Genomic DNA, 57671 nt, shown 5'->3' with positions numbered 1-57671 from the left:
TGTCTCGGCCAATGCTAAAACTGTAAACAAACAGTGGGTTGTTGTTGATGCGGAAGGCGAGATTTTGGGGCGCTTGTCATCGAAGATCGCTATGATCATCCGTGGTAAAAACAAGCCTGAGTACACCCCACACGTAGACTGCGGTGATAATGTAATTGTTATCAATGCAGACAAGGTTAAATTGACAGGAAACAAATTCAGCGAAAAGCAGTATGTTTCTTACACTGGTTATCCAGGTGGTCAACGTTTTATCTCTCCAAAAGAGTTAATGGCGAAACACCCTCAACGTGTAATCGAGAAAGCGGTACGTGGTATGTTACCGAAAACTAAATTGGGTAAAAAATTATACACTAATCTTTTTGTGTATGCTGGTGCAAACCACCCTCATGCAGCTCAATCTCCAAAAACCATTAAACTTTAAGAAATGTCAGTTACTAACACTTCAGGAAGAAGAAAAACAGCTGTAGCACGTATCTACTTAAAAGATGGTGCTGGCGCAATTACCGTTAACGGTAAAGATCACAAAGAATATTTCCCTACTTTACCTTTACAATATATCGTAAACCAAAGTTTAGAAGTTGCTGAACTTGTTGGCCGTTACGATATTACCGTAAATGTACAAGGTGGCGGAGTAAAAGGACAAGCAGAAGCTGTTCGTTTAGCTATTGCTAAAGCGATTGTTGAACTAGATGCGGAGAAAAAACCTGCATTACGTGCTAAAGGCCTAATGACGCGTGATATGCGTATGGTTGAGCGTAAAAAACCAGGACGTGCTAAAGCCCGTAAGAAATTCCAATTCAGTAAACGTTAATCACAGGAGGCAAAGACAATGGCAAGAACAACTTATCAAGACTTATTGGATGCAGGTGTACACTTTGGTCACCTTACCCGTAAATGGAATCCAAAAATGGCTCCTTACATTTTCATGGAGCGTAATGGAATTCACATTATAGATTTAAATAAAACTTTAACTAAAACTGAAGAAGCTGCGGCTGCGATTAAACAAATCGTAAAATCAGGACGTAAAGTTTTATTCGTATCAACAAAAAAACAAGCTAAAGGAATCGTAGCTGAGCAAGCTAAAAAAGTAAATATGCCTTTCGTAACCGAGCGTTGGTTAGGTGGTATGTTAACTAACTTTGCTACTGTTCGCAAGTCAATCAAAAAGATGTCTAACATCGATAAAATGACTAAAGACGGTACTTATGCTATCCTTTCTAAAAAAGAGCGTTTAATGATCCAACGTGAGCGTGTTAAATTAGAATCACTTTTAGGTGGTATTGCTGATTTAAACCGTTTACCTGCAGCTTTATTCTTAATCGATGTTAAGAAAGAGCACATTGCGGTAACAGAAGCGTTAAAATTAAACATCCCTACTTTTGCGATGGTTGATACTAACTCTGATCCTTCTAACATCGATTTCCCAATCCCTGCGAATGATGATGCTACAAAATCAATCTCTTTAATTACTGATGTAATTATCAAAGCGATTGAAGAAGGTTTAGAAGAGCGTAAACGCGAAAAAGATGATGAAGCAGAAAAAGAAGCAGTAGCCGCTAAAGCTGCAGCTGATGCGCCTGAAGCTAAAGAGCCAAGACGTAAAAAAGCTGCTGAAGCTGAGGTAGAGGCCTCTTCATCAGAAGAAACTAAAACAGAAGAATAGTAATATTTTTTAATTGCAGGTTACTGGTTTCAGGTTTTAAGTTGGCTTAACATGAGTTTAACTTAGCGCTTGTAACTTGTAACCTGTAGTTGTTATAACAAGATTGTAAATTTTAAAAAAGGAAATAAAATGTCTACAGTACAAATTTCTGCAGCAGATGTAAACAAATTGCGTCAACAAACTGGCGCTGGTATGATGGATTGCAAAAAAGCTTTAGTTGAAGCTAATGGCGATTTCGAAGCGGCTGTTGATTTATTGCGCAAAAAAGGTCAAAAAGTATCTGCAGCCCGTTCTGGCAATGCTACTTCTGAAGGTTTGGTATCAATCGCTGTTTCAGCAGATGGTACAAATGGTAAATTAGTTGCTTTAGCCTGCGAAACTGAACCAGTTTCTAAAGTTGAAGATTTCCGTAACCTGGCTCAGGCTGTTTTAGCTGCAGCGGTTGCCAACAATCCTGCTACTACTGAAGAATTATCAGCAATTGCTTTGGAAGACGGACGTACAGTTGCCGAAACGATCACTGAATTAACCGGTAAAATCGGAGAGAAAATCGTGATCCAAGAGTACGTAAATATCTCAGGCGAAAAAATCGTTTCTTATATCCACTCTAACGGTAAAATGGGCGTTTTAGTAGTATTTGAAGGTGCTAATGGCGCAGATATTACCGAAGCTGGTAAAGATGTTGCTATGCAGATTGCTGCGATGAACCCGGTTGCTGTTGATAAAGATGGTGTTGATCCTGCTACTATTGAGCGTGAAATCGAAATTGCTAAAGATGTTATCCGTCAGGAAGGTAAACCAGAAGAAATGGTTGAAAAAATTGCTGCCGGTAAATTGAACAAATTCTACAAAGACAGTACTTTATTAAACCAGGAGTTTGTTAAAGATAGTTCATTAGATGTTCGTAAATTCTTAGACAACACCGTTAAAGGATTAACTGTATCTGCTTTCAAACGCGTACAATTAGGTGCATAAGCACTAAAAAAACATATTAAAAATAGCCCCAATTTCTTGGGGCTATTTTTTTGATATAATTTTTAGCGTTGTCGACTTTAATGACCAGTTTGCTAAAAAGTCGACCACTCTTATTCATCTCCTACTTCCTCAAAGCGGTATAGGTACCTACTTCCTTACCAGAGTCATCCAGCATACTTACTACCAGGAGATTTTTATCTGCTGTAATTTTAGTAATGGTTCTTGCTCCTTTCTGTGGCCCACCACCAATAATTAACGGATAATGGTTCAGGTTTTTATCGGGCTGGTGTACCATGTATTTGTGGGTATGTCCGCTCAGTACTAAATCAACTTTCCCCTTGTTCAATAAAGGTTCAAACAACTCCGTACAATGTTTTGGTCCATGTGCATCACCCGAATAACGGGGCGGAATGTGCATCAATACAACACGAAAAGGTGCTTTTTTGAATTCTTTAGTATTGATTTCCGTTTTAAGCCATTCTGCCTGTTGCATACGGTAATCGTCGAAATTGACAATCCCGGCATAAACCGGATGTGCATCTTCCTTATCTTCTCCTGTATCGATAACTACAAAACGCACAGGACCTAAAGTAAAAGCGGTGTGCCCCACATGCATGTAATATTGTGCAAACTCTCGCGCAAATTTACCGCGGGTTTCATGGTTCCCCCTCACATATATAAAGGGGGTATTTTTTGCAAAATTATCTACACATGGCTGCAACATATGATCGATAATCTGTTTTTCATCCGTTTGATAATCAAAAATATCACCATTAAAGAAAACAAAATCCTGCTGGGCAGCCGGTACAAGTCCTAATAAATGCGGAATAGACTCAGGCCGATCATGAATATCGTTCAGCATAACAAACGATACCTCCTCTTTAACCTGCTTGGCATTCAAAAACGACTCAACATTACTGCTCACCGTTTCGCCATAGGTTAATTTGTAAGGTTGAAAATCTTTGATTTCTTTGGAAACAATTTTATAATAATACTTTGTACCGGGTTTTAAATTCTGAAGCGTAACTGCATTTAGCTTGCTGTTGGCCTGCATTAAACCTAATTCAGCTTTACCATAAGCTTTCTGGTTCAACTGATCGGCCTGCTCACCAAATTCTACCCAGCCCGCGGCATTTTTATTGGTTAACCATAAAATCGTCATCGAGTTATTAAAATTGGTTTGCAGATAAGGCCCTACTGCAATTTTAAATGCATCTTCTTTTTCGGCAACATCTGCAATAGCCACCCCAGGCGCAACTAATGTTGCGGCACTTAAAGTAAGTCCGGCCTTCAGAAAGCTCCTTCTATTAGGCTGATTTTCATTCATTTGATTAGTTTATCTTATTAACCAAATATATCGTTACAATAGTTAACTTTGATTGTGTAAGCTTAAATTTACTCAAACGTTTGTTATGCCCAAGATCATTCCCAATACTTCCTATTACCATAACGATACATTAATAAGCGGTCAGGAAATTGAAATCAGCCATACTGATATTACCAACATCAGACCTTCGGCTACAACAGTTAATAGCCAGTCGATCACCGTGCCCGGGTTTATAGATTTACAGATTTATGGCTCAGGCGGACGTTTGTTCTCCGCCGATCCAACCATCGAATCGTTAACCATTATGGAAGATGATTTGTTAAAAAAAGGAACAACCGGCTTCCTCGCCTGCCTCGCTACCAATACGCCAGAAGTATTCAATGCCTGTATCAAAACCGTTAAAGCACACCGTGCTTTCGCAAGAAACTGCCTGGGCTTACATTTAGAAGGCCCTTTTTTAAATCCAAAACGTTTAGGCGCGCACGTTCCGGCATTTGTTCGCAAGGCCGAACTGGATGAAATTAAACAATTGCTCGATTTCGGCGACGGCGTGATCAAAATGATGACCATTGCTCCTGAGCTTCAGGATGACGAAGTAATCCAATATTTATTAGATAGTGGGGTGGTCGTTTCTTTAGGCCATAGTAATGCCACTTTTGAAGAGGCTACAACCGCCTACAATAAAGGCATACAAACCACCACCCATCTTTTTAACGCCATGAGCCCCATCCATCACCGGGAGCCCGGTATTCCTACTGCGGTTTTTAATCATCATAAAGCGATGGCCAGTATCATTGCCGATGGACAGCACGTCGATTTCGAAGTGGTTAAGTTTGCGCAAAAGCTGTTAAAAGAACGGCTGTTCCTCATCACCGATGCCGTTACAGCCTGTTCAACCGGCCCATACCAGCATATCCAAAAAGGGAATAAATTTGTAATGCCCGATGGAACGCTTTCAGGTTCTTCGCTCACCATGTTAGAAGCCGTTAAAAACTGTGTATCGCACTGCGGTATCAGTTTAAACGATGCTGTTAAAATGGCCACACAATATCCCGCCGGCTTAATCGGGATTGAAAATCTTTGTGCAAAGATCGAGTTAGGAGCACAAGCAAATTTGGTGGTACTTGATGAGGAATTAAATTTAAAAGAAGTCTTTTTTAAAGGTGAGAAAATATAATTTGTCGAATATGTTTAAAAGAATTCTTCCGGTAATTATTTTGTTTTTCATTTCTACCTGTGTGCTGTGGGCACAGGAAACAAACAAAGGTTTTACCATTATCCCACTTGGTGTTAAAGGCGGTGATGATGAAAGCAATTTATCATCTTACATGATTGCTCCAATAGGAAGTGAAAAATATGTCTGTCTTGATGCAGGAACTATAAATGCCGGTATCCAAAAGGCAATCGATATGAAATCGCTGAAAGGAATCAGCGAGGAGGTTCAGCGCAGACAGATTAAAGGTTACCTGATATCGCACGGACATTTAGATCATTTAGCCGGGCTGATTATCAATTCTCCGGCAGATACCGCAAAAAACATTTACGGTTTACCTTCAGTGCTCAATATTTTAAAGGATAAATATTTTACCTGGGATGCCTGGGCTAATTTTGCCAACGAAGGAGAAAAGCCACAGCTGAAAAAGTATACTTATTTTCCACTGGTTGAAAACAATAATTATCAGCTGGAGGGCACAGAAATGAAGGTAAAGGCTTTTGAGCTGAGCCATGGCAATCCTTATAAAAGCACTGCTTTTCTGATCAATCATGATGATATTTATATACTTTACCTGGGTGATACCGGAGCCGATGAAATTGAAAAATCAGATAAACTTGCCAGCTTATGGCGAAGTATAGCACCGCTAATTACAGCAGGTCAGCTAAAAGCTATCTTTTTAGAGGTTTCATTCCCGGATGAGCAGCCCGATAAACAATTATTCGGGCATCTTACGCCAAAGCTTTTCTTTAACGAACTGTCGAAACTTGAAGCTTTAACAACTGATAAAGCCTTTAAAAAAGTTTCATTTATTGTTACCCATATCAAACCGCCGCGATCAACAGCAGAAAAAGTAAAGCAGCAATTGATTTCAGGTAACATAAAAAACTTAAAATTAATCTTCCCTGAGCAAGGACAGTCTTTAACGATTAATTAATATAAGCAAAACATAAGCAGTAAAATGTCAGTGTATTTTTGTTAAAAAAACATTGATGAAAAAATTTATATTACTAGTAACTTTTATGTTTACCGTAACGCTTTACGGTTTTGCACAAGGGGTTACCACTGCATCATTTATTGGTACAGTGAAAGATCAAAAAGGGGTAATACCTGGCGCAACGGTTACTGCTATACACATCCCCTCAGGCACAAAATACTCAACCCTCACCCGGGCCGATGGCAGGTACAACTTACCCAATGTACGTGTGGGTGGCCCGTACACCATTAAAATAAGTTATATTGGTTATAACGAACTGGTAAAAGAAAACCTGAATACCACCATTGGTGAAGATTTAAGGGTTGATGCTTCACTTACCGAAACCTCGCAGAACCTGGCCGATGTGGTGGTAAAAGGAACGCAGGATAAGGTGATCAACTCATCGCGCACAGGTGCGAGGGAAACCATTACCAGACAGCAGATTGACAACCTGCCAACCATCAGCCGTTCGTTGGCTGATTTTACCAAATTAACGCCATCAGCAAACTCTACAACCATTGGAGGCTTAAGTTTTGGCGGCAGAAGCGGTTCTTACAATAACTTAACGGTAGATGGGGCCTTATTCAACAATTCGTTCGGATTATCGGGCAGCTTAGGTGGACAAGCCAATTCACAACCGATATCGTTAGATGCGATTGAACAGATCCAGGTTGATATTGCCCCTTATGATGTCCGCCAGGGATCATTCACCGGAGCAGGTATCAATACTATTGTAAAATCTGGAACAAATAACTTTAAAGGTTCGGCATATTACTATACCAGGGGTACTGATTTAACAGGCTACTCGGCAGGTGTAACCAAAATTCCAATTGTTGATTTCAACTACAACCAGCGTGGTTTAAACATAGGCGGGCCAATGATTAAAGACAAATTATTTTTCTTTGTTTCTGGCGAGCAGGAAAGGATCAGTACACCGGCAACCTCTTTCGTAGCATCAAGACCAGGTTTATCCGGTGCCAATGTTTCGGCTGCAGATGCAGCTACATTAGACCGCTTATCAAACTATTTATTAAGCAAATACAATTATTCAACCGGTCCGTACGAAAATTATCCTTATAAAACCCAAAGCGATAAAATTACGGCCAAAATTGACTGGAACATCAATGCCAATAACACCTTAAGTGCAAAATATTTCTACCTGAAATCGAACAGACAGGTTGTTGCCAGTGGCTCGGGCATTCCAGCCGGTTTAAACGGCAGCCGTTCGCCATCATCAACCTCTATGCCTTATTTCGGTTCGAGTTATACCATCAACAATAACTTTAACATTGGCATTGTAGAATTGAATACCAGGATCGGCAACAACATGTCGAACAAATTAACGCTGGGTTACTCTGCATTAAGAGATTTCCGCAATTCGAACGGTTCTGAATTGCCAATGGTTGATATCGGTAATGGAAACGGCGGTATATTAACTAGCTTTGGTTACGAAGTATTTACTGCTAATAACCTGTTAAACTCTGATATCTACCAGTTTTCTGACGATTTCTCGATTTATGCGGGCAAACACGAAATCACCATTGGTACCAGCAACCAGTTAAATAAATTCTTAAATGGTTTTGCTCCAAACTATAATGGACTGTATTATTTTAAAACGGCAGATGATTTTATCAACAATCAGCCTGCGGTAAGTTATTCATACCGTAATTCGGCATTGGCCGATGGATCATTTCCTTTCGCTAAAATGTCGTCGTATAACTTAAGTTTATATGCACAGGATAAATACCAGGTGAGTGATAATTTTAAATTAACCTATGGCATCAGGGCCGATTATACCTATTTCCCTACCAAACTGGATCCAAATCCAAATTTGGCAGCATTAACCTTCCAAAATGGTTTACAGGTGGATATTTCTAAATTCCCGAATAAAAAACTGTTGTTCTCACCACGTGTAGGCTTCAACTATGACGTTTTTGGCGACAAAACCACACAATTACGTGGTGGAACCGGAATTTTCACCGGTCAGGTACCTTATGTTTGGATTTCTAACCAGGCTTCAAACACCGGAACATTATTTAGTTCAAGTACCGTTTCTACCCCTGGCGATCCCCGTTTGATTTTTAATCCGAATGTAAACGCCAACCGCCCTGCACCAGGTACCGCAACGGCCAATACTTCTTATGAGGTTGATGCAGCTTCGAAAGATTTTAAATATCCTCAGATCTGGAGAACAAACGTAGCCATTGATCAGAAATTACCAATGGGTATCATTGCCACATTAGAAGCCTCATATACCAAAGATATTAACGCAGTAAGCTTCTCAAATGCAGCATTGCCCAATAATTCTACGGGCCTGATAACCCTTCCGGGAATTGAAGGGCAGCAACGTTATAACGCAAAATCTACACAGACGGGCACTACAGCGGCAAATCCTTCTATTTCGCCATTCATTTACATGCAGAATACCAAAAAGGGTTATTCCTACTTCGTTACAGGTCAGTTGCAAAAATCTTTTTTCAATGGTTTTAACGCAAGTGTAGCTTATACTTACAGCCAGTCTAAATCGGTAAATGATGGTGGCTCTACTGCAAGTTCGATCTGGTCGCAAAGGGCAATTGCAGGCGATGCGAATTCAGATGTCCTGGCCAATACCAATTTCATCCAGCCCAACCGGGTTATCGCTTCTTTAAGCTATAAAAAAGAGTATTTTAACCATGCAGCCACCACTATCGGTTTAATTTTCGAATCGGCAAATAACGGGGCATTCAGTTACGTTTCATCTGGTGATATCAACAACGATGGGGGTGCTAATGATCTGCTTTACATCCCACGGAACAAAGGCGATATTATTCTGGTTCCTGATTTTACCGGCGATACCCGCACCCAGGATCAGATCTGGAATCAGCTGAATGCTTATATTGCGCAGGATAGCTACCTTAGTAAGCACAGGGGTGAATTTGCAAAAAGAAACGGCGCCATCATGTCGTACTTTAAAAGGGCCGATTTACACCTTGCTCAGGATTTCTTTGTTGGACCGAAAGGAAAAAGGAATACACTTCAGTTTACACTGGATATCATTAACCTCGGCAACCTGTTAAACAGCGACTGGGGCTTATATCAAACAACAAATATCCCATTATCTACTTATAATACCGCTGTATTGTTAGCCTATAAAGGTTTGGATGCGACATCAGGAAAACCAACCTATTCTTTCCCTTATCAGGATAAAGCAAACTTAACACCATATACTACAACGTATAAAAATATTACCGACCAGATTTCGCGCTGGCAGGCTCAATTTGGTGTACGTTACATCTTTAACTAGGAATAATTTAAATATCTTTTTCTACTGCCCCCAAAAAGCCACACTATTTGGGGGCAGTGTATTTAATAAATTCCTGCTTTTTCTTTAATCGACTATTTCTATTTAAATATTTACATCAATTATTAGAAAGCATAGCTCGGTATTAAAAAAATGTTAATATTTTTGAGGTCATGAAATACAAGCGCATCCTACTAAAGCTTAGCGGAGAATCGCTAATGGGCGACAAACAATACGGTATTGATAATGATCGTGTTAAGCAATATGCAGAAGATATCAAAGCGGTACACGATAAAGGTTTAGAAATCGCCATCGTAATTGGAGGAGGAAATATTTTTAGAGGCCTAAGCGCCGAAAAAAGTGGGATGGACAGGGCTCAGGCCGATTATATGGGCATGTTGGCAACGGTGATCAACTCTATGGCCCTACAAGATGCCTTAGAGAAAGTTGGTATCAAAACCCGTTTGCTTACCGCAATTAAAATGGAACAGATCTGCGAACCTTTTATCCGCAGAAGAGCTGTTCGTCACCTCGAAAAAGGACGTGTGGTTATTTTCGGCGCCGGTACCGGAAATCCATACTTCACCACCGATTCTGCAGCTGCTCTACGTGCAATCGAAATTAAAGCCGATGTGGTTTTAAAAGGAACACGTGTTGACGGGATTTATACCGCAGATCCTGAAAAAGATCCTTTAGCTACAAAATATGGCGAAATTTCTTTCAGGGAAGTATACGATAAAGGGCTTAATGTAATGGACATGACAGCTTTTACCCTATGCGAAGAAAACCAACTCCCAATTATTGTGTTTGATATGAATAAACACGGTAATTTCATGAAAATTGCCAGTGGTGAACCAATCGGTACACTGGTGAAGTAAGCATTAAAAAAAATATTATTTTTGTAGATATAAATACAATTATGAACGAACTCATACAATTGCAATTAATGGATGCGCAATCCTCTATGGATAAAGCGATCGATCATTGTGAAGCTGAATTAACTAAAATAAGGGCTGGTAAAGCATCAGCTGGTATGTTGGATGGTATCTTTGTTGACTATTACGGAGCTTCTACAGCATTGGCACAGGTAGCAAGCATCAATACACCTGATGCCAGAACAATCGTAATCCAACCTTGGGAAAAATCACTTTTAACCACCATCGAAAAAGCAATTCAGGTTGCCAATATCGGTATCAATCCCCAAAATGATGGTATTGTGATCCGCCTGATTGTACCTCCTTTAACAGAAGAACGCAGAAAAGAGCTGGTTAGAAAAGTAAAAGAGGAAGCAGAAAGGGGCCGTATTACGGTGCGCAACATCCGTAAAGAGGCCAATTCCAAAATCCAGAAACTAAAAGGCGAAGGCGTATCAGACGATGAAATTAAAACCGGCGAAAATGAAGTACAAAAACTGACCGACGCTTATATCATCAAAGTTGATAAACACGCAGAAGCTAAAGAAAAAGACGTAATGACCGTTTAATCTGCATTAAAAATCATTATAAAGGGAATCGATTTTAGATCAATTCCCTTTTTTTATTCTATTTTTTTGCGCTTGATGCCCTTACATTCAATACTGTTGGAAGCGATACCTGCGCATTTTCTACATTCTTACCTGCCTTTTTAAGCTTGTTTAGTAAAATTTTCATAATGTTCTCGGCAATGGCTTCGAGCGGCTGTGCAATTGCCGTAACAGGCGGATCGCAGAATTCGAGTATCTCGAAATCATCAAAAGATACTACTGCAAGGTCTTTATGGATACGAATCCCCTCTTTCCTGAACGTTCGTAAACCGTCCAGGCAGATGTAATTGGCTGCAAAAATTACGGCATCCAGTTGTTTTTCTTTTTTAAAGAATTTTGCCATTTCCTTGATCGACTCGGCAGAATTAACATAACTGATCTTTTTTACAATGGCCGGGAGTTTATGTTTCTCTACTGCTGTTTCGTAGCCCAATAAACGATCCACCATTTGCAACTGAGCAGTATCTATCGTAACAAAACCAATATTTTTATAACCATTGTTGATCAGGTGCTCGGTGGCCTGGAATGTGCTGTTCTGATTATCTATAATTACATAATCCGTTTTTACATCCTGCACATAACGGTCAAACAGTACCACCGGTGCATCTGTTTGGATCAGTTTTTTCACTTCTTCTTCCAAACCTTCGGGTAGGGCCATAATGTAGCCGTCAACATGCCTGTCTTTAAAAATCTGCAGGAGCTGTATCGCTTTTTCTGTATCGTTACGGGTACTGCTAAAAAGAATTTTATAGCCCAAACCAGAGGCAATCTCATCAATGCGACGCGCTATGCCCGAGAAAAAGGGCTCAGAAATATCGTCAACAAGGAAACCGATAATTTTGGTCTTGCCGGTTCGCAAACTGGTAGCCAGGGCATTGGGCTGGTAGTTCAATTCGGCAACCAGGTCTAAAACCTTTTTGGTAAGCGATTCGCTGATGTTCTTTTCTCTCGCTTTTCCATTAATTACGAAAGATACGGCTGTAATGGAAATATTTAACTGTTTGGCTATGTCTTTAATTGAAACGCGTTTCTTCATCACAGGTATTGAACGGATAAAAATTTGAGCGGTAATATAATAATATATCTATATATAATGTATGGAATATGAAAAACTGGCCTAAAATAAAAAGAGCAACCTATCCAGGATTGCTCAATTAACTAACTTATTATTCATAAAAAATGCTGTTGGGGAAGGAGTCGAACCTTCAAGGGGTAGTTAGCTACAGTTCAAAAAATTAATTTGTGGTCAACCCAATAAACTGCGTTTGTCCCATTATTCCCCACCACCGAGACAAGGAGGCGTGTCTGCCAATTTCACCACCCAACAATTTAGTCATTAGTCCAAAGCCTGCAGTCGTAAATCTGTTAAAGACTATTGACTCTTGACTTAGGACTAAAGCCGCTGTAGGGGAAGGAATCGAACCTTCAAGGAGTGGTTAGTACCGTTACCGGTATATTCCCATTATTCTCCGCCACCGAGACAAGGAGGTGTGTCTGCCTGTTTCACCACCCTACATTTTGTTAAACAATTTTGAAAGAACGTTCCTTTTTGTCAATTGCTTAATACAAATGTAAAGGAACATCCAATACCTTGCAAATATTTTAAACATTTAATTTTATTTTTATAATATTGATAAATATTTGTAAATTCGCTTATCATAATTCAAAAATATGCTTAAAAAAGACAATTCCAATTTAGAAATTGACAACCTCGACATCGATATATTAAAGCAATTGATGCAGGATGCCACTAAACCCTATACAGAAATCGCCAAAGATCTGATTGTTTCGGGCGGAACAATACACGTTAGGATGAAGAAACTACAGGAAATGGGCATTATAAAAGGCTCTCACTTAATCATTGATCCGCAGAAGGCCGGTTACGATATATGTGCCTTTCTGGGCATCTACCTGGAGAAAGGTATCCAATATAAAGATGCAGTTGCCCAGCTGAGTAAAATTAAAGAAGTAGTAGAGTTACACTATACTACGGGTGCCTATAGTATGTTTGCTAAAATAATCTGCAGAGACACCAATCACCTGCGCCATGTCTTAAATGAAGAAATCCAGGCGGTAAGCGGCATCCAGCGGACAGAAACGTTAATTTCGTTAGAAGAAAGTATTAAAAGGCAGATTGAGCTGGGGTAAGGAGAAAGGAAGACCAAAGCTAAAAGACTAAAGACCAAAGGGGAGAAAAAGTTATAAGCCCAGAGATCTCATATGTCTTATATGGTAAAAAATTAGCGTTTTTTATTTGAAAATGAATATGCAATAGGATTTCGGGAACAGATATCCCGTTATTCGCTATAGTCCCGATTAAAAAATCGGGAGCTGCCCCTTTCTACCGGGTTTATTAACGGCCTGCGCAGGCAAGCATTCTGCCAAACATAACAGTACTTGCTAAGCCATCCAGACCTGATTGGAGTGAGCATCCCGGCATTTCAGCCGGAATAAAACGGAAAGCAGGAGCAAACCTAAACAGTTGTGCAGGCACTGCTCTCCTACCCTTTCGACTCCGCTCGGGATGATAGACAGAAACAGTCCGAAAAATACTCCTTATTTTAATAACTGGTAAGCAACCAGTGCTGCAACGTAAGCCATGGAGGTCATGTAAACCAGCTGGATTACCGGCCATTTCCATCCTTTGGTTTCACGGTAAACAATGGCTACGGTACTCATGCACTGCATCGCAAAAGCATAAAAAAGCATCAGGGAAATCCCGGTAGCAAAAGTGTAAACCGGCAAACCTGTACGGCTATTTTTAGAGGCCTCCATACGCGCCCTGATGGTGCTTGTATCCTCATCACCACCATCAACACTGTAAATGGTAGCCATGGTACCTACAAAGGCTTCACGGGCGGCAAAAGAGGTAATCAAACCAATACCGATCTTCCAGTCGTAACCTAACGGACGGATAACGGGTTCAATTGCATGACCGAGAATTCCGACATAAGAGTTTTCCAGCTTTTCTGTAGCCACCAAAGTTTTGATGTGTGCGGTATTTTTTGTGGTATCGGCCAATGCCCTTTCGTATTTTTTATCAATATTTTCAAAACGGTTACCCGGTCCGAATGAGGCCATTACCCAAAGGATCACTGAAATAGCAATAATTACCTTACCTGCTTCGAAAACAAAGGTTTTAGATTTCTCGTACATGGTGTAAAACACATTTTTCCATCTGGGCATACGGTAAACGGGTAATTCCATAATGAAATATGATTTTTCTTTTGTTTTGATGATAAATTTCATTACCCAAGCCACTACTACCGCAGCAAAAATACCCACCAGGTACATCACCATCAGCGCTAAGCCCTGTAAATTGAAAACACCTAAAACTGTTTGCGAAGGGATAATTAAGGAAATAATAAGGATATATACCGGAAGCCTTGCCGAGCAGCTTACCAATGGTGTAACCATAATGGTAATCATCCTATCTTTCCAGTTTTCTATATTCCGGGCAGCCATAATAGACGGAACAGCACAGGCCAAACCACCGATCATCGGTACTACCGATTTTCCGTTAAGACCGACTTTACTCATGATTTTATCCATCATAAAGGTAACACGGGCCATATAACCGGTATCTTCTAAAATGGATATAAAGGCAAAAAGAATGGCAATCTGCGGAATAAACACAAAAATGCCCCCTAAACCGGCAATTACACCATCCAATAACAGATCGGTAAGCATACCGGCAGGTAAATATTCGTGCCCAATATTGGTGATATACCCAAATCCGCTTTCAATCCAATCCATCGGATAAGACGACCATGCAAAAATGGCGTTAAAAATGATGAACAGGATCAACAGGAAGATGGCAAACCCCCATATTTTATGGGTAAGGATTCCATCTATTTTATCGCTAAAAGAAAATTTCTTTTCAGTGCCTTTATCTACCACCACGCCAGATAGTATGCTGCTGAGATGCCTGTAACGCGCAATCGTTTCTGCCGCCTGGATTTTAGACGATTCGAAATGATGCGATTGCTCTATCTTTTCAATTTCCTCCTGTTCTTTTTCGCTAAAAAAAGTAAGGTATTCGTGCTGATGGAGCACCTGAAGGGCATAATAATCGTTATCTGAATTCAGTTTCGATTTGATGGCATTAATGGCTTCTGGCGCCAGGAAGTTTACATCAACATCCTGAAACTGGGTGGCAATTTTATTGGTATTGGCAATAGCCTGTTTTAACTTATCAATTCCGACATTATTTCTTGCTGAAATGGAAACCACCTGAACGCCCAGTTTTTGTGCAAGTTTATCCAGGTCGATCTCAATACCCTGTTTGGTGGAAAGATCGATCATATTCAGGGCCAAAATCATCGGGATACCCAAATCGGCCACCTGCGAATACAACAGCATATTTCGCTTTAAGTTGGAAGCATCGGCAATTAAGACGATTACGTCGGGGTGGCTGTTGTTGTTTTTATCGGCAAGTACCTGAAATACGATACTTTCATCAGAACTTTTAGGATATAAGCTATACGTTCCGGGTAAATCGATAATCTCGGCATTCTTATCGTCAGTGAGTTTGGTAAAACCGGTTTTCTTATCGACAGTGATGCCTGGGAAGTTTCCTATTTTTTGATTTAACCCTGTTAAACGGTTAAATAAAGTAGATTTACCTGTATTGGGATTACCAACTAACGCAACTTTAATATCCAAACCAGCTTATTTATTGTATAATGATCACATCAGCCTCGCTTTTACGCAAACAAAGCTGATAACCAGCAACACGGATCGCCATTGGATCGCCAAGCGGAGCAAAACGCTCTACCTCTACCACCTCGCCCGGCAAACAGCCCATCTCCATTAACTTTACAGACATATCTAAATCTGTAAAAGCTACAATAGTTCCTTTTTCTCCAATTTTTAGGTGCGACAGCTTCATGTGCTAAATTTGGCGCAAGTTAGCCTTTCTTTAGATTTATTCCAAATAAGAAACAAGATATGCCGCTATAAATTATACAGGTTTACGCTAAAATGATCAATTTCTTTGCCTGCCACCACCAAAGCCTTCGCCACCATTTTCGCCACGGTTCCGGCCACCTTCTTCGCCTCCCCTAATCCTGTTTTTGCCCCCCATGCGGTTTAACGAATAAGTAAACGAGAACATAAAATAACGCCTCAGTACATTATAACTTACATCCTGTATGGTGTTGTTATTGGCCGTGCGGCTTACCCCCTGGTTTTCGTTCAATAGATCATTTACCGCAGCTTTGAAAGTCCCCCTATTTTTAAAAAACTGTTTACTGATGTACGAATTAACCAACGTAAAGTGGGTATCGAAAGCCTCTCCCCTTCCGGTATTCTGGTTATAATCTGCATCTACTGACCAACGAATATTGCCTGGAAATAAATAGCTCACACTGATGTTGGGACTGAAAGTATAAAAACGGGTATTGGAATTTGGCTGTACAGAATAAGTTGCACGGTTGATTGATCCGTTTACACCTGCTATTAAATCGAGCTTATCTAAATTGGAAACCAAACGGTAGCCATTGGTGATAGACCAGCTATTGGTGATATTTTTTAAAGAGTTGGTAAAGTTTACATCCCGGTCGTAGTTTCCACTGATGTTGATATGGAAATTAAGCTTATTTTCTGCCATAAGGGGCAAACTTAAGGAGGAGGATAGCGAACCTGAGTAAACACCATTCACGTTTACGGGCAATACTGCAAACTTACCCTGGTTAACGCCGCTTTCGATTAAACTGCTGCTGTTTGCAATTTTGTTCGAAGTTTGAGTCAGGTTTACATTTACAAATAACGACCTGTTTTTGCCAACTGTAAAAGTATTGTAGGCAATACGTAGGGTATTGTTAAACTCGGGCTTTAAATCGGGGTTTCCTAACGGGATGCTTTGTGTATTGGTATTGTTTGGAACAGGTTGCAACTGTTGTATGCTAGGCTGATTGGTACTGCCCCGGTAATTGAAAACCAACCGCTTGCTATTGCTAAAGTTATACCTGAACATGGCAGATGGCGTATAGTTAAATACATTCTGCTTTAATATAAATCCCCGCGATATATTATTGTTTTTACGATCGGTATTTTGAACGGCTATCCCCACATTCCAGTTGTATTTTTTGGTCATTTTATTAAAACTGAAACCAGCAGTATTGGTTAAAATGGTGTTTTCGTAAACATTACTTAATGAATCATTCCGTAAATCATAATTTAATGTGGCCGGATTAAAGTCGTAGGTGAAACGGTCGGAAGTATTGTGATTATAGCCGTTCTGGTAGTTAAACTCAAGGCTCAGGGTTTTATCTAAGGGCTCGGTATAAACAAGACGGGTATTCTGGTTGATAGATTCACTTTCCTGATCATTAAACTGATCAGTGGTCTTTGCTGTAGTAATTCCGTTTTCCTGCCTGGTTTCGGGGTTGCTGTTGTAATTGTCGGCGTTGCTGTTGTTAATGCTGGTATTGAAGTTTAGAGAAAGTGTTCTACCCCTGCGCATAAATTTCTTCCTCAACAGAATATTGTTACTAATAGATGGGGCAGTACTGTGGTTCCTGAGATTTTGCGACCCACTGATCATATAGGTATTAAAATCGCGGGTATACTTGCTGATGTTCAAACTCTCGTTATCGGTATAACTTAAATTAGGTTGTACTTTAAGTGAGGTTAAGGAATCGAGCTTGGTATCGATCATGAAATTTAAACGATGGTTTAAACGATCGGAATTGTTGGTCTGGTTATTATTAAAAATCGTGGTTACATTCCCCAATAGGTTTTGAGTTACACTGTTCCTTAAAATAAGGTTATCGGATTTATTAACGAAATAACTTAAACTCACTTCAGTTTGATCAGCATATATATCTGAGAAATTGAATCCGCCGGCCTTGGTATCGGTAATTCCCCCACGGCCTCCATTGTTGCCACCATTGCCCGCACCCAAGCCACCACCAAAATTTTGTTTGTTTACATTGTTAAACTGTGCAATTACGCTCAGGCGCTTATCCTGGTTAAAATGATTGATATTCGCATTTACATCGTAGCGATTGTCAGAGCCATAGCCCCCTGTGCTATTTCCGAAGTAACCTCTTTTTTTATCTTTCCTGGTGGTAATATTGATGATCTTGGTTCTTGAGCCATCATCAATTCCGGTAAATTGTGCCTGATCGGAAAGTTCATCAATAATCTGAATTTTATCGATCATATCAGCCGGAAGGTTTTTAGTGGCCAATAAAGGATCATTCCCAAAAAATTCCTTACCATCTACCCTCACTTTGGTAATGGTTTCGCCCTGTGCTTTTACTGTACCTGCCTTGTCAACTTCAACTCCAGGCAGTTTTTTTAAAAGGTCTTCAACAACGGCATTTTCTACCACCTTAAAAGAACTGGCGTTAAATTCTAGTGTATCTTTTTTCACCACAATGGGTGGAACCTCAGCCTTGATATCAACGGTTTGAAGATCGATGGCACCACCTTCCAAAACAATATCTCCTAAAGCCACATCTGCTTTATCAGCGGCAATAGTAAAATCTTTCGTGGTGTTTTTTAAGCCTAAAAACGCGGCATATAATTTATAACTACCGGGTTTTAAGTTCTTAAAAACAAATTTTCCCTCTTCATTTGTACTTATTGCACCAACCATACTCGAATCGCTAAGATTTTTGATCGCTATTGAAGCATAATCGATTGGTTTTTTATCTTTCGACTGGATTATTCTGCCACTTACCGAACCGGTTTTTTGAGCATACACATAAAATGATGATAAAATGAGGAAAAGCGTAAAAATTTGTTTCATCCGGTTGGTTTGATTGTTGGGTTAAGACTCAGGGGGTTGCCAAAGGTTTAGTTCCGCTTTGGTAACATTTGAAATACAAAAAAGGTCCCGTTTTAGCCGGGACCTTTTTTATTTTATTATCTATTCATTTACATCCTCATACGGCCACCGCCCCCGCGCTGACCTGGCATCTGCATATCGCCACTCATGTTTCTTCCGCCGATGCGGGTTAACGAATAGGTGAATGAAAACATATAATAACGTTTTAATACATTATAGTTTAAATCTGTAATTGATGTACCTGTAGCCGTTCTGCTTACGCCTGTATTCTGGTTCAATGCATCATTTACAGAAAACTTAAATGTTCCCCTGTTCTTAAAGAACTGACGGCTAATGTAAGGGTTAAGAATGGTATACTCCTGGTTGTATAAATCACCACCGCCAAAATTTCTGAAGTAATCGATGTCCATTGCCAGCCTGATATTGCCCGGTAATACATAACTCACATCAAAACTTGGGTTTATGGTATAAAACTGTGTATTTGCCGATTGTTGGGCTGAAAACGTTGAATGAGTGTAGCTACCGGTTATACCGCCTGTTAAATCGAATTTATCAACGTTGGTAACCAATTTATAACTGTTTGAAATGGTATAACTGTTTGTAACGTTTTTAACAGATGTGGTACCTCCCTGAGGGACAATGTAATTCACATTTCTATTGTAAGCACCGTTTCCTGAAATGTTTAAGGTTAATTTACGCTCTGCCATTAACGGTAAAGACCAGGTGGCATTGGCATTACCTGCGTAAACACCATCAACATTAATATAACTCACCTGTTGGATACCGCTTGGCAATTGTGCCACACTGTTACCAATACTGTTAAATGTCTGGGTTAAATTTAAGCCTGCAAAGAAAAACCTACCATTTTCAATATTGAAGTTGTTAAAATTGATCCTCAACTGGTTATTAAATGAAGGTTTCAAAGCCGGATTACCTACATAAATCGTCTGCGAGTTTGTATTATCCGGAATTGGCTGGATCTGATCGATAGTTGGTTGAGTAGTAGAACCTCGGTAGTTGATGAACAAGCGTTTACGGTTACTAAAGTTATACCTGAACTGTGCAGAAGGGGTAATATTAATGAAATTCTGTGTGCGTTTTAAACCTGTGGTTAAATTGGTATTTACCCTATTGGTCTGTTGTGCCGCTACACCAATATTCCAGTTGTACTTTTTCTCGGTTGTAGTTAAACTGGCACCTAAGGCATTGGTTAAGGTACGGTTGTTATAGATATTCGAAAAGGTATTGTCAACAATATCAAACTGCAAAGTTGATGGATTGTAATTAAACACATCTCTTTGCGAATCGCTGTTCGAATAACCGTTCTGATAGTTAAACTCTACACTTAAGGTTTTGTTTAAAGGTTCGGTATAAACTACACGCGCGGTGTTATTTAACGAGTGGCTGGTTGTATTGTTTAACTGATTGGTTAACGAATCTCTTGAAACACCATTGATTGTGATCTTTTCATTACGGTAATTGAGGTTGGTACCATCATTATCGTTAATACTGGTATTTACATTTAATGAAAGGGTACGGCCCCTTCGTTTAAAGCTTTTCCTGATCAACAAATTATTACTCACTGCAGGAGTAGCGGCTGTTGTGGTGTTACGCTGTAAACCAGTTGTTAAAGAGGTAATAAAATCACGTGTATAGTTTGTAACACTGTTCCCATCAGTTTCTGTATAAGTCAGGTTAGGCTGAATTTTGATCGATAATGAGGGATCGATTTTAGTATCCACCATAAAATTAAAACGATGGTTAATCCGATCGGTGGTATTATCCAGATCTTGCGTGATGTTGGTTGTTCCCGTTCCTAAAAGATTTTGGGTATTAGAGTTCTGAATACTTTCTGAATTGGCCTTGTTAAAGAAATAACTGGCTTGGAACTGCGTACCATCTTTATAGGTATCGGCAAAGTTTAAACCTGCCGCATTGGTATTGGTTATACCGCCACTACCTCCGGAGTTACCGCCGCCACCGCCGCCGCCAAAACCACCACGGCCACCACCAAAGCCTCCACCACCGAAACCGTTACCAACACCTCCGCCCTGGCCAAAATTTTGTTTGTTCACATTGTTAAACTGGCCAATAAAACTGATCTGCTGGTCTTCGTCAAATTTGTTAACGTTTAAACTGGCATCGTAACGGTCATTAGAACCATAACCAGCGGTACTGTTTCCAAAATAGCCATGCTTCATTCCGTTTTTAGTCGTGATGTTTAAGATTTTATTTCTTGTTCCATCATCAATACCTGTAAACTGTGCCTGTTCAGAAAGCTCATCAATTACCTGTATCTTATCTACCATATCGGCCGGAAGGTTTTTGGTTGCCAATAACGGATCATTGCCAAAAAATTCTTTACCATCAACTTTAACCTTAGTGATGGTTTCGCCCTGGGCTTTAACACTGCCATCTTTGGCTACTTCAACCCCTGGTACTTTTTTTAAGAGGTCTTCCACTACGGCATTTTCGCGCACTTTAATCGATTTGGCATCAAATTCAAGGGTATCTTTCTTTACCACAATAGGGATTGTTGCCGTAACATTAACCGTATTTAAATCAACACCATCGTCGCCCATGGCAATTTCACCGGCGTTTACGGCAGCTTTGGCTACTTCAACATCTTTGGTTGTTGTTTTTAAACCCAGAAAGGCTACATAAATGCGGTATCTGCCAGGGGCTACAGTTTTAAAACTAAAAGTTCCGTCTGCATTGGTCTGACCTGAGGCTACCACACTCGAATCTTTTAAACTTTTAAGTGCTACAGTAGCGAAATCGACTGGTTTTTTATCCTTTGCATTAATCACTTTACCATTTACGGCACCAGTATTTTGGGCCTGAGCGATGTAACCACAAAACAGGAGTACAACGAATATTACGTTCTGTACGTTTCTTTTCATTAAAAAAAATATAAATATAAATATAACTAAGCTAACCTGTCAGACTAGAGAAAGGCCCAAAGGTTTGTTAGAAGCTAGGTAACATTTTAAATACAGCACTTTTGGAAAGGCCATCAGATTTTAAAGGAAAATCGACCTGAAGGAAGATTATTTTTGTGGCGAGGGATACGTTTTATAGTATACTTTTGGGCAGTTACAGTTCTTTTTAAAGATACTGCATGCACTTAAACAGATGGATAAAATTATACAGGCAATACTAACTTTTGTTTTCATCGATTTTATTTTCAATTTCAATTAAACTATTCAGGAACACATTAGTTGCTTTTGGTAAGTGGTGTATTCATCGTGGCTTGCTTGAAATTTAATCGATGGAGTAATACATAACTAAAAACAGCCATACATGCGCCCAACATATCGCAGCCAAAATCCCACCATTCTGCAGACCGGTAGGTAAAAACTTTCCATTGTAGCAACTCTATTCCTCCGCCTATTATGGCGTTGATCAGCAAAATTTTAAAAATGGTTAATGTTCTGAAAGCGTAGGTATGCTGATATTTTATTTTGCCAAAAAATAGTAAAACCGATAAGACGAAGAAAAAACCCAGGTGGGTCATCTTATCAAATCCCTCAAAGAAAAAACCACTTTTCGAAACGGAATCGGAAACGTGCATATTACAAAACACTAAAACAATGATGGTCCAAAGGATGGCCCATTTTTGTTGTTTTAGTGTTTTGTACAAAATATAATGATTAAGCGCCTACCAGTTCCTGATAAGCTTCTGCCGTTAATAAACTTTCTAATTCAGCTAAATCAGCTAAAGTTACTTTTACCATCCAGCCCTCTCCGTAAGGATCAGAGTTAACCAATTCCGGATTATCGTTTAATTCGGCATTAACTTCCAATACTGTTCCGGTAACGGGCATATAAAGGTCAGATACAGTTTTAACAGCTTCTACAGTACCAAAAACTTCTTCTTTTGCCACTTCGCTACCTACAGTGTTGATATCAACATAAACGATATCGCCTAATTCGCGCTGTGCAAAATCAGTTACGCCAATATAAGCTTCATTACCTTCAACTCTAACCCACTCGTGGTCTTTAGTGTACTTTAATTCTGATGGAAAATTCATTTGTTATAAATTAGTTTCTCAAAGTTAATCATGATTTTTGAGATTTGCAGGATGTTAATTCATTTTGCAAAAACCAGAAAGCCACCATTAACTTAAATACTTATGCTCATACGCTTAATTTAACGTAAACCTCAAACTAAATCCAAAATTACTGAAAGAGGTATTAAAGGTTTGCGAAGTATAAGGCTTTGTAATATTCGAATCGTAAAACAGTTTGATATTAAATTTCTGATTCAACACATAATCTACACTTGGCCTTAAGGTAATGTTTTTTGCTCCCGAAGATACTTCTGCCTCGGTTACATCAGCACGATAAATGACCGTTTTGTTATCACGAATGGCCACATCGAGCTTAAAGTCCATATTGTTATCCATCTTTATGCTTTTAAACCAGCCAAAAGGGAAACGGAATTTATTGGTACGGTAGCCAATGCCCAAAACCATATTATTTTCTGATAGCTGTGCCAATTGACTGTTGGCCAAACTCAGCCCCAGCAACCTCGACCGGTTTAACTCGAAAGAAGCAGTAAGGTTATTTTTAAACCTGGTATCAACCCCGATTAATGGTGCAAAATACTCTGAAACGGTTACCTGAGCGAACTGATATTCGGGCAGGAAGTTGTTGTTTACATCCCGGCTGCTCACGGCGCCATTGGTTTCCTGGTAACGCAATAATGAATTAAATCCATTGATGTTATAAACCGAGCGATAACCATGACGGAGATCTACAGATGAAAATTTATCGGCAATAAAAGGAATACGTGTTAATCCGCTGTAGGTTAAATTCCAGTTAGGAAGTGGGATTTTAGGAAAGGCATTCATGCTCATTTTACCTGCATCCTTACCCGAATAGGCTGCCATAAAAGCAGAGATAATTACGTCCTGACTTTCTTTACCATAGCCATCTGCATAACCGCCGTTTAAACCTGACGAGTTAGGGTTCTGCGCACCTAGCCTTCTTGAAATAATAATCCGGTTGGCCATAAACTGGTTAAACAGTACCGAAATGGTGTTCGAATTGCTTTCTTTAAATGCGGTACCTAAAGCAATATACGAAACACTATAATCGCCAGTGGTAATGGCACTTAAATTTTCGAAAGAGGAAACACTGGCCACGTACCTGAAATTAGTAGAAAAATTCCGTGTTTGGGCCTTATTCGCTTTTAAGGTAATCCGTAAATCTTTAAACGGTTCTAATTGACCGGTAAGCTGGAAGTCTTCGCGCAGTGTATTTACATATAACTGGTTCTGTAAGGTATCGGTTGTTAACCAGCCATTGCCAAGTGCCATCTCCCTGATATCGCGCTGGCTACCAAAAACAAAGCCCAAACCCGGTGCTCCGGTAGCCTTATCCAGACCAAAAAAACGTGTTGTTGGCATGTAGCCCGGTAAGAAAATGCCTTTCGTTTGGACAAAACTGGCATTAATATTTTTCAAGCTTGTTAAAAGGTTAATGAAAAACTTTTTAGCCCCGCCGGCATCCTGGTCATTACCCGCTTTCCGGATAAAACCGAATTTATTGTAAAGTGTGGTTAGGGTTAAGGTAGGGTTTACCTGAATTGTTCTACTGTTCTGGATCGTATTGCCCAAATTGATGTTGGGATCGCGCAAGGTAGAAAGCGGCTCGGTCTGCCAGTTAAAGTTGGTACCATAACGGGTTTTTACTGCAATCCAGTTTAGTCCGGGTATTTTATCAATTGGCAGGTTATAGGTAACGTTTAAATTGTGGTTATAATCAGTTGTACGCCCTAAATTTTTTAAATTCTGCCAAACCGTATCCCGTTTTAAACCATCAATTCTTCCATCTGGTTCGTCAATGATGGAGTAGTTGGTGGCATTAAAATCCAGTTGCAATGAGCGGGTAAGGTTCCATGCAATGCCATAAACCCTGCTCATGGTAAAGTTTTTATTAAAGGTGGTTCCGTAACCACTCCGATAAATTCCAATGGTATTATTCGGATCGTTATTCCGTAAGGTATTTTCTGAATATAGGCGATCTACATCAATCCTGAAATTAATGGCACTTGGGAAAATACTAAAGTTAAAATCCTTCAATAAAGCCAGCATATTTGATTTTATAATCTTTTCAAACGGCGCTATTGTTTTGGCATCTTTAGAATAACTATATTGTAATGATGCCCTATAAGTATTCTGAATACTGCTCTGATTAATAAAATCGCGGTGATTATACTGGGTATAAGCGTAACTTACGGCAAAGTTCTCAATATCCCATAAGCGTACAGGTTTGCTGCTGTTCGTCCGGTCTTTTCTAACATTGGTAAAATTGATACCTCTTCTAACCGTATAATCCTGTGCAAAATTTAAGATCGAATCTTTTTGTTCTTTTGTCGATCGTTCTAAAGCATTTTTCAGTTCGATATCCGGTGTTCTTGGATTGTATTGTGGTGTAGAAACCTGTTTTGAATAATTAACGAACATTGGAATCTTAACCCCCGATTTCTGCGGCAGGAATTTACCCAATTCTACTGACGAAGATACATCCAGCAGCACATTATCTGCACGGTTTCTTTCACTCACTTTCGAATCGATAGAACCAAAACCAATGGTCGATTTGCTTCCAGAAATATTTACATCTGCAAAATCGGCCAATTTTAAGTTCAATCTTCCGGTAGCTGCCCAGCCCCCTCTTTCATCAAATTCAGTTAACCTTAATTCGTTGAACCAAACCAGCGCACTTTTATCCTGTCCATCATCGCGTATTCCTGTACCATTTGTGGCACGCAGCGGGTTTTTAACCCCCACCATATACACCCTTACCTTGCTCATGTCAGGCTGACCTTTTACCACAATGGTCCGCTCGCCATCAGTATAAGTAAATGGGACATTGATCGGCCAGGGTTGGCCATTGGCCTGTTTCGCTACATTACGGGCAAGTTTGGCATTTTGGAAGAGGGTTAATTCAATATCCATTCTATTGGCTTCAGGCCATATTGCATCAGGATCGCTTGTCCCCGGATTGGTAACCTTTAAAGGCATTACATATTCGTAATAGTTATCCTGGTTATCTGTTCCAATCCTTAAAAAGGCAGCAACATCATTATTATTTAACACTTGGTTGTTTACCGCTTCTGCGTGAACAAACATTTCTAAATGCTTGTAAGACCTAAAATCGCTGTAGGCCGTTTTAAATGCAGCCCTGCCATAACCATCCCTTAATGATTTAACGGTAACTGATAACGATTGCTCATTTAACCTGGTATCGCCGCGGTAATTGCTATAGTCACGCTCACGCAAAATCCCCGGCGGGGTAACATAAGGGATCGGCGAGCGCTTACCGTTTTCCTCGATATTTACGGTTGATACTTCGATGGTAGAGTTATCCGGCGTCAGCGCTGGTAAAGATGGATCGACAATCACCTGCGAGGCCAGATTCGAAGCATTGTATTCCCTCCACTCCCCACGGATCAATTGTAATTTTGCAAAACGCAATACCGCTGTATCGGCAAAATTGGTCATAAACATCCTGAAGAAACGGATCGATTTAAAATCCTGTATGCCCCCAACACGGTCCTGATACTGGCTAATCGGAATCCTGAACTGGTACCAGGTAACTGCCTGCGTGTTTCCATTGGCCAGTTTTACCTGCGAGGTAACCTTATCGGTAATAAAGTTCTGTCCAACAGTTAAATCGCCAGGGCGCATAGAAACTTTATACTGAAAATACTCATCGCTTTGGGTCATATTGTTATCGCGATTGATATCTTCACCATCAGGTAAGGAAGTGGAAGCCGAATTTTCCAAACCCAGTTCTGCCTGCGATTGCTGTGAAGTTTTAGAGTTACCTTCTGTTCCGTTATATTTTTCGTAACGCTTAAGAATGCCGGCATTGATCTGATCTAAAGCAGGTCCCCTGAAATAAGCATAGTTATCTGATGACGGATCGGCATCAATTGCTGTAGCCGCAGTAGCGTTTAATTGCGATTTGATCTGATTGATTGCCGCAGCAAATTTTACTTTCTCATCAGCATCCGATAATCCATCCAAACCCACATCCTGTGCGCGTCGCGAATCAGGATCATTATCAAAAGCCTGTACAACGGGCTGCAATTTAGGTACACGGCCCCATACGGTTTCATCATATTTACTTGGGTCGTTAGTAGCCGGCAAACCGTTTTCAAGCGATTTTCTTCCATCTTTAAGGATATCTTCGGAGATATTACCTAAGTTGAAATACACATCGCCACCGGCAGAGTTTGGTTTATAAATAAAGGGATCCAATACCCAAAATTCGATAAAACCAACATTCAGGGCCTCAAAATCGTTGGTTTCGATTTTCCGTTGAAAACCACCCCAGCTATTTTTAGGCAGCAATAAAGATCCGTCTGGCCTAAAATCTGTTGTACGAAAATTGTATGGCCCCCTAACAGTTGGATAATAGGCCACATCAAGCGTTGTAATATTCAATGCCTGTCCTGTAGCGGTTTCTTTAAAAGGAAAAACTTCCTGCTCAATTACTTCCCTCACGTAGTGGTTGGAAAGTTCGTTACGGTTGTTCCGGATATTGGCCGGAGTGGTCGATGCAGCAGAATTATAAAAAGTAGGATCGATATTATAAAAGGCAATCCTGGCACGGTTATAACCATACGATAAATCGTTAGCCCGTTCGGCCTCGGGAAAAAGTTGCGGTGTACCCGAAAGCTGCCAGGCAATAGCACTCTTTAAATCGATTACAGACCTGGAGGCCTCGAAATCGTCGAGATAACTTACCCCGTTTTTACTTCCGGCAAAATTCAATGCCCTCGGATGGCCAGGGATCAGTTGTGCAAACTCGCCGTAAAAAGTTACACTTGATGGCACTTTGGTTGAAATGAACGGAAGTTTATCGACCATTTTGGTTAAAAACCTCGAAGGCGAACTATAGTTGATATCGGCTCCCCAAATGGTATTGGAAATGGGCTCTTCACCAAGATTTACCTTTTGGGTTAAAGGTTTCTCGGTAAGGTTCATGAAGGTACCCCCAAGGTTTAGTTTGTTGTTAACACGGTAATCTAAACGTGTTCCGAAAAGTGAACGTTGCTGCAAACCAAAAAGTTCGTTGTTTTCAGTCGTGATCCTGATCGGCTGACCAGAAATTAAAAGTGCCTGGTTGATGATGCTTACACGGCCACCCTGATAATCGACCGTAAAATCGACACCTTCTGTTAAGGGCATGGTTCCGGCAAAAACCTTTACCGATCCTTCAGGAACGTTAATGGCATTCAGGCTAAATTCAGAGGAAATATCTGATTGATAATTCACTTTGATCACATACCTGTTCTGGTTCTGAAACAATTGTTTGGCAATGGTTTGAGTCGAATCGTAAAGTGCGGTAAAAGTGTATTTATTGATCAAAGCCTGCTCGCTGGGTAAAAATCTAGCCGCCAAATCTTTACCAAAAGGCTCAATGACAGGAAAAATAATCCTTCCGTTTGCCGGATCGATGGTAATATAGCCTGAGTTGGTATTGGTTACCAACGTGGTTTGCCCATTGCTTCCTACGCCGAACATACTGGCCTGGTTTGCATTGCTTGCGGTAGAATAAGAACCGAAAGCATTATTAGCGGCCACGAAATCGAAAACACCATCGGGTTTCCGCTCATTTTGTTGGTTTAAACGATCAAATTCGGTCAGGGCGATCCATTGTTTGTTGGCAGTATTCTGCCCCTCTGTCATTACGGGATTATCTACACCGGTTTCGTTATCGATACGATAAATATCGAGTTTAAAATTCTGGCTGCTGATCTGGTATCCACCGATAGAATAGATGTTTTTCATCATCAGATCCCATGTTGGCAATTGGATTTTTGTAGTTTCGTTCTTTAATAATTTGGCATAAAGCACTTTAGGATTTGCAGCATCAAAGGGAATATCGGTAGAAAACTCACCCACCTGGTATTCTACGCCGTTGTAAGTATAACGGTAAGCAACAGCCAGAACTTCATCCGCATTTAGAGGATTATTCAGGGAGAGATAACCTAACTGCGGTTGAAATGTAAATTCGCGCTCAGTAAGTTTACGAGCATAAATCAGTTTGGCAAAGTTATCGGTGTTACTGCTGTTGGCAGGAGTTGTTTGGAAGAAAGATAAAGCCGCATTAGAATTGGTTTGCCGTATAGCGCCGCCCTGATAAGCATTTAATTGCGCAATCAGGTTGTTCGATTGCTGAGGGAAACCCGTAGCCGTAGTTCCTGCTGGCAAACCAGAGGTCCCGCCATTAATTAAGATATTGTTAAAAGGAACGTTCTCTCCCAGATCAAGCAAACCCAATACATCCCTTGAATCGGTGGTATTACCTGCTTTATTCGTAATCCAGACTTCAATTTTGGTAATTTGGATCGGGGAGGTAATAATAGGTGCGTTGGCCAGGTTTTTATTGTAGTTGTTCCTGAAGTATTGCGATAAGAAGTAGTGTTTGTTGGCCTCGTAACTATCAATATTTACCGTGGTGCTGTTCTGCTGTGCACCGTTGGTAATCTTAATCTCTCTTGATTGCGATTTCTGTTGGGTGTAAACACTGGTTACATTTAAGCGTCCAAATTTTAACTGTGTTTTAATACCAAAGAGCGCCTGTGTTCCGGTAATCAGGGAAGTATTTAAAGGCAGGCTAACATTACCTGCTTCAATTTTTTGGATAATATCATCAGGCCCTCCGGTATAATCAAGTTTAATCTGATTTTCGAAATCAAACTGGGCCTCTGTATTATAGTTGCTTTTAATTTTTAATTTAGTTCCGATGTTACCAACCAGGTCCATTTGTATCCTTTGGTTGAAATCGAAATTGGTTTGTACCCGTTGCCTTTCGTTAAAAAGCGGATTTTCATTTTTATTTACCCGGCCCAAAAAAGTAAGTTCAGCCTCACCACGGGGCTGTATATCGATGGTTGTGCCACCAAATAACTTTTCAAAAGCTTTGCTGTTTACCTGGATCTGAGGAATAATGCCGGTGCTTCTGTAATCACTTACTTCCGCATTTGAAATGCTGCGCCAGTTGCCCCGCTTTATCTCACTGTTAAGCAGCCGCTGGTATTCGTCGATAGTTAAATATTGTGTATTTAAAACAAATTTTTCGCCAATCAATTCTTTTACCACATAGCGTTTATTTTTGGCATCGTACTCTACAACACGCTTTAAATTGCTGGGGGCAGGATAAAACGGATTAACGGACGGACTAAGCCCTAAACGTTCTTTTTCTTTTAAACCGAAGTTATTTTTTGGGGCAATAGTATCTGCTTTGCTTGGCACCACTTGTGAAAAAGTGTTTTGAGAAGCAATTAAAAAAAGAGGGATGAGAAACAGAAATGTAGATATTCTCTTCAAAGGCAGTAGATCTATAAAGTTTTTAAAGCTTGTTTAATTAGTTGCTCTACCGAAAGTGTCCCCTCTGTCACTTTTAAAATCTGGTCTATAGTTTTTTCGGCGGTTTGTTTGGCGAATCCGAGCATTACCAATGCTGATAACGCTTCATCTTTAACAGTATTGTGTTGAGGAACAGAAATTAATGAATCTGCCCCTTCTTTTTTTAGCTTATCCTGTAATTCTAAAACCAGGCGTTGTGCCGTTTTAGCCCCTAGCCCTTTTATCCGCTGAATGAGCGGCAAATCTGCTTTAATAATGGCAGTTTGAATTTCAACAGGAGTAATGGATGATAAAATCATTCTACCTGTATTTGGCCCAATTCCCGATACTGATATTAAGTGTAAAAACAAACGGCGTTCGCCCTCATCAGCGAAGCCGTATAATGTATGTGCATCTTCTTTTACATGCAGCCAGGTATAGAGTTTACACCTTTCTGCATCGCCCAAAGCACTGTAAGTATTTAAAGAAATGTTAATATGGTAGCCTATACCTCCGGCTTCAATCACAACAAAGGCTGGGTTTTTGAATGTCAGTTTACCATCAATATAGGCGTACATGTAATGCTACTTTTTAATTGTTTTTCCAAATATACCTTTTCGTTTTGATGTTTCAATTTCTTCTTTTGCCTGAACATCTACAACTGCAATAGTAACCATATTTACAATTTCGCGCACAGAACTGCCTAATTGAACAATATGAACAGGTTTATTTAATCCAAGCAAGATCGGACCAACCGCTTCGGCGCCTCCCAGCTCTTGTAACAATTTGTATGCAATGTTTCCCGATTCCAAATTCGGGAACACAAGCGTGTTTGCCGGGGCATCCGCTAATGTACTAAAAGGAAAGTTATCTTTCAGCAATTCATTGTTAATGGCAAAATTACCTTGCATCTCGCCATCTACCACCACTTCAGGGTGGTTTTTATGAAGTAAATTAACCGTTTCCCTTACTTTATTGGGAGTTACCCCATCATTTGAACCAAAGTTTGAATAAGATAACAATGCAATACGTGGCTTGATATTAAACTGTTTTACCGATTTATCAATCAATAAAGTAATATCAACCAGTTCCTCTGCAGTTGGATCAACATTTACGGTGGTATCGCCAAAGAAAACAGGACCTTTTTTGGTCATCATCATGTACATACCGGCCACGCGTTTTACGCCTGGTTTTACACCGATTACCTGCAATGCAGGTTTAATGGTGGCCGCATAGTTTTTGGTTAAGCCCGAAATCATGGCATCGGCTTCGCCAAATTCTACCATCGATGCTCCGTAGTAATTACGGTCTCTCAGTAATTTGGTCGCATCGCGCATAGAAGAAACCCCTTTACGCTGGCGCTTCCTGAACAGCGCCTCGGCATACTGTTTGGTTTTATCGGGATTCTGCATCTGATCGATAATCTCAACACCTTCCAGTTCCAAACCATGCTCATCAATGATGGCCTGTATTTTATCTTTATTACCTAAAAGGATCGGAATAGCAATGTTATCATCTTTGACAATCTGCGCGGCCTTTAAGATTTTATAATTATCAGCCTCTGCAAACACCACCCGTTTAGGGGCCATTTTTGCTTTGGTGGTTACGGCCCTCATAATGGCATCATCCAAACCTAACCGTTTCCTTAATTCTTCATTGTAAGCATCCCAGTCGGTAATAATTTTTCTGGCCACGCCACTCTCAATGGCAGCTTTAGCCACCGCGGTAGAAACCTCGGTAATCAACCTGAAATCAACCGGTTTTGGAATGATATAATCTTTACCGAATTTAAGGTTACGTGCATTATAAGCTAAGTTAACAGCTTCAGGAACCGATTTTTTAGCCAACTCGGCAATAGCCCTTACCGCAGCTATTTTCATGGCTTCGTTAATGCTGGTTGCCCTAACATCCAATGCCCCCCGGAAAATGTATGGGAAACCCAGTACATTGTTTACCTGGTTTGGATAATCGGAACGGCCGGTAGCCATAATCAGGTCTTTACGGGTTTTAATGGCTAATTCGTAGGCAATTTCAGGATTAGGATTGGCCATGGCAAAAACGATAGGGTTTTTAGCCATACCCATCAACATTTCCGGAGAAATTACATTTGCGGCCGAAAGACCAATGAAAACATCGGCACCTTTCATTGCTTCGCCGATATTGGCAATTTTCCTGGTCGTTGCAAAACCCATGCGGATATCGTCCAGATCGGTGCGGTGGATATCAATTAAACCATTGATATCGAACATCACGAGGTTCTCTTTTTTAACCCCTAAACTCAGGTACATTTTTGAGCAGGAAACAGCTGCAGCACCCGCTCCGCTTACTACTACCTGAATTTTATCGATCTTTTTTTTCTGGATTTCACAGGCGTTCAATAAAGCTGCACCAGAAATAATGGCCGTTCCGTGCTGGTCGTCGTGCATAACAGGAATACTCATCTCCTGTTTTAAACGCCGCTCGATTTCGAAACATTCTGGAGCTTTGATATCCTCGAGATTGATTCCGCCAAAAGTTGGCTCCAATGCTTTAACAATTTTTACAAAATCATCTACATTTTCTGTATCCAGCTCCAAATCGAATACATCGATATCAGAAAATATTTTAAACAAAAGGCCTTTACCTTCCATTACGGGCTTACCGGCTTCAGGGCCAATATTACCGAGGCCCAAAACGGCTGTTCCATTACTGATTACTGCAACTAAATTACCTTTAGCGGTATATTTATAAACATCTTCTTTGTTGTTTGCGATTTTTAAACAGGGCTCTGCAACTCCCGGAGAGTATGCTAACGTTAAATCCCTTTGTGAGGTTGTAGGTTTTGTGGGTACTACCTGTATCTTTCCCGGACGCCCATGCGAATGGTAATCCAATGCATCTTGCTTTCTATTCGTATTACTCATTAAGTAACTTATTAGTGACCGTGCAAAGGTACAATTCTTTTTATGAGGCTTAAAATAAAAGCCTTTCAAAAAAAGTTAAATAAGAACATAATGGCTTTACCCACGAAAGCTTTAAATAGCTTATACTTTGACCATAAAGGATCGCCTACGATGCTTAATTGTTAGAAATCTTCCCACTGATACAACAAAATACGGTGGTGAAGGGGCTGTCCGAATCATGTCGCGAGGTGGGTATGGTCACTACCCCTTACTGATCTTCAAAATCATTCCAACCTGTAAACCTGCTTTTGATAAACGGTTATCGCGTCTGATGCTTTGTACAGTAGCACCATCAAATTTCTCTGCAATTTCTGATAAGGTATCGCCTGTTTTTACCTTATAACTTAAAAATGACGAAGGTGCTTTTAAAGGTTTATGATTTTTAGCGTAGATCTTTAATTTCTGTCCGGGCACCAAAGTTTTGCTCTTTAGTCCGTTCCAAACCCTAATATCCTGTACTTCTACACCATATTTATCAGCAACTGCAGTAAGGTTCTGCCCGGCGGTAACTTTGTGATAAACTACAGCAGATGCAGCTACACTTTTAGTTTTTTTCTTTCTTAAATCTCTTACATCATCAGTACTGGCAGCCACCACTTTCATGCTTACATCCACTTCCTGGTTGTTCAGTACATCATAAATACCGGCATAATCGGCGTCCTTTAATTTAGGCATTACGATCCGCTTGGGCTCATCATCGGTACCGTTTACAATTTTTTTCTTGTACGATGGATTTAAAGCCATCATGGCTGCTTCTTCAATGTTCAGCACTTTTGCCAGCGTTGACAAAGAAACAAAGCGGGTAGTTTGAACGGTATCGGTTTTAAGGAACATATTCGAAGCCTGGGCGGTGATCTGGTGTTTGTTCGAATAATTCATTACGTACACAGCGGCGATAAAGGCCGGCACATAATTCCTGGTTTCTTTAGGTAAAAACTGCCTGATTACCCAAAAATCTCTTGATCCAGCTTTATCGATGGCCCGGTTCACATTTCCCTTGCCACAATTATAGGCGGCAATGGCCAAAAGCCAATCGCCCAGTTCTTCAAAAGCATCCCTAAAATAAGCTGCTGCTGCATAGCTGGCCTGTATCGGATCTTTACGTTCATCAACAAAGTTGTCCATTTTTAAACCATAGGCCTTACCCGTACCGAACATGAACTGCCAGATGCCCGTTGCACCCACACGCGAAATGGCATGCGGATTCATCTGCGACTCAACAATGGTTAAATATTTGATTTCCTGCGGGATGTTATAATCTTTTAATGCTTTATCAAAAATAGGGAAGTAATAGCTGGATAAGCCGATCATTTTCCCGAACATGTCTTTACGTTTGGTATAAATATCGATATACTGTTGAACGTATTCATTGTAAGGAAGCGGAACGGTTTTCGTGATGGAATCGAGCCTGAGTTTATAGATAAAGTTCCCACCCATTGTTAAGGGGTTTTCAGAAACTACAGGTACAGCTACGGTATCGGTATTGATAAAAATATTGTGGTGTACCTTAGGGAGACTATCTAATTTGAGGGTTTGTTGCGCTGAAGCGGAAGAAAAGTATCCTAAGCAAGCAAAAACTGAAGCAAAAATAATTTTTTTAATCATGGGCTATTGGTTTATTCAGTCCCGTCAATGCCGAACGCTATTTTTGCACCATTTTTAATGATACTGAATTAAAATTAAGCCGTAACTTTCCGTTACCGATCAAAAATCAGTAAAAGTTTTGCTACAGTTCTTTTTTTGACGGTTACTGCACAAGCTCAATGAGCTAATGCCTATTTTAAAAATGCCTGAGAAAAAGCTAAAAGCTGATCTTCCTCAAAATGTTTGGCTATAAATTGAATACTTAACGGTAAACCTGCTTCGTTATTGCCCAAAGGCAGCGCAATAGCCGGATTTCCGCTCAGGGATGGCAACACGGTAAAAATATCGGCCATGTACATCACCAGGGCATCCTGCACATTATCGCCAATTTTAAACGCTGCCGTTGGTGCCACAGGAGAAAGGATCAGGTCATAATCCTGGAATAAAGCATCCATTTTTTCCCGTATAAGGCGGCGAACCTGCTGGGCTTTTTGATAATAGGCATCGTAATATCCGGCACTTAAAACAAAAGTACCTAAAAGGATGCGGCGTTTTACCTCTTCACCAAAACCTTCTGCCCGCGATAATTTATACAGTTCGTTTAATGATTTTGCTTCGGTATTGCGGTGGCCATAATGCACACCATCGTAACGCGAAAGGTTAGAAGAAGCTTCGGCTGTGGTTAAAATATAATAAGCCGGAACCAGGTAATCTAAAAGATCAAAAGAAACATATTCTATATGATGTCCGTCTGCTTTTAGTTTTTCGATTGAAGCTAAAATGGCCGATTTAATTTCAGGATCAAGGGCATCGCTCTCGATGGTTTCTCTTAAAACCGCTATTTTTTGCTTCGTGTGTGTATTTAAATGTGCAGGATAATCGGGAACAGCCAGGGGCGAAACGGTCGAATCGTACTCATCAGCGCCCGCTAAAACCTGTAAAAGCAAAGCGGCATCTTCAACAGACGAAGTAATGGGGCCAACCTGGTCGAATGATGAGGCGTATGCGATAACACCATATCTTGAAATACGGCCATAGGTGGGCTTGAGGCCAATCTGTCCGCAAAAAGCCGCCGGTTGCCTCACCGAACCTCCGGTATCTGTACCAAGGGCGGATAAACACATATCGGCCTGCACGGCAACGGCCGAACCTCCGGACGAGCCACCGGGAACAAGCTCAGGGTTTGCCGCATTTTTAACGGCACCATAATAGGAAGTTTCGTTAGAGCCGCCCATAGCAAACTCATCGCAGTTTAAACGTCCGATAATAATGGCGTCTTCCTGTAACAAGCGTTCAACAACCGTTGATGAATATGGAGATACAAAGCCTTCGAGCATTTTTGAAGATGCGGTAACAATATGGTCTTTATAACAGATATTGTCTTTAATCCCTATCACCATCCCTGCAAGCCTGCCTGCGGTACCTTCTTCTATCTTCTGCTGTATTGCTTTCGCCTGAGCCCCGGCCGAATAAAAAAACACCTCGTTAAATGCATTGAGGTGTTCTTTATCTTTAATCTGCTTAAAATAATAAGCTAATAAATCGGGTAAAGTTAGTTGCTTTTGCGAAATGAGCGCTTGAATCTCTTTTAAAGAGCTGTATTTCTTCAAAACTAAAAATTATTGCAATTAAACAGTTTTATCACGGTTAGATGGATCTACCTGATCGCCATCAACACCGTCCTTACCATCTTTAAATTCTTTAACACCTTTACCTAAGCCTCTCATGAGTTCAGGAATTTTTTTACCACCAAACAGTAACAAAACCACTACCGCGATAATGATAATTTCTGGTGTTCCAAGCATTGCTGCTATTGTTGTATTTAACATAACTTTTTTGTTTAAACTTTTTGATTGTCTGCTACATTTTTTTCATCAACCGGAGTTCCTCCATCAGCATGCGGGGTATTTGTCGCAGCTTTTTCGTCAACAGTACTTTCTTCTGTTGGGTGGTGACGTTGATTATGGTTGTTTACCGCTGTTTCTTCCGCTTCTTCTTTATCTAAATCCATTGCATTAATATTTCTATGGATCTCGCGTTTCACCCCTTCCGACGCGTCTTTAAACTCTCTGATCCCTTTTCCAAGCCCCCTTGCCAACTCTGGCAGTTTTTTACCACCGAACAGCAGGAGAACCACCACTAAAATGAGTACGATCTCCGATCCCCCCATGTTTAAAAACTCTAATAACGTGCCTTGATACATCACTAATATAATTTATACAAATATAAACAATTTAAAAATCTATTTACTAATCCAGGCCTCAGGGTTTAAAGCCGCCTGGCCTCTCCTGATCTGGAATTTAAGTATGGCATCATCCCCTGTATTGGCCACCACTCCTATTGCCTGTTTGGTTTCTACTAAATTACCTACACTCACACTTACCGATCTTAGGTTCTGGTAAACGGTAAAGTATTCACCATGATTGATCAGCACCACCGTTCTGCCCATAAATACCTGTACAGCGGCTACTTTACCTGCAAATACCGCCCTAACGGTTGCGCCATCACTTGTGGTAATATCCACTCCATCATTGGTATAGGTGGCCTGATCTACCTTGTGCATACCATAGCGTTCGGTAATGGTTCCGGTTGCAACCGGCCAAGGTAATCTTCCCTTGTTGTTTTCAAAGCCTGCCGATAGTCTGGCGGCCTCTGGTGTGGCAGTAAGCAATTCTGCTGTTGATTTTGATTTGGCAGCAGGTGCTGTTGGCGTTGCCGGCGCCGGCCTGTTTTCTGCTTTGGCTTTGGCTGCAGCAATACGCGCTTCCTCTGCCGCCTTCCTCCTGGCCTCTTCGGCTGCTTTTCTTCTCGCTTCTTCAATTGCCCTTTGGATGGCCGCACTAATGGCCCTGTCTATCTGGGCCTGCTGTTTTTTACGGGCAACGATATCCTGTTTAAACCGCTTTTCATCTTTGCTCAGCTTGCTTAATACAACAGACTGTTCATTTTTATCTTTGCCCAAACGCTCACGTTCCCTTTCCTGTTCTTTTAACAGGTTACTTTTCTCCTTAAGCGTTTTATCCAAAACCCTGATCTTGCCATTAAGATCATTTTGGGTACTTTCGATATAACCCGCTTGTTTTTTTCTATACTGGCTAAATTGCTGTAAATATTTTATCCTTTTATATGCCTGGTTAAAATCCTTTGATGCAAAAATAAACATCATCTTATCGTATGCATTCCTGTTGCGCTGTGCAAAACGGATCATGCCTGCATACTCTTTTTTAAGATCACCCAACTGGCCCTGCAATGTATGTACGGTATTGGTGTTCTGAGAGATTTGGTTATCAAGATTTTTTATTTCAGAATTGATGGTACCAATTTTATCCTGGCGCAACCTGATCTGCGCATTTATGGTATTAATCTGCTGCAGGGTAAGCTTCTTACCATTGGCCGTTTTGTTCAGATTTTTCTGAAGCTGTTCAATTTCACGCTGTATAGCTTCTTTTTTCCTTCTGAGCTGACTTTCAGTTTGTGCAACGGCCGAAAGGGTTAACGCACTAAAAAAAAGGATAAATAGGAGTCTGTGTAGCTTCATTAAGCCAAAAGTATAAAAATTTTGCAGTAAAAAATATTAAAATCGAGATACTAAAGTCATAATTACTTATTAAAGAACGGTCTTCACTCAATCTTCATATAATGCAAGGATCAATACAATCCCGCACTTATACAACCGCAATTATTGGCCGGTGACCAATTTAAATAAAGATTAATTTATTTTATAACCGAAAATCTCTTTGGAACATTAAACGGAAAATCGACAGGAACATTGCCATCAATTTTAACAAACTGGAGGTCGATGTTTATTTTTTTTGCCTTCGACAAGGTTTTGATTTGTAATGAACCGGGGAATAAAAATTCGTTCAGTTTTTGATAATCTGAATAGGTAACCTTTAAAGCCTGACCGTTTTTAACATCATTTAAATTGGTTTCGGCAACCTTTAACAAAGTATTGAAAAGTAATTTATAATCAAGTTCTTCTTTGCTTCCCGATACTACCCAAACACCATTTTCAAGTTTAAGGTCAGATTGCGGGGTTAAAAATTCGCCCATGGCGTTGCCGGTTAAAACGGCCTGCAAAGTGTTAAAATTTACCTGTTTGTTGGTGAAATTATAAACATAGCTGAAAGGCTTTTTGAGGTATTCGTTTTTCAGGCGGTTCATGATCTTGATACTATCGGGCGTAATCAATGCCCTGGCCACTTCGGCTAATCCTCCTAAAGCAGTAACACTCACCCAGATGGTTTCCTTGTCTTTCATTTTAAAATTCATGGTTACATCGTTTGCATCGCCACCAATATCGAGGCTTGCCTTCGCTTTTAAAGAGAGGGTATTAAACTTTAGCTGTTTGCTATTTAATAATGTCAGGGTTTCTGCCTTGGAATTATCGGTTTTAGATTCCGTTTTGGTTGGTGGGGCAACTACAATTTCTTTTTTAGGCTTACATGCTGAAACAAAAACTACTGCTCCAAATAGGAATATGCTACTTAAAATATTTTTTTTCATTTATCTTTTTAATTAATACTTCTGATCCGTTTCCTGCCTCTTTTGCTTTTTGCCATTGGATTACTGCAGCATCCTTTTCGCCTTTCATGAAAAGTATATCTCCAAACCGCTCCAAATAAACACCGTTTTTAGCGCTATTGTTTTGCAAGGCCTTCTCTATCCAGGTTTTTGCAAGATCATACTTTTGCTGTTTAAACAGGACAAAAGCATAGGTATCTACAACCGAAGGGTTGTTTGGCATGGCCGTGGCCGCCGTTTCGGCATATTTGGCCGCTTTGGCCAGATCTTCATTCCTTAAGGCCAGGTAGTAGGCATAATTATTCAGGATGAGGTAATTATCCGGCTCTAAAGAAATGGCTTTTTCGAATGCGGTTTTAGCGGCCTGAAAATTATTCTGGTTGATATAAATATCGCCCTGTAAAGCATAAATCTGTGCCTGCAGGCTCTTATTTTCTACATCCAGCTGTAATGAAGTTTTCAGGTTACCCTGCGCGAGTTCATATTTCCCGGTTTTATATAATGCATAAGCCATATAATAATACAAACTGGCCTGGTTGGGATAAATGGTTAAAGCTTCATCGCCAACTTTAATGGCGCTTTCGTAATGGCCCAGCAAAGTCTGGATATTGATTACCTGTTCCCAAACCGCATAAACCTGCTCGTTAAGTTTTAAAGCAGCCTGGTATTGCACCAATGCATCCTTCAGGTTATTCTGCTGGTAAAGCACATCGCCATAAAGTGCCAAAGCCTTGGCATCGCCCGGATTTTTTTCAGCAAGCAGTTTACACAGCTCAGTTGTGTTTTTTGCAACGATGGGCCGGTTCAACTCCAGGAACAGGGTCATAATAATTTTAACCTTTTCAGCTAAGGGCATTTCGCTGCTTTCGAAAGCAAGCTTTAATGCAGCAAAAGCTGCTGCTTCGTTTTTCTGCTTGCGGTAAATATCAGCAAGGGCGAGGTTTACCTCAAAGTTATTTGGTTCTAACTGCTGCGCTTTAACGAGCACTTTTAATGCTTCCGGGTCATTCCCTTTCTGTAAAAGTAAACCTGCCGCATATAAATAGTTCTTTACATCGGCCTGGTTGCCTTCCAATAATTTTACAATATCACTTTCAGTAGCATTACCGTTAGATTGCAGTCGCTTTCTGGCATTTACCAGGTCTCTGGAATCGCCGAACTTACTTTCAATTTCATCGTAGGTTTTTCTAGCGGCATCGAGCTGGTTGGCTAAAAACTGGGCATTGGCCTTATCAAAATAATAACCATCGTTTTCGGGGTCGAGACGGATCAACTGGTTAAATACATCGATCAGTTCGGGCATTTTATTGGTGCGTTTATATACCTCTCCGAGTAAGCGCCAGTACCATAAATTGCCGGCATTTAGTTTAACTGCCTGCTTGATGTGCTGTTCGGCTTCCGGGAGCTTGTCTAAACGCAGGTCCGCATTGGCCAGCTCGAAATAGGCTGCATGGTTATTGGGATCCAATCCAACAATTTTATTGAAATTGGTGAAGGCTACAACGTAATTTTCAGACATTTTCTCACGCAGACCAGCAAAAAACAATTGTTTTACCATATTGCTGTCGCGATTGGTTGCTGGCGCAACTACTCCCTGACCAAAGGCCTGAAAGCTAACTAAAGCAGCCCCGATAAGAAAATGTACTTTGTATTTCATATCATTTTATACATCAAAAAGTGAACTCCAGACTTAAAACTGCGAACTCCAGACTTATTTTCCCGTGTGGCCGTAACCTCCTTCACCACGCGCCGTACCGCCAAGTTCCGTAACCGGTTGCCAGCTTACGGTTTCGTGTTTGGCCACGACCATCTGGGCAATCCTATCGCCATTAACGATTTTAAAATCTGTATCTGATAAATTTACCAATAAAACTTTTATTTCGCCACGGTAATCGGCATCAATCGTGCCTGGAGAATTTACAATGCTAATGCCATGTTTATAAGCCAATCCACTCCTAGGCCTGATCTGCGCCTCGTAACCAACAGGCAGCTCCATAAACAGGCCGGTTGGCACCAATGCACGTTGCAAAGGTTTTAAAATAATTTCTTCATTTATTGCCGCCCTGAGGTCCATGCCTGCTGCCTGTGCAGTTTCGTATTGTGGAAGCGGATGTCCGGATGTATTGATAATTTTTATTTCCATTTTAACTGAGATAATAGATTGTATGCCTGATTCTGCAGATTTACCTCTTTAGCATTTTTATTACATTATTCTTCTCAAAATAGAAAATACCCAGAAGAAATAGGACTAAAATGCTATTTCCGATATAAATATTACGTTTAAATACCCAAAATGATACATATACCATCACAATGGAAACCAAAATATAGGCACTCATTGCTTTAAGTTGATAAGGTATAGGGTAATGCTTTTGTCCAAGCAAATAAGAAATCACCATAATAATGAAATAGGTCAGCATTGATACCCAGGCAGAGCCCATGTAGCTAAATTTAGGAATAAGAACAATGTTCATGACAATGGTAAAAACTGCACCTACCAAAGATATATATAAACCATACCGGGTTTGATCGGATAAGCGGTACCATACCGATAAGTTCATATAAATACCTAAACAAACATAACCGAACAACAAGAATGGAACTGCGTTGAGTCCTACCCAATACCTTGAATTGATAAAATGTTTGATAATTTCGATATTGGCGGTCAAGCCCACAAAAAGAATCGATAAAGCGAGCACAAAGTAATACAGGATATTAGCATAAGTTTGCTTTGCATTTGCATTTTTAGCATGACTAAAGAAAAATGGTTCGGCACCTAACCTAAAAGCCGTATTAAAAATACTAATGAAAATAGCCAATTTGCAAACGGCCCCATAAATACCAACATCATGATTGGCAATGCTGTCCGGCAGGTATTTCCCCAATAAAATTTTGTCTAAATTCTCATTTATAATAAACGATAAATTGGCCACCAGTACAGGCCAGCTATAGCCCAGCATATTCTTGAATAAACTTTTATTAAATTTAAACTGGATTTCTAAAAACTGTGGGATAAGCATGAGCAATGTAGCTATACTTGCGATTAAATTGGCTAAAAAAACATAACCTACCCAACGACCTTTATACCATGAAGTAAACCATCCGCTTACGATATCATGTTTGATTAGGAATGGTATAACATAGATGAACACAAGATTCAAGCCTACAAAGGTCCCTATGTTAAGGAATTTGATTAAGCTATATTTAAAAGGCTTTCCATCTGCCCTTAATTTGGCAAATGGAATAACACTGATGGCATCCACGAACAATATCCATACGAAATAATGCACATAAGATTTTTGATCAGCCAATTCCGCTATATTTCCATCTAAAGTATACCTAGCCAGGTAATCGGAGAAGATCAATGCGGTAATTAAAAAAAGGGTTGATATAAATGCGATTACCAAAAAGCTATTGTTATACACTTCCTGCTTCCGATCTTCATGTTTATTTAAGTACCTGAAAAAAGTGGTTTCCATCCCAAAAGCCAATATTGGATTGATGATAGACACATAACTGAACATTTTGGTAAAAACACCGTAAACCCCAGGCGCAAAAACACCAGTGTAAACAGGTGTTAAAATAAAATTGAACAACCTCGAAAAAATGGTACTGATACCATAAATCATGGTCTGTCCAAGGAATTTTTTATATACCGACATTTAATATTGAGATTTGAGCATTGCGTATTGAGATAAGCTCCATTACCGGAACACTATAGCAATCCAACAATTCAGCAATTTATTTCCTTAAAACTTCAAAATTACGATAGTTTTTTACTTCACCATCGCTTACCACCACATTTTCTACACGAGAGCGGTCAGGTCCTTCGTGGCACCAGTTTACAAATTCCTCTAAAAAAATTTCTTCACCTTCTGCTTCGATATAAACCGACCCGTCTTTTTCGTTCCTTACAAAACCGTTTACCATCATCTGGTTGGCAATAATTTTAGTAGTTTCCCTAAAACCTACGCCCTGCACTTTACCCGTTACTATTATATTGAGATGTTTCATTTATTGCCGTAAAGTTGAAATGTTTTAAAGCTGCAAAGGTAAATGAATTCTCACAATTCTTCAGCACCTGTTAAAAAGGGCATTGACCTGATTTAGCGAAGTTGCAGTTATATTATTCTGCAGACAGGTTTCGCACCTTATCATCAAAATATTCATAAAAAACGGAAGAATTAACCCGCTAAGTAGAAAGTTATAATTAGACTGGTTATCATTAACACTAATTTTTCCGGAATAGGCCAACATTTAGGTAATTTGAATTTTAAAACGGAGTCGATAATGAGTGTACATATAGGATTGATGATCTGGAAGGAAATGAAGGCCAAAGAGATTTCTGTTTCCATGTTCGCAGAAAAAATGGCCATTAGCAAAACCAAGGCACAGGAAATTATCAATAGTTCCACGCTGGATGTTTCCTTGCTTGCTACGGTGAGTGAAATACTGGGTTACAATTTTTTCAGTTATTACGAAAAGGGGAAGCTGTTATCCGAGCTCAATCAAAAAGAAAAACAAGCATCGGCAGAAGAAATCAAAAGGCTTAAAAGCCTGTTAAGTGAGAAGAACAAAACTATCGAACTTAAAGATAAAATCATCCAAAACCTCTCACACACTGTTTCTTTACTCGAAAAAGTCCAGTACCGCTAATCTGGAAGGGAGTAAAATCGTCCGGAAAATAATTTTATTCCATACATTTTTCGATATTCATGATAACATGTCCGATGGTATCAAAGATCGTTCGTGTTCAATATTCAAATTGTTCCGGCCAACAATTCATCCCCGGATTTCTGGTACTTGTTAAGCTTTTGAAATAAATGCATTGTAACACAATGGCTATAAGTCGTGTTTTCATTGTAATACCTACATTTGATTAATAATTTATATCACTATGAAATACAGAAAACTTGGAACAACAGACGAACAACTATCTGCACTTGGCCTTGGCTGCATGGGCATGAGCTTTGCCTATGGCCCTGCAAATGATAAAGAAAGTTTGGCAACCCTGGAGAAAGCCCTCGACCTGGGTATCAACTTTTGGGATACAGCTGATATGTATGCCAACGGTGCCAATGAAGAACTGATCTCTAAAATACTGGTACCCAACCGCAATAAGGTATTTATCGCAACAAAATTCGGTTTTCGTTTTAAGGATGGCGTAGCGGCACCTAGCAGCGCTGTAGGAGCATATTTTGATGGCTCTCCTGCCTGGATAAAAATTGCAGTTGAACAGAGCCTGAAACGCCTGAAGATTGATACCATTGACCTTTACTACGCGCATCGGGTTGATCCTAATGTGCCCATTGAAGAAACCGTTGGTGCCATGGCCGATCTGGTAAAAGAAGGAAAGGTGCGTTATCTTGGACTAAGTGAGGCTTCTGCCGCTTCCATCAGGAAAGCGCAGGCTGTTCATCCGATTGCGGCACTGCAAAGTGAATATTCACTACTATCACGGGATGTTGAAAATGGCATATTGCAAACAACCCGCGAGCTTGGCATTTCACTTATACCTTATTCTCCATTGGCACGAGGCCTGGTTACCAATACACTTGATGTAAATACCCTGGCCGAAAACGATTTTAGGAGAACTTTGCCACGTTACCAGCAAGAAAATATAGCGAATAACAATAAATTAATAACGGAATTTGCTGCATTTGCAGCTACCAAAAACTGCACGCCTGCACAACTTGCATTAGCCTGGGTTTTGGCACAAGGAGAGGATATCATTCCTATTCCCGGAACCAAAAAAAGAAAATACCTGGAAGAGAATGCCGGTGCGATCGAAGTTGAACTAACCGACGCCGATCTTATAAAAATTAATGCATTAATTAAACAATACCCTGTAATCGGTGAGCGATATAGTGATGCTGCAATGAAGATGGTGAATCACTAAGTAGCAAACTGACCTAAAATGTCCCCTTATTCCGAAATTATTATGAGTGGTAAGGGGTCATTTAACCTAGTAAGATGATTTAAGCTGAAGGACCACTTAGTTAGTCCCTAAAATAAAAAGTATACCCATGGGCTAAAAATCTTTAAAGAAAGGTGAGATAAACTGCCAGGTAACGAAATGCGGTTGAATTAACTATCTAAATTCGTTTTGCAGTTGCGTAAGGCGGGTAATTTCTACTTTAAACTGTCCCCATATTTCTTCGAGTATAACCCTTGCAGGTTTAATTTCATTTAGCATGGCCGAAACCTGGCCTATTTCGAGTTCGCCGTTTTCTACATCTCCCTCAAACATCCCCAGTTTTGCTCTTGCCCTGCCTAACAGAGCTTTTAAACGCTCAGCGTCTGCACCTTCGGCCTCCGCAGTAGAAATGGCATCGGCAAATTCGTTTTTCAATAATCTTACCGGAACGAGCTTTTTCATTGCCAGCTTGGTATCACCTTCGGCCGCTGAGATAATTTTATGTTTAAATGCAGGATGTGCTGAAGATTCTTCTGAAACAGCAAAAGCCGAACCTGCCTGAACGGCATCGGCACCCAATGCAAAAGCTGCCAGCATGGCTTTTCCGCTCCCGATACCGCCAGCAGCTATAACGGGAAGTTGTACAGCCTTCTTAATCATTGGGATTAAACACAGGGTTGTTGTTTCTTCCCTCCCGTTGTGTCCACCCGCTTCAAATCCCTCGGCAACAATCGCATCTACCCCTGCTTCCTGGGCTTTTACGGCAAATTTGGTATTCGCAATTACATGAACCACAGTAATACCCTTTTCTTTTAAAAAACCAGTCCATGTTGCAGGATTACCTGCAGAAGAAAATACAATTTTTACATTTTCTTCAATTACTACATCTATAATCTCCTTAATATTAGGATAGAGCAATGGAATATTAACACCAAACGGCTGGTGAGTTGCTAATTTGCATTTTTGAATATGTAATCTTAAAACTTCGGGATACATCGAACCTGCCCCAATAATACCCAGGCCTCCTGCGTTAGAAACCGCCGAAGCCAGTCGCCAACCACTGCACCACACCATTCCGGCCTGAATAATAGGGTATTTAATATTAAATAGTTTACAGATTGGGTTCATATAATTTAAATTAGCCTTTTTACCTGGTCATTTTCAATCTTAAAATCAGCAGACAATTGAATTAGATTCAATCCCGGTCTTTTACCCACTTGTATTGTTCCTAACTGCTTGTCGAGCGCTAAAAATTCGGCTCCGTTTACAGTTGCCCAAGTCAAAAGTTTTTCGAAAGGAACCTGCTTATATTTCTGTAAGGTGAGCATTTCTGATAGGATATTAAGTTGATGGTTGCTGGCCAAACTATCTGTCCCCAGGGTAATTTTTACATTTTCACCCATTAACAGATCAACGTCAGGTAAAGCATTTTCGATATATAAATTGGCCTGCGGACAAAGGCACCAATATAAATTAGTATGGTGTTCTTTAGCAAAAGCGATATCTGCCTGGTTTGAAACGGTATTGTGCACCAGCAACGTTTTCTGTGCTTTAATATAAGGTAACCAGCTTTGTAAAGATGTTTTATTGGTGGGCTCAAAGAAAGTAATATCCAGCCCTAAAAATCGATAGAGCTCTAAAAATCCACCCGTTTTATTTTTGAAAAAAGCATTTTCATTTTCTGTTTCCTGATTATGAACGCTAATAATGGCATTATCTTTTTCTGCCTCTTTTCTTATTAATTCAAATAATTCCGGAGATACTGAATAAGGCGCATGCGGAACAATTGAGGCAGAGAGCGGTTTAAAATCCTGTCTAATCCGTTTCGCATCATCCATTATGGCCCCAGCCCGTGCGGGATTAAAGCCCATGGCCTCGATAAAGGTATGGTAATGTATTTTGCTGTTTTCTTTTATTTCTTTAGAAGAAAGTTGGTTGGAAATATCGCCAACCGCCATAATCCCATTATCGAACATTTTCTGATCGGCCGTTTGCATTGCGGCTTTAATCTGGTCTGCATCAGCCTGCCTGTTTTTAATAATACTTTGCACAAATGCAACCAAGCCGGTATGCTCTGGGATTTGCCCCAACATGTGCGAAAGTTCCAAATGGCAATGGGTATTGATAAAACCCGGAACAATAGCCCCCTTAAGATAAACCACATCAGGATTTTTAGCCTTACCAGCAGTAAGTACCTGCTGTATTTCACCCGTCGCATTTACGGCAACTACACCATTTTTAATTGGCGGACTACTTACCGGAAAAATCCAATCGGCAGAAAAGTATTTAAGCATAGCTGCAAAGTAAGCTGATTAGGCCAAGCCGTCAAAATATTTTAAGGAAAATAGAATGGGAAGGAAAATAAAAGAGCCTCCTATCGGAATCGAACCAATGACCTACTGATTACAAGTCAGTTGCTCTACCAGCTGAGCTAAGGAGGCTTTTAATGGGGCTGCAATGATAGAAAAAAATCTTCTTTTTTCAAAAATGAAATTATTTTTTTTTGCCAGGTGATATCACCTCGCAGTTAAGCGCTAATATATTTGCTAATGCCAGCACAATAGCCATTCACCAGGGTGCTAATATCAATCGGTGTTCTACCTATGAGTAAAGAATAACTGCAAAACTTGTAGTTATTCACCACAAAGTGTGGAGAAAATCCACAACATTAAAACTTTGGCACAAAAACAACAAACTGTAAATCAATAGTTTAAATAAAAATTTTGGTTTGGCACCATTATGAAACATTAGCAAGTATTGTTACACAAATTAAATTTTAAAATATATACTATGAAAAAGTTCGTTTTAGCAGCTACAGTATTAGCATTAGCAGGATTCTCAGCAGTACAGGCAAGTGAAGTAAAAGATTTTAAAACTACTGCAATTGTTGCAGTTCAGGATAGCGCAGTGAAAACTCCGGTTAAACTGGAAGAATTACCTGAGCCAGTAACAACTGCATTGAAATCTGATGCTTACAAAGGCTGGACCCCTACTGAAGCTTGGTCTGTGAAAGAAGGTACGAAAGAATATTACTTAATCAACGTGAAAAAAGAAGCAGAAACCGGTTCAGTTAAAATTGACAAAGACGGTAAACCAGTTCAGTAATCCACATCAGATTAACGCTCACCATCAATAAGTATTTAAACAAAAAATCTATCATATCTTAAAACATCATATCATGAAAAAGATCTTTTTAGCCGCTACATTAGCATTCGCAGGATTCTCAGCAGTACAGGCAAGTGAAGTAAACACCATAAAAAACACTGCAATTGTTGCAGTTCAGGACAGTGCAGTTAAAACTCCGGTTAAATTGGAAGAACTGCCAGCACCGGTAACAACCGCGTTAAAATCTGACGCTTACAAAGGTTGGACCGCTACTGAAGCCTGGTCAGTGAAAGAAGGTACGAAAGAGTACTATTTAATTAATGTGAAAAAAGAAGCTGAAACCGGTTCGGTAAAAATCGACAAAGACGGTAAACCAGTTCAATAGTCAGCAGTAAATACACCCTAAGGTATAATCAATATTAGCGCAGCCCACGGGCTGCGCATAAACTAAAAAGAAACAAAAATGAAAAAATTAATTTTATCGGCTGCGTTCTTAGCTTTTGCAGGATTCTCAGCAGTACAGGCAAGTGAAGTAAAAGATTTTAAAACTACCGCAATTGTTGCAGTTCAGGATAGTGCAGTTAAAACTCCGGTTAAATTGGAAGAATTACCTGAGCCGGTAACTACAGCATTAAAATCCGACGCATACAAAGGATGGACCGCTACTGAAGCTTGGTCTGTGAAAGAAGGTACGAAAGAGTACTATTTAATCAATGTTAAAAAAGAAGCAGAAACTGGTTCAGTTAAAATTGATAAAGACGGTAAGCCAGTTCAATAAAAAACCCAAATAATTACATCTACCTATTATAAGAAAGCCGGATTATGTCCGGCTTTTCTTATTTTTGTTACATGGCGAGGATCCTGATTTTAGAAGACGATACGACATTTGCACAATTACTTGATGGTTTTTTAACTAAAAACGGTCATGAGGTGACCCTTGTAACCCAGGTAAAGCAATCATTTAAGCAAGTTGAAACCAAAGAATTCGATTTACTTTTAATCGATTACCGTCTGCCAGACGGAACCGGATTAGAAGTGCTTACCCATCTTCGTGACCTGGCCCTTTCCATTCCGGTAATCATCATGACCAGCTTTAATGACGTACGGACGGCGGTAAAATCAATTCAATTGGGTGCTTTTGATTACATTACCAAGCCTGTTAACCCGGATGAATTATTAATGGTGATCAAAAATTCTTTAACTAAAAAGGATTTAAAGAGTGTTGAACCAAAAGAAGCAAATGGTGATTTTATAAAGGGTAAAAGTGCAATTGCAGATAAACTGTACGAACATATCAATTTGGTAGCGCCAACAGATATGTCGGTCATTATACAAGGCGAAAGCGGCACTGGAAAAGAGTTCGCAGCCAGAACCCTGCACCAGCAAAGCAAACGTGCAGATAAACCATTTGTAGCAATAGATTGCGGTGCTTTATCGAAAGATTTAGCCGCCAGCGAGTTATTCGGGCATGTAAAAGGTGCTTTTACAGGTGCATTGAACGACAAAAAAGGCCAGTTTGAGGTTGCTAATGGAGGAACATTATTTTTAGACGAAGTTGGCAACCTGAGTTATGAAGTACAGATTAAGTTACTGAGGGCATTACAGGAAAGGGTAATCCAGCCTTTGGGAAGTACCAAACAGATTCCGGTTAATGTTCGCATCATTACGGCTACCAATGATGATCTGGCCAATAGTATGCAACAGGGAGAATTCAGGGAGGATTTATATCATCGTTTAAATGAATTCAAAATCCAGCTTCCGCCGTTGAGAGAAAGAGGCGGTGATTTAGAACTTTTTATCAACCACTTTATACAATTATCAAACCGCGATCTGGACCGGAATGTTAAAAGCATTTCTAATGATGCAAAAGCACTTTTGCTGAGCTACGATTGGCCGGGAAATCTGCGCGAGCTACGCAATGTGATCAAACGTATGGTTTTATTAAGCCCGGGCGATGTTGCACAGATTGGTGCATTACCGGATGAAATGATGATTTCTGTCCATCACCAGTCAGCTCCAGGCAATTCCTCTGATCTGAAAGCAGTGAACGAACAAAATGAAAAAGCTTTGATTACTGAGACGTTGATCAAAGTAAGACATAACAAAACAAAAGCTGCAAAGATTTTAAATATCGATCGTAAAACCTTATATGCAAAAATGGAACGTTACGGGATAGAATAATTACCCGGCATTAGCGTAGTCGATTTTTTCCATAAAGGCGATTAACTCATTTAATTTTCCGATCTGCAGTAAAATTTCAGATTTAGCAGTATTAGTCAGACCTTCTCGTGCAATTTTCAATTCCAGGGAACGAAATGCACTTGCCAAAGTTTTCGAACCCATTTGCGCCATGCGTCCTGCAAGGCGGTGAACCAGTAACCTGGCTTGATCAGTGTTATGATCAATTAAATGTTTCTCCAGCAGTGCGGCATCATCTATAGAATCCTGTTTAAAACGGTTTAATATTTTATCCAACATTTGCTGGTCGCCAAAAGTCATTTTTTCTATTGAAGAAAAATCGAATTCGGGTTGTTCTGCTAATATTTCTGTTTTATCAAATATAGACAGGATATCAACCGCCCTGAATGGTTTCATAATCAGGCCATCAAAACCCTCACTTAAAACCATTTCGCGTTCTTCGGGTAACACCTGCGCAGTAATGGCATAAAATTTAATCTGTTTCGGCAGTTTCTTTTTCAATAAATGGCACAGTTCAAACCCGGTCATTTCAGGCATGCGCATATCCATCAATACATACTTTAAATCAGATTCGGCTTCGGCGTGTAAAATATCGGCCACCTGGGTAAACGTTCTGAATGGGATGTTATTTTTCTGAAAAATCATTCCACATAAATCGAGGATAAGTTTATCATCATCAATTACCCAAACTGTTCCTGAGTTTACAATGGCATAATGTTCCAAATCTAAAGTATCATTTATGCGCTCGGCGGTATTTTCATATTTCATATAGATATTAAATGTGGTACCAACGCCGGGCTTACTTTTAACGTAGATCCTTCCACCCTGTGTCTCAATCAAAGATTTAACAATAGGCAGCCCCAAACCTGTACCGGCCTGGTTGATAATGTATTTCTCAGGAGATTCTATCTGCTCAAATTCATTAAATATTTTGGGGATATCTTTTTCTTCAAATCCAATCCCGGTATCCTTTATGGTAAAATGAAAGTGCAGGTCTTCTCCTTGCTTTTTATACGATACAGCAAGCTTAATTTCACCTTTCAAAGTAAATTTTACAGCATTACCCAATAAGTTAAATAAAATCTGCTTTAGCCTAAAAGCATCGCCCTTTACAAATTCCAAATCATTGAGATCGAGTTCTGCATTTAACTGAAGTGATTTCTGTTCTGCCAATGGACGCATTACAGAAACTACCTCATCCAAAGCTTTTTTAATATTGAATACCTGATTATTGAAGCTAAACTCCCCCGATATAATCCGGTTATAATCCAATACTTCATTCACAATCTGTAGTAAATGGATCGAGGATTGGTAAATGGCATCCACATCTTTTTTGTTGGGTACATCCTGCTGGGTAATCAGCTCTGCATAACCTAAAATAGATTGTAATGGCGTTCTTATCTCATGGCTCATATTCGATAAAAACCGCTGTTTTGCCTTGCCATGGTATTCTGCTTCATCTTTGGCAAGTTCCAATGCTCTTCTGTACCTGTTGCTTTTCGTAATATCTGCCAAAATTAAATACAGCAGAATTACCGTTAACAGGAAAAAGATAATGATAATGGTGGTGATTTGTGTAATTCCATCGTTAACCACTTCTTTAGCCTGTATCCCGTTCAAATCAACCTGGGCCATGGCCTGGCCTTCAACCTCTCGTAAAATCTGCAGCATTTTGGCCGTTAAGGCGTTACTGGCACTTGACAGATCGGCCTCGCGTTTTAAAAATTTCTGACTTTTCTGACGTTGCTCCAGTTCGATATTCCTTAACGAGCCCGTCATGCTTTTCATGATGCTGTCTTCAGCCTTTGCATTTAAAGTATCACGCTTAACCTTAAATTCTTCATTGATGATTTTGTAAACATCGGCCTTCTTCTTGCCAAAAAGTTTACTCAGGAAACCACGCGATTTTTGCTCTTCTTCCGGTGCAACCGTAGTGGTCGATGTGGTTGTCTCGGTGGTTAGTACCGCACTGTCTGTTTGCCTGGCACGCGTTGCCACCAGCTCATTCAATTTCCGTACCTCGTCAGAGAAAGATTTAGTATTAACCAACGTTTCCCTCACTTTCAGGTAATTTACAAACTGCTTGTCGCGATCAGATAATAAGTTTTTGATCGACTTAATCCTGGCCAACTGAGCAGAATCACCGCGGTATAATTTCCTTAGGGTATCCAAACTGGATCTTAACTTACGCGATTCTTTAAGAAAACTATAGGTACCCTGTTTGTTAAAAGCTTCGTCTCTTTGCAGCTGATCTAACCGGGCAATTTTATGCGAAAGATCGTTTACAATCCTTAAGCGGTCGTTTGGGGCCGAAATTTCTTCAACGGTATCCAGCATCCGTGTAAACGCAAACTTACTGATACCCCATGCCAAAAGCAGCGCAAAGCAGGCAAACAAAAAACCTATGATCACCTTACTTTTTATTGCCCGGAAGAAGCGTTTTTGAATAACAGCCGCCATTTAATTCAGATTATTAACTTAAACCATTATAATAACGGCTTTTCGTTTAAAATTGATATGTTTTTATCTTTTACAAATAACGTACCACAAGAAAAATTGATTAAAAAACTTTAATTTTAATCGCCTAAAAAATACCTCATGAACCGTATCGACCGACTTTTCGGAATCTTGACCCTGCTTCAATCAAGAAAATATATTACAGCCGAAAAAATTGCAGAAAGGTTTGATATGAGCGTACGTACGGTTTACCGTGATATTAAAGCATTAGGCGAACAAGGGATACCCGTAAGTTTTGAGCAACATAAGGGCTATTACCTCGTTCAGGGTTATTTTCTGCCCCCTGTTTCTTTTAATATGGACGAAGCCAATGCCCTGCTTCTGGTAGAAAGCCTGGTAAATGGTTTTGCCGATCATTCTATCCGTGCACATTATTCAACTGCACTGACCAAAGTAAAATCGGTACTCAAAAGCCATCAGAAAGAAAAGCTGGAAACTATGAACCAGCACATTAAACTCCAGATTCCAGAAAGGCTCAATTTTAATTTCGAATATTTATCCCTCATTCAACAAGCCATTGCTGAAAAACACATTATTGCGCTCGATTATAAAAATAACAAAGAAGAGTTGAGCAAGCGTGAAGTAGAGTCAATTGGCCTCATTTTCTATGCATTTAGCTGGCACCTTATTGCCTGGTGCCATTACCGCAATGAATATCGCGATTTTAACCTCACGCGAATTACCGGTTTAAAAAATCTGGGCACCCCATTCAGAAAAACCCAGCACATGCCATTAAGCGATTATATGCATCTGCTACCTGTAAATTATTGAAAATATTTTTTAGGCTGCCATAGGGTTGTCAGTGGCCCGTATTTCCTTTGTGTAAACCAACTTCAAAAAATCATGAGCATTGCTGATTTATTACTTATGGAATTACACACAGTAGAAAAAACAAAACAGAAAAATATGGACATTATTAAATTATTAATGAAAGAGTACGAGGCGGAATTTAATACCACAAAAAAATTCCTGGCCATTGTACCAACAGATAAGTTTGACTGGGTGCCTCACGAAAAAAGTATGAAAATGAAATCGCTTGCGGTTCATATTGCCGATCTGCCAAGCTGGGTTTCTCTCGCTTTAACAACTGAAGGATTGGATTTCGAAACAGCACCTTATGTAGAAGAACCTGCAGAAAATGCAGCTGATCTGGTTAAAATTCTGGAGAAAAATTATGCATTGGGAAAGGCAGAACTGGAAAAAGCAACAGAAGAAGACTTAAACGGCCGTTGGGTATTAAGGATGGGTAAACAGGTTTTGGCCGATTATTCCAAATACGAAACCATCCGCCATTCACTTAACCAAACCACTCACCACAGAGCCCAATTAGGCGTGTATTTAAGGTTATTGAATATACCCATTCCGGGAAGTTATGGCCCAAGTGCAGATGATCAGAATTTTTAGTTTATAAAAAATAACCGTCATTTCCACCTGCGGGAAATATTGAAGCGATCAGATTAGATCAGTTTCGGTCGGCCATTAAACATTTTTCAGATGGACTATTGAAACCTGGTGCGTTTTAGTGGTTCATTGGAAATGACGGAGAGATTATCAGCCCCACATCCTAATTTATCTTCACTTTGCTATTTTTAGCCATGAAAAAAATATTTGCGATTTCTGGCAGCACTAAGTCCTCATCAACCAACGCACTTTATATTTTGGCAATCAGCAGTCTTTTAGGGAAAGATGTTGAGGTCTCCACTATCCCAACTATTGCAGATATTCCGCATTTCAACCCTGATTTGGATTTAGAAAACCAACCAAAAGTTGTCAGTGATCTTCGCAAGGCCCTCCGAAAAGCAGACGGCATTATCATTTCTACACCAGAATATGCAATGGGTTTGCCGGGTTCCCTAAAAAATCTACTCGATTGGACGGTTAGCTCAGCATCACTTTCGGGCAAACCTGTTTTAGCACTGGTAGCTTCTACACAGGGTGAAAAAGCCTATCAATCCATCATCGATATTTTAACCGTACTCGAAGCGAAGGTCTCTCCCCGGCTTATTCCCTTTGCAAAAGCAAAGATTAATCCTGATGCCCAAATTACAGATCAGGAAACTTTAACAAACCTCAGAAATACTATTGATGCTTTTGTTACTGCCATGGAAAATGGATAACACAATTTATTTCCGTAAAATTGCAGCATGAACAATAACTCTGCCACCCGTTTAAATAAATTCATCAGTGAAAGTGGATTATGTTCACGCCGCGAGGCAGACCGTTACATCGAAAGGGGCACTGTTTTTATCAATGGGAAAAGGGCCAAAGTAGGCGACCAGGTTTTTGCGGGTGATCGCGTAATGGTTAACGGCCACAATATCGAACCAAAGGAAGAAAGTAATTTCATCCTGTTGGCCTTCAATAAACCCGTTGGCATTACCAGTACTACCGAATCCAGTGTTCGCGATAATATTGTAGATTACGTTAACTACAGCGAAAGAATATTCCCAATCGGCCGGTTAGACAAAGATTCGTCGGGCCTGATTTTCCTGACCAATAATGGCGATATTGTAAACAAGATTTTAAGGGCAGGCAATAAGCACGAAAAGGAATACCTGGTTACCGTTAATAAACCCATAACTGAAGATTTCATTTTCGAAATGAGTAACGGAGTACCTATTTTAGGTGTAAATACACGGAAATGTAAGGTTCGCCAGATCAGTACTTTTGTTTTCAATATCATCTTAATACAAGGCTTAAACAGGCAGATCCGCAGAATGTGTGAGCATTTTGGTTATGAGGTAAACAAACTCGAGCGTATACGGATCATGAATATCAGCCTTAAAGGCATCCCTACGGGAGAATTTAGGGAACTTACCGAAGAAGAGATGAAAGCCATTACCAAAAGTATTGAAAACTCATCTTCTGAAACTAAACCCAAAGCAAAAAATACCACCAGAAAAAAAACAGAGGCCTGGGAAGAAATCCCAGAACTTAGAAAAGAACAGCCTAAAAAAGCATTCAAACCAAAAGCCCCGGTTCAAAAATCTTCAGATAGGAAAGCAACTGGCCGTTCGGGCTCAAAGCCCGCCGGCAAAAATAATACTGCGAACAAAAATTCGAGAGCTGTAAAAGGTAAACCTGCAAATAAATCTAATTCAAGGGGCAGGGGGCGATAAGCCAACAAATTGTAAAATTTGGCTTTATCCAGCTGCCTTAATCCATCAATCTTTCACCTTCTACCTTTTTTAAGTACCTTTGCAACAAATGGTAGCAGCAAAAAAAACCGATATCCGTGCCTTAGATCTTTCCCAATTGCAACAGCACCTTGTAGCAATGCAACAACCTGCATTCAGGGCCAAGCAGATTTACCAGTGGCTTTGGGAAAAATCGGCTACGAGTTTTGAGCAGATGAGCAATCTATCTAAAGATCTTCGCAAGGCTTTGGACGACGCTTTCGCCATTAACGCCGTTCAGGTTAATAACTCTCAGTTTAGTAACGACCATACCATTAAGAATACATTCAGGCTGGCCGACGGCAATATTGTTGAAGGGGTTTTAATCCCTTTAGAAGACCGTATGACTGCTTGTGTGAGCTCGCAGGTAGGCTGTAGTTTAACCTGTAAATTCTGCGCTACCGGCTACATGGATCGTAAGCGCAACCTAAATGCCGACGAAATTTACGACCAGGTTGTACTGATTGATAAACAGGCCAAGCAGAATTATAACAACCCGCTTACCAATATTGTGTATATGGGCATGGGAGAGCCCTTATTAAATTATGCCAATGTATTAAGGTCTATCGAGCGTATTACTGCTCCTGATGGTCTAAATATGAGCTATAAACGCATTACAGTATCTACAGCAGGCATTGCAAAGATGATTAAAAAACTTGGCGATGACGGTGCCAAATTCAATCTTGCGTTGTCACTTCATGCTGCTAATGATGAAAAGCGTAATGAAATTATGCCGATTAACGAGGCGAATTCGTTAAAATCTTTGGCAGATGCCCTCAAATATTATTTTGCTAAAACCAAAAATCCGGTTACTTACGAATACATTGTTTTCAATCATTTTAACGACGAGATTTCGGATGCCATGGATTTGGCCAAATTCTGTAAACATATTCCTTGCAAAGTAAACCTGATCGAATATAATCCCATTTCTTTTGCCGACTTTACTAATGCCGAAGGTGATAAAATTGATGCTTTTTCGAATTACCTAAAAAGCCAGGGAATTAATACCAACATCCGCCGTAGCCGTGGTAAAGATATCGATGCGGCTTGCGGGCAGTTAGCGGTTAAAGAAGAAGCAAGTAATTAGTCCCATAGTCTAATATTCCATTCATTAAAGTACAATCCTTAATCATTTATTGGAGCGCGTTTTCCTGTGCATTTGGGTAGGGTTCCGTCCTGCTGTACGCTGCAATCCTTTTGGGGAACATTGCCTGGATAAGTAACCCTCTTTAACCCAAAAGGGATTTTCGCTGCCATCAGGGCTATTATTGAGGGGGCCTGCTGCCACCGAATTTCTATCATCCCATTATTAAGGATTAAGGTACTTCCTGTAATCAAGCAAGTTAAAACAGCCTTAACTTCTTAATGGTTTAAAGCTTGCTTAAAGGAAAAAAGACTAAAGTTCCGCTTTGGACTTTAAGCTTTGGCCTTTCGTCTTTCCGCTTTGGTCTTTAGCCGAAAAGCCTTTAAACAAGAAAACCCTTCGTCATCTCTGACGAAGGGTTTCTTTTAAGATCTGGCACCGACCTACTCTCCCACGTGTTACCGCAGTACCATCGGCTCTGGTGGGCTTAACTTCTC

The 57671-nt window shown here is 40.1% G+C and carries 45 protein-coding genes and 2 tRNA genes (1 of these 47 running past the window's edge); 21 read left to right on the top strand and 26 right to left on the bottom strand.

Annotation, left to right across the window (positions count from 1 at the left end; all coding sequences use genetic code 11):
• From rplM to tsf, 4 genes are all read left to right on the top strand, one after another.
• On the top strand, positions 1–421 hold the 3' portion of the coding sequence (rplM, locus tag GGQ60_RS18940; RefSeq protein WP_183767344.1) for a 50S ribosomal protein L13. Its footprint begins 23 nt before the window's first position; 421 of the gene's 444 nt are visible here — the last part of the coding sequence; its start codon lies off the left edge, out of view; it ends in the stop codon at positions 419–421.
• A gap of 3 nt (positions 422–424) precedes the next feature.
• Positions 425–811, top strand: coding sequence for a 30S ribosomal protein S9 (rpsI, locus tag GGQ60_RS18935; RefSeq protein ID WP_183767342.1), 387 nt, complete (start codon positions 425–427; stop codon positions 809–811).
• Between the two features lie 18 nt (positions 812–829).
• Entirely contained in the window at positions 830–1663 is an 834-nt protein-coding gene (rpsB, locus tag GGQ60_RS18930) for a 30S ribosomal protein S2 (RefSeq protein WP_183767340.1), read from the top strand.
• A gap of 129 nt (positions 1664–1792) precedes the next feature.
• Positions 1793–2638, top strand: a complete 846-nt coding sequence (gene tsf / locus GGQ60_RS18925) for a translation elongation factor Ts (protein ID WP_183767338.1) — start codon at positions 1793–1795, stop codon at positions 2636–2638.
• A gap of 121 nt (positions 2639–2759) precedes the next feature.
• Here tsf and GGQ60_RS18920 read toward each other — a convergent pair whose 3' ends face one another.
• On the bottom strand, positions 2760–3965 hold the full coding sequence (locus GGQ60_RS18920) for a metallophosphoesterase (protein ID WP_183767336.1): 1206 nt from the start codon (positions 3963–3965) through the stop codon (positions 2760–2762).
• A gap of 85 nt (positions 3966–4050) precedes the next feature.
• Between GGQ60_RS18920 and nagA the strand changes: the two genes are divergently transcribed.
• From nagA to frr, 5 genes are all read left to right on the top strand, one after another.
• A complete protein-coding gene (gene nagA / locus GGQ60_RS18915) occupies positions 4051–5142 on the top strand; it encodes an N-acetylglucosamine-6-phosphate deacetylase (protein WP_183767334.1) in 1092 nt (363 codons plus the stop codon).
• 10 nt (positions 5143–5152) lie between these two features.
• Positions 5153–6115: an MBL fold metallo-hydrolase gene (locus tag GGQ60_RS18910; protein ID WP_183767332.1), complete on the top strand. Its 963-nt coding sequence runs from the start codon at positions 5153–5155 to the stop codon at positions 6113–6115.
• Between the two features lie 55 nt (positions 6116–6170).
• Positions 6171–9440, top strand: a complete 3270-nt coding sequence (locus tag GGQ60_RS18905) for a TonB-dependent receptor (protein WP_183767330.1) — start codon at positions 6171–6173, stop codon at positions 9438–9440.
• A gap of 170 nt (positions 9441–9610) precedes the next feature.
• Complete coding sequence (pyrH, locus tag GGQ60_RS18900) at positions 9611–10315, top strand: UMP kinase (RefSeq protein WP_183767328.1); 705 nt, start codon at positions 9611–9613, stop codon at positions 10313–10315.
• 41 nt (positions 10316–10356) lie between these two features.
• Complete coding sequence (gene frr / locus GGQ60_RS18895) at positions 10357–10920, top strand: ribosome recycling factor (RefSeq protein ID WP_183767326.1); 564 nt, start codon at positions 10357–10359, stop codon at positions 10918–10920.
• A gap of 58 nt (positions 10921–10978) precedes the next feature.
• Here the strand turns inward: frr and GGQ60_RS18890 are convergent, their stop codons facing one another.
• Together GGQ60_RS18890 and GGQ60_RS18885 are read right to left on the bottom strand one after the other, a co-directional pair.
• Positions 10979–11995, bottom strand: coding sequence for a LacI family DNA-binding transcriptional regulator (locus GGQ60_RS18890; RefSeq protein WP_183767324.1), 1017 nt, complete (start codon positions 11993–11995; stop codon positions 10979–10981).
• Positions 11996–12141: 146 nt separating this feature from the next.
• Positions 12142–12286 (bottom strand) — tRNA-Asp (locus GGQ60_RS18885).
• Between the two features lie 344 nt (positions 12287–12630).
• Between GGQ60_RS18885 and GGQ60_RS18880 the strand changes: the two genes are divergently transcribed.
• Positions 12631–13107: an Lrp/AsnC ligand binding domain-containing protein gene (locus GGQ60_RS18880; protein WP_183767322.1), complete on the top strand. Its 477-nt coding sequence runs from the start codon at positions 12631–12633 to the stop codon at positions 13105–13107.
• A 408-nt stretch (positions 13108–13515) separates the two neighbouring features.
• Here the strand turns inward: GGQ60_RS18880 and feoB are convergent, their stop codons facing one another.
• The 19 genes from feoB to GGQ60_RS18785 all read right to left on the bottom strand — a co-directional run bounded on the left by feoB (position 13516) and on the right by GGQ60_RS18785 (position 43190).
• Positions 13516–15624, bottom strand: a complete 2109-nt coding sequence (gene feoB / locus GGQ60_RS18875; protein ID WP_183767320.1) for a ferrous iron transport protein B — start codon at positions 15622–15624, stop codon at positions 13516–13518.
• Between the two features lie 10 nt (positions 15625–15634).
• A complete protein-coding gene (locus GGQ60_RS18870) occupies positions 15635–15850 on the bottom strand; it encodes a FeoA family protein (protein WP_025145397.1) in 216 nt (71 codons plus the stop codon).
• A 96-nt stretch (positions 15851–15946) separates the two neighbouring features.
• On the bottom strand, positions 15947–18718 hold the full coding sequence (locus GGQ60_RS18865) for an outer membrane beta-barrel family protein (RefSeq protein WP_183767318.1): 2772 nt from the start codon (positions 18716–18718) through the stop codon (positions 15947–15949).
• Between the two features lie 128 nt (positions 18719–18846).
• The gene (locus tag GGQ60_RS18860; protein WP_183767316.1) at positions 18847–21660 is read right to left on the bottom strand and encodes an outer membrane beta-barrel protein; all 2814 of its coding nucleotides are present in this window, start codon (positions 21658–21660) and stop codon (positions 18847–18849) included.
• A 314-nt stretch (positions 21661–21974) separates the two neighbouring features.
• A complete protein-coding gene (locus GGQ60_RS18855) occupies positions 21975–22400 on the bottom strand; it encodes a VanZ family protein (RefSeq protein ID WP_183767314.1) in 426 nt (141 codons plus the stop codon).
• Between the two features lie 10 nt (positions 22401–22410).
• Positions 22411–22791 (bottom strand): glycine cleavage system protein GcvH, encoded by a 381-nt coding sequence (gene gcvH, locus GGQ60_RS18850; protein WP_183767312.1) that lies wholly within the window; start codon positions 22789–22791, stop codon positions 22411–22413.
• 114 nt (positions 22792–22905) lie between these two features.
• Entirely contained in the window at positions 22906–30108 is a 7203-nt protein-coding gene (gene sov / locus GGQ60_RS18845; RefSeq protein WP_183767310.1) for a T9SS outer membrane translocon Sov/SprA, read from the bottom strand.
• A gap of 11 nt (positions 30109–30119) precedes the next feature.
• The gene (gene ruvA, locus GGQ60_RS18840; protein WP_183767308.1) at positions 30120–30704 is read right to left on the bottom strand and encodes a Holliday junction branch migration protein RuvA; all 585 of its coding nucleotides are present in this window, start codon (positions 30702–30704) and stop codon (positions 30120–30122) included.
• Positions 30705–30710: 6 nt separating this feature from the next.
• The gene (locus GGQ60_RS18835; protein ID WP_183767306.1) at positions 30711–33029 is read right to left on the bottom strand and encodes an NADP-dependent malic enzyme; all 2319 of its coding nucleotides are present in this window, start codon (positions 33027–33029) and stop codon (positions 30711–30713) included.
• Positions 33030–33269: 240 nt separating this feature from the next.
• Positions 33270–34673 carry a lytic transglycosylase domain-containing protein gene (locus GGQ60_RS18830; protein WP_183767304.1) on the bottom strand — a complete coding sequence of 468 codons (1404 nt, stop codon included), beginning with the start codon at positions 34671–34673 and terminating at the stop codon, positions 33270–33272.
• A gap of 170 nt (positions 34674–34843) precedes the next feature.
• Positions 34844–36262 (bottom strand): Asp-tRNA(Asn)/Glu-tRNA(Gln) amidotransferase subunit GatA, encoded by a 1419-nt coding sequence (gatA, locus tag GGQ60_RS18825; protein ID WP_183767302.1) that lies wholly within the window; start codon positions 36260–36262, stop codon positions 34844–34846.
• An 18-nt stretch (positions 36263–36280) separates the two neighbouring features.
• Entirely contained in the window at positions 36281–36481 is a 201-nt protein-coding gene (locus GGQ60_RS18820; RefSeq protein ID WP_029986031.1) for a Sec-independent protein translocase subunit TatA/TatB, read from the bottom strand.
• Positions 36482–36492: 11 nt separating this feature from the next.
• Positions 36493–36855, bottom strand: coding sequence for a Sec-independent protein translocase subunit TatA/TatB (locus GGQ60_RS18815; protein ID WP_229685162.1), 363 nt, complete (start codon positions 36853–36855; stop codon positions 36493–36495).
• 39 nt (positions 36856–36894) lie between these two features.
• Positions 36895–38190: a murein hydrolase activator EnvC family protein gene (locus tag GGQ60_RS18810; protein WP_183767300.1), complete on the bottom strand. Its 1296-nt coding sequence runs from the start codon at positions 38188–38190 to the stop codon at positions 36895–36897.
• Between the two features lie 176 nt (positions 38191–38366).
• A complete protein-coding gene (gene lolB1, locus GGQ60_RS18805; RefSeq protein ID WP_183767298.1) occupies positions 38367–39158 on the bottom strand; it encodes a lipoprotein insertase outer membrane protein LolB1 in 792 nt (263 codons plus the stop codon).
• Positions 39136–40833, bottom strand: a complete 1698-nt coding sequence (locus GGQ60_RS18800; protein WP_183767296.1) for a tetratricopeptide repeat protein — start codon at positions 40831–40833, stop codon at positions 39136–39138. Before GGQ60_RS18800 ends, lolB1 begins: the two co-directional genes overlap by 23 nt.
• A gap of 54 nt (positions 40834–40887) precedes the next feature.
• Positions 40888–41319, bottom strand: coding sequence for a dUTP diphosphatase (gene dut / locus GGQ60_RS18795; RefSeq protein WP_183767294.1), 432 nt, complete (start codon positions 41317–41319; stop codon positions 40888–40890).
• 40 nt (positions 41320–41359) lie between these two features.
• Positions 41360–42838 carry a lipopolysaccharide biosynthesis protein gene (locus tag GGQ60_RS18790; protein ID WP_183767292.1) on the bottom strand — a complete coding sequence of 493 codons (1479 nt, stop codon included), beginning with the start codon at positions 42836–42838 and terminating at the stop codon, positions 41360–41362.
• 79 nt (positions 42839–42917) lie between these two features.
• Positions 42918–43190 (bottom strand): acylphosphatase, encoded by a 273-nt coding sequence (locus GGQ60_RS18785; protein ID WP_183767290.1) that lies wholly within the window; start codon positions 43188–43190, stop codon positions 42918–42920.
• 276 nt (positions 43191–43466) lie between these two features.
• Between GGQ60_RS18785 and GGQ60_RS18780 the strand changes: the two genes are divergently transcribed.
• Together GGQ60_RS18780 and GGQ60_RS18775 are read left to right on the top strand one after the other, a co-directional pair.
• Positions 43467–43832 carry a hypothetical protein gene (locus tag GGQ60_RS18780; RefSeq protein ID WP_183767288.1) on the top strand — a complete coding sequence of 122 codons (366 nt, stop codon included), beginning with the start codon at positions 43467–43469 and terminating at the stop codon, positions 43830–43832.
• A 241-nt stretch (positions 43833–44073) separates the two neighbouring features.
• The gene (locus tag GGQ60_RS18775; RefSeq protein WP_183767286.1) at positions 44074–45075 is read left to right on the top strand and encodes an aldo/keto reductase; all 1002 of its coding nucleotides are present in this window, start codon (positions 44074–44076) and stop codon (positions 45073–45075) included.
• Between the two features lie 192 nt (positions 45076–45267).
• On the opposite strand, the gene GGQ60_RS18770 is transcribed toward GGQ60_RS18775, so the two are convergent.
• From GGQ60_RS18770 to GGQ60_RS18760, 3 genes are all read right to left on the bottom strand, one after another.
• Positions 45268–46221 (bottom strand): NAD(P)H-dependent flavin oxidoreductase, encoded by a 954-nt coding sequence (locus GGQ60_RS18770; RefSeq protein WP_183767284.1) that lies wholly within the window; start codon positions 46219–46221, stop codon positions 45268–45270.
• A 5-nt stretch (positions 46222–46226) separates the two neighbouring features.
• On the bottom strand, positions 46227–47387 hold the full coding sequence (locus tag GGQ60_RS18765) for an amidohydrolase family protein (RefSeq protein ID WP_183767282.1): 1161 nt from the start codon (positions 47385–47387) through the stop codon (positions 46227–46229).
• 74 nt (positions 47388–47461) lie between these two features.
• Positions 47462–47534: transfer RNA gene (locus GGQ60_RS18760), tRNA-Thr, on the bottom strand.
• A gap of 349 nt (positions 47535–47883) precedes the next feature.
• Here GGQ60_RS18760 and GGQ60_RS18755 point away from each other — a divergent pair.
• The 4 genes from GGQ60_RS18755 to GGQ60_RS18740 all read left to right on the top strand — a co-directional run bounded on the left by GGQ60_RS18755 (position 47884) and on the right by GGQ60_RS18740 (position 50379).
• The gene (locus GGQ60_RS18755) at positions 47884–48198 is read left to right on the top strand and encodes a hypothetical protein (protein WP_183767280.1); all 315 of its coding nucleotides are present in this window, start codon (positions 47884–47886) and stop codon (positions 48196–48198) included.
• Between the two features lie 73 nt (positions 48199–48271).
• Positions 48272–48583: a hypothetical protein gene (locus tag GGQ60_RS18750; protein WP_183767278.1), complete on the top strand. Its 312-nt coding sequence runs from the start codon at positions 48272–48274 to the stop codon at positions 48581–48583.
• A 78-nt stretch (positions 48584–48661) separates the two neighbouring features.
• Positions 48662–48976: a hypothetical protein gene (locus tag GGQ60_RS18745; RefSeq protein WP_025145420.1), complete on the top strand. Its 315-nt coding sequence runs from the start codon at positions 48662–48664 to the stop codon at positions 48974–48976.
• Positions 48977–49047: 71 nt separating this feature from the next.
• Positions 49048–50379: a sigma-54-dependent transcriptional regulator gene (locus GGQ60_RS18740; RefSeq protein ID WP_183767276.1), complete on the top strand. Its 1332-nt coding sequence runs from the start codon at positions 49048–49050 to the stop codon at positions 50377–50379.
• Here the strand turns inward: GGQ60_RS18740 and GGQ60_RS18735 are convergent, their stop codons facing one another.
• Positions 50380–52857, bottom strand: coding sequence for a hybrid sensor histidine kinase/response regulator (locus tag GGQ60_RS18735; RefSeq protein ID WP_183767274.1), 2478 nt, complete (start codon positions 52855–52857; stop codon positions 50380–50382).
• A 138-nt stretch (positions 52858–52995) separates the two neighbouring features.
• Here GGQ60_RS18735 and GGQ60_RS18730 point away from each other — a divergent pair, with 138 nt between their 5' ends.
• The 5 genes from GGQ60_RS18730 (at position 52996) to rlmN (ending at position 57177) form a co-directional block, all read left to right on the top strand.
• Positions 52996–53685: a helix-turn-helix transcriptional regulator gene (locus GGQ60_RS18730; RefSeq protein ID WP_183767272.1), complete on the top strand. Its 690-nt coding sequence runs from the start codon at positions 52996–52998 to the stop codon at positions 53683–53685.
• 96 nt (positions 53686–53781) lie between these two features.
• Positions 53782–54318 carry a DinB family protein gene (locus tag GGQ60_RS18725; RefSeq protein ID WP_229685161.1) on the top strand — a complete coding sequence of 179 codons (537 nt, stop codon included), beginning with the start codon at positions 53782–53784 and terminating at the stop codon, positions 54316–54318.
• Between the two features lie 191 nt (positions 54319–54509).
• Positions 54510–55031 (top strand): NADPH-dependent FMN reductase, encoded by a 522-nt coding sequence (locus GGQ60_RS18720; RefSeq protein WP_183767270.1) that lies wholly within the window; start codon positions 54510–54512, stop codon positions 55029–55031.
• A 27-nt stretch (positions 55032–55058) separates the two neighbouring features.
• Positions 55059–56033 carry a 23S rRNA pseudouridine(2604) synthase RluF gene (gene rluF / locus GGQ60_RS18715; protein ID WP_183767268.1) on the top strand — a complete coding sequence of 325 codons (975 nt, stop codon included), beginning with the start codon at positions 55059–55061 and terminating at the stop codon, positions 56031–56033.
• Positions 56034–56121: 88 nt separating this feature from the next.
• Complete coding sequence (gene rlmN / locus GGQ60_RS18710; protein ID WP_183767266.1) at positions 56122–57177, top strand: dual-specificity RNA methyltransferase RlmN; 1056 nt, start codon at positions 56122–56124, stop codon at positions 57175–57177.
• Positions 57178–57671: the final 494 nt, after the last annotated feature.

The organism is Pedobacter zeae, assembly GCF_014196715.1.
GTDB classification, from domain to species: domain Bacteria; phylum Bacteroidota; class Bacteroidia; order Sphingobacteriales; family Sphingobacteriaceae; genus Pedobacter; species Pedobacter zeae.
This window is presented reverse-complemented; position numbering and strand designations above follow the sequence as displayed.

What these genes read in the sequence shown, in the direction of transcription:
- rpsI (WP_183767342.1), top strand. Translation starts at nt 425, where the DNA reads ATGTCAGTTACTAACACTTCAGGAAGAAGAAAAACAGCTGTAGCACGT.
- rpsB (WP_183767340.1), top strand. Translation starts at nt 830, where the DNA reads ATGGCAAGAACAACTTATCAAGACTTATTGGATGCAGGTGTACACTTT.
- tsf (WP_183767338.1), top strand. Translation starts at nt 1,793, where the DNA reads ATGTCTACAGTACAAATTTCTGCAGCAGATGTAAACAAATTGCGTCAA.
- GGQ60_RS18920 (WP_183767336.1), bottom strand. Translation starts at nt 3,965, where the DNA reads ATGAATGAAAATCAGCCTAATAGAAGGAGCTTTCTGAAGGCCGGACTT.
- nagA (WP_183767334.1), top strand. Translation starts at nt 4,051, where the DNA reads ATGCCCAAGATCATTCCCAATACTTCCTATTACCATAACGATACATTA.
- GGQ60_RS18910 (WP_183767332.1), top strand. Translation starts at nt 5,153, where the DNA reads ATGTTTAAAAGAATTCTTCCGGTAATTATTTTGTTTTTCATTTCTACC.
- GGQ60_RS18905 (WP_183767330.1), top strand. Translation starts at nt 6,171, where the DNA reads ATGAAAAAATTTATATTACTAGTAACTTTTATGTTTACCGTAACGCTT.
- pyrH (WP_183767328.1), top strand. Translation starts at nt 9,611, where the DNA reads ATGAAATACAAGCGCATCCTACTAAAGCTTAGCGGAGAATCGCTAATG.
- frr (WP_183767326.1), top strand. Translation starts at nt 10,357, where the DNA reads ATGAACGAACTCATACAATTGCAATTAATGGATGCGCAATCCTCTATG.
- GGQ60_RS18890 (WP_183767324.1), bottom strand. Translation starts at nt 11,995, where the DNA reads ATGAAGAAACGCGTTTCAATTAAAGACATAGCCAAACAGTTAAATATT.
- GGQ60_RS18880 (WP_183767322.1), top strand. Translation starts at nt 12,631, where the DNA reads ATGCTTAAAAAAGACAATTCCAATTTAGAAATTGACAACCTCGACATC.
- GGQ60_RS18870 (WP_025145397.1), bottom strand. Translation starts at nt 15,850, where the DNA reads ATGAAGCTGTCGCACCTAAAAATTGGAGAAAAAGGAACTATTGTAGCT.
- GGQ60_RS18865 (WP_183767318.1), bottom strand. Translation starts at nt 18,718, where the DNA reads ATGAAACAAATTTTTACGCTTTTCCTCATTTTATCATCATTTTATGTG.
- GGQ60_RS18860 (WP_183767316.1), bottom strand. Translation starts at nt 21,660, where the DNA reads ATGAAAAGAAACGTACAGAACGTAATATTCGTTGTACTCCTGTTTTGT.
- gcvH (WP_183767312.1), bottom strand. Translation starts at nt 22,791, where the DNA reads ATGAATTTTCCATCAGAATTAAAGTACACTAAAGACCACGAGTGGGTT.
- ruvA (WP_183767308.1), bottom strand. Translation starts at nt 30,704, where the DNA reads ATGTACGCCTATATTGATGGTAAACTGACATTCAAAAACCCAGCCTTT.
- GGQ60_RS18835 (WP_183767306.1), bottom strand. Translation starts at nt 33,029, where the DNA reads ATGAGTAATACGAATAGAAAGCAAGATGCATTGGATTACCATTCGCAT.
- GGQ60_RS18830 (WP_183767304.1), bottom strand. Translation starts at nt 34,673, where the DNA reads ATGATTAAAAAAATTATTTTTGCTTCAGTTTTTGCTTGCTTAGGATAC.
- GGQ60_RS18820 (WP_029986031.1), bottom strand. Translation starts at nt 36,481, where the DNA reads ATGTTAAATACAACAATAGCAGCAATGCTTGGAACACCAGAAATTATC.
- GGQ60_RS18815 (WP_229685162.1), bottom strand. Translation starts at nt 36,855, where the DNA reads ATGTATCAAGGCACGTTATTAGAGTTTTTAAACATGGGGGGATCGGAG.
- GGQ60_RS18810 (WP_183767300.1), bottom strand. Translation starts at nt 38,190, where the DNA reads ATGAAGCTACACAGACTCCTATTTATCCTTTTTTTTAGTGCGTTAACC.
- lolB1 (WP_183767298.1), bottom strand. Translation starts at nt 39,158, where the DNA reads ATGAAAAAAAATATTTTAAGTAGCATATTCCTATTTGGAGCAGTAGTT.
- GGQ60_RS18800 (WP_183767296.1), bottom strand. Translation starts at nt 40,833, where the DNA reads ATGAAATACAAAGTACATTTTCTTATCGGGGCTGCTTTAGTTAGCTTT.
- dut (WP_183767294.1), bottom strand. Translation starts at nt 41,319, where the DNA reads ATGGAAATAAAAATTATCAATACATCCGGACATCCGCTTCCACAATAC.
- GGQ60_RS18790 (WP_183767292.1), bottom strand. Translation starts at nt 42,838, where the DNA reads ATGTCGGTATATAAAAAATTCCTTGGACAGACCATGATTTATGGTATC.
- GGQ60_RS18785 (WP_183767290.1), bottom strand. Translation starts at nt 43,190, where the DNA reads ATGAAACATCTCAATATAATAGTAACGGGTAAAGTGCAGGGCGTAGGT.
- GGQ60_RS18780 (WP_183767288.1), top strand. Translation starts at nt 43,467, where the DNA reads ATGAGTGTACATATAGGATTGATGATCTGGAAGGAAATGAAGGCCAAA.
- GGQ60_RS18775 (WP_183767286.1), top strand. Translation starts at nt 44,074, where the DNA reads ATGAAATACAGAAAACTTGGAACAACAGACGAACAACTATCTGCACTT.
- GGQ60_RS18770 (WP_183767284.1), bottom strand. Translation starts at nt 46,221, where the DNA reads ATGAACCCAATCTGTAAACTATTTAATATTAAATACCCTATTATTCAG.
- GGQ60_RS18765 (WP_183767282.1), bottom strand. Translation starts at nt 47,387, where the DNA reads ATGCTTAAATACTTTTCTGCCGATTGGATTTTTCCGGTAAGTAGTCCG.
- GGQ60_RS18755 (WP_183767280.1), top strand. Translation starts at nt 47,884, where the DNA reads ATGAAAAAGTTCGTTTTAGCAGCTACAGTATTAGCATTAGCAGGATTC.
- GGQ60_RS18750 (WP_183767278.1), top strand. Translation starts at nt 48,272, where the DNA reads ATGAAAAAGATCTTTTTAGCCGCTACATTAGCATTCGCAGGATTCTCA.
- GGQ60_RS18745 (WP_025145420.1), top strand. Translation starts at nt 48,662, where the DNA reads ATGAAAAAATTAATTTTATCGGCTGCGTTCTTAGCTTTTGCAGGATTC.
- GGQ60_RS18740 (WP_183767276.1), top strand. Translation starts at nt 49,048, where the DNA reads ATGGCGAGGATCCTGATTTTAGAAGACGATACGACATTTGCACAATTA.
- GGQ60_RS18735 (WP_183767274.1), bottom strand. Translation starts at nt 52,857, where the DNA reads ATGGCGGCTGTTATTCAAAAACGCTTCTTCCGGGCAATAAAAAGTAAG.
- GGQ60_RS18730 (WP_183767272.1), top strand. Translation starts at nt 52,996, where the DNA reads ATGAACCGTATCGACCGACTTTTCGGAATCTTGACCCTGCTTCAATCA.
- GGQ60_RS18725 (WP_229685161.1), top strand. Translation starts at nt 53,782, where the DNA reads ATGGAATTACACACAGTAGAAAAAACAAAACAGAAAAATATGGACATT.
- GGQ60_RS18720 (WP_183767270.1), top strand. Translation starts at nt 54,510, where the DNA reads ATGAAAAAAATATTTGCGATTTCTGGCAGCACTAAGTCCTCATCAACC.
- rluF (WP_183767268.1), top strand. Translation starts at nt 55,059, where the DNA reads ATGAACAATAACTCTGCCACCCGTTTAAATAAATTCATCAGTGAAAGT.
- rlmN (WP_183767266.1), top strand. Translation starts at nt 56,122, where the DNA reads ATGGTAGCAGCAAAAAAAACCGATATCCGTGCCTTAGATCTTTCCCAA.